The sequence below is a fragment of the Bacillus sp. JJ634 genome (assembly GCF_036962285.1).
In the GTDB taxonomy this organism is placed as follows: Bacteria; Bacillota; Bacilli; order Bacillales; family DSM-1321; genus Peribacillus; species Peribacillus asahii_A.
Genome location: NZ_JBALMU010000001.1, coordinates 31,178 through 88,848, shown reverse-complemented (window position 1 = coordinate 88,848; position 57,671 = coordinate 31,178). Strand labels below are relative to the sequence as shown.

At 39.5% G+C, this 57,671-nt stretch carries 54 protein-coding genes and 1 pseudogene (1 of these 55 cut by a window edge); 50 read left to right on the top strand and 5 right to left on the bottom strand.

What is annotated here, in order from left to right:
• Window positions 1-975, top strand: partial view of an HD domain-containing protein gene (locus V7068_RS00440; RefSeq protein WP_499710427.1) — the 3' portion only. 333 nt of this gene lie to the left of the window's left edge; the window shows 975 of its 1,308 coding nt (coding positions 334-1,308); its start codon lies off the left edge, out of view; the stop codon is at window positions 973-975.
• Between the two features lie 32 nt (window positions 976-1,007).
• On the top strand, window positions 1,008-1,517 hold the full coding sequence (locus tag V7068_RS00435; protein WP_499710426.1) for a YwgA family protein: 510 nt from the start codon (window positions 1,008-1,010) through the stop codon (window positions 1,515-1,517).
• Window positions 1,518-1,678: 161 nt separating this feature from the next.
• Here V7068_RS00435 and thmT read toward each other — a convergent pair whose 3' ends face one another.
• On the bottom strand, window positions 1,679-1,864 hold the full coding sequence (gene thmT, locus V7068_RS00430; RefSeq protein WP_119116240.1) for a 2-hydroxymuconate tautomerase: 186 nt from the start codon (window positions 1,862-1,864) through the stop codon (window positions 1,679-1,681).
• Window positions 1,865-1,985: 121 nt separating this feature from the next.
• Here thmT and V7068_RS00425 point away from each other — a divergent pair, with 121 nt between their 5' ends.
• Together V7068_RS00425 and V7068_RS00420 are read left to right on the top strand one after the other, a co-directional pair.
• On the top strand, window positions 1,986-2,651 hold the full coding sequence (locus tag V7068_RS00425; RefSeq protein ID WP_403037185.1) for a site-2 protease family protein: 666 nt from the start codon (window positions 1,986-1,988) through the stop codon (window positions 2,649-2,651).
• 29 nt (window positions 2,652-2,680) lie between these two features.
• Complete coding sequence (locus tag V7068_RS00420; protein WP_499710423.1) at window positions 2,681-3,193, top strand: YwhD family protein; 513 nt, start codon at window positions 2,681-2,683, stop codon at window positions 3,191-3,193.
• Window positions 3,194-3,410: 217 nt separating this feature from the next.
• Here V7068_RS00420 and V7068_RS00415 read toward each other — a convergent pair whose 3' ends face one another.
• Window positions 3,411-5,468: a transglycosylase domain-containing protein gene (locus tag V7068_RS00415; protein WP_127762239.1), complete on the bottom strand. Its 2,058-nt coding sequence runs from the start codon at window positions 5,466-5,468 to the stop codon at window positions 3,411-3,413.
• A gap of 209 nt (window positions 5,469-5,677) precedes the next feature.
• Here V7068_RS00415 and speE point away from each other — a divergent pair, with 209 nt between their 5' ends.
• From speE to argS, 4 genes are all read left to right on the top strand, one after another.
• Complete coding sequence (gene speE / locus V7068_RS00410) at window positions 5,678-6,505, top strand: spermidine synthase (RefSeq protein WP_499710422.1); 828 nt, start codon at window positions 5,678-5,680, stop codon at window positions 6,503-6,505.
• Window positions 6,506-6,677: 172 nt separating this feature from the next.
• Entirely contained in the window at window positions 6,678-7,556 is an 879-nt protein-coding gene (gene speB, locus V7068_RS00405; RefSeq protein WP_499710421.1) for an agmatinase, read from the top strand.
• A gap of 156 nt (window positions 7,557-7,712) precedes the next feature.
• Complete coding sequence (locus tag V7068_RS00400) at window positions 7,713-8,159, top strand: YwiB family protein (RefSeq protein WP_499710419.1); 447 nt, start codon at window positions 7,713-7,715, stop codon at window positions 8,157-8,159.
• Window positions 8,156-9,826: an arginine--tRNA ligase gene (gene argS / locus V7068_RS00395; protein ID WP_499710417.1), complete on the top strand. Its 1,671-nt coding sequence runs from the start codon at window positions 8,156-8,158 to the stop codon at window positions 9,824-9,826. Before V7068_RS00400 ends, argS begins: the two co-directional genes overlap by 4 nt.
• Window positions 9,827-9,900: 74 nt before the next feature.
• Here the strand turns inward: argS and uvsE are convergent, their stop codons facing one another.
• Both uvsE and cls read right to left on the bottom strand, forming a co-directional pair.
• A complete protein-coding gene (uvsE, locus tag V7068_RS00390; RefSeq protein ID WP_499710415.1) occupies window positions 9,901-10,857 on the bottom strand; it encodes a UV DNA damage repair endonuclease UvsE in 957 nt (318 codons plus the stop codon).
• Window positions 10,858-11,217: 360 nt separating this feature from the next.
• A complete protein-coding gene (gene cls, locus V7068_RS00385; RefSeq protein WP_499710413.1) occupies window positions 11,218-12,420 on the bottom strand; it encodes a cardiolipin synthase in 1,203 nt (400 codons plus the stop codon).
• A 293-nt stretch (window positions 12,421-12,713) separates the two neighbouring features.
• Here cls and V7068_RS00380 point away from each other — a divergent pair, with 293 nt between their 5' ends.
• The 10 genes from V7068_RS00380 (at window position 12,714) to pyrG (ending at window position 26,781) form a co-directional block, all read left to right on the top strand.
• Window positions 12,714-14,846, top strand: a complete 2,133-nt coding sequence (locus V7068_RS00380) for a heterodisulfide reductase-related iron-sulfur binding cluster (protein ID WP_499710412.1) — start codon at window positions 12,714-12,716, stop codon at window positions 14,844-14,846.
• Between the two features lie 192 nt (window positions 14,847-15,038).
• Window positions 15,039-16,229, top strand: a complete 1,191-nt coding sequence (locus V7068_RS00375) for an acetyl-CoA C-acetyltransferase (protein WP_499710410.1) — start codon at window positions 15,039-15,041, stop codon at window positions 16,227-16,229.
• A 29-nt stretch (window positions 16,230-16,258) separates the two neighbouring features.
• The gene (locus V7068_RS00370) at window positions 16,259-17,110 is read left to right on the top strand and encodes a 3-hydroxybutyryl-CoA dehydrogenase (protein WP_499710409.1); all 852 of its coding nucleotides are present in this window, start codon (window positions 16,259-16,261) and stop codon (window positions 17,108-17,110) included.
• A gap of 34 nt (window positions 17,111-17,144) precedes the next feature.
• Window positions 17,145-18,275 (top strand): acyl-CoA dehydrogenase, encoded by a 1,131-nt coding sequence (locus V7068_RS00365; RefSeq protein WP_499710408.1) that lies wholly within the window; start codon window positions 17,145-17,147, stop codon window positions 18,273-18,275.
• Window positions 18,276-18,303: 28 nt separating this feature from the next.
• On the top strand, window positions 18,304-19,443 hold the full coding sequence (locus V7068_RS00360) for an acyl-CoA dehydrogenase (protein WP_127762230.1): 1,140 nt from the start codon (window positions 18,304-18,306) through the stop codon (window positions 19,441-19,443).
• Between the two features lie 71 nt (window positions 19,444-19,514).
• A complete protein-coding gene (locus V7068_RS00355) occupies window positions 19,515-20,162 on the top strand; it encodes a TetR/AcrR family transcriptional regulator (protein ID WP_499710406.1) in 648 nt (215 codons plus the stop codon).
• Window positions 20,163-20,176: 14 nt separating this feature from the next.
• Window positions 20,177-23,443, top strand: a complete 3,267-nt coding sequence (gene icmF / locus V7068_RS00350; RefSeq protein ID WP_499710404.1) for a fused isobutyryl-CoA mutase/GTPase IcmF — start codon at window positions 20,177-20,179, stop codon at window positions 23,441-23,443.
• A 256-nt stretch (window positions 23,444-23,699) separates the two neighbouring features.
• Window positions 23,700-23,846 (top strand): hypothetical protein, encoded by a 147-nt coding sequence (locus V7068_RS00345; RefSeq protein WP_499710403.1) that lies wholly within the window; start codon window positions 23,700-23,702, stop codon window positions 23,844-23,846.
• A gap of 229 nt (window positions 23,847-24,075) precedes the next feature.
• Window positions 24,076-24,675, top strand: coding sequence for a DNA-directed RNA polymerase subunit delta (gene rpoE, locus V7068_RS00340; RefSeq protein ID WP_499710402.1), 600 nt, complete (start codon window positions 24,076-24,078; stop codon window positions 24,673-24,675).
• Window positions 24,676-25,173: 498 nt separating this feature from the next.
• Complete coding sequence (gene pyrG / locus V7068_RS00335) at window positions 25,174-26,781, top strand: CTP synthase (protein WP_499710401.1); 1,608 nt, start codon at window positions 25,174-25,176, stop codon at window positions 26,779-26,781.
• A gap of 69 nt (window positions 26,782-26,850) precedes the next feature.
• On the opposite strand, the gene V7068_RS00330 is transcribed toward pyrG, so the two are convergent.
• A complete protein-coding gene (locus V7068_RS00330; protein WP_499710400.1) occupies window positions 26,851-27,378 on the bottom strand; it encodes a DUF2529 domain-containing protein in 528 nt (175 codons plus the stop codon).
• A gap of 229 nt (window positions 27,379-27,607) precedes the next feature.
• On the opposite strand from V7068_RS00330, the gene V7068_RS00325 reads away from it, so the two are divergent.
• From V7068_RS00325 to V7068_RS00170, 32 genes and pseudogenes are all read left to right on the top strand, one after another.
• Window positions 27,608-27,979, top strand: coding sequence for a response regulator (locus V7068_RS00325; protein ID WP_119116223.1), 372 nt, complete (start codon window positions 27,608-27,610; stop codon window positions 27,977-27,979).
• Between the two features lie 361 nt (window positions 27,980-28,340).
• Entirely contained in the window at window positions 28,341-29,198 is an 858-nt protein-coding gene (locus tag V7068_RS00320; RefSeq protein ID WP_127762224.1) for a class II fructose-bisphosphate aldolase, read from the top strand.
• 101 nt (window positions 29,199-29,299) lie between these two features.
• Window positions 29,300-29,950, top strand: coding sequence for a fructose-6-phosphate aldolase (gene fsa, locus V7068_RS00315; RefSeq protein ID WP_499710399.1), 651 nt, complete (start codon window positions 29,300-29,302; stop codon window positions 29,948-29,950).
• Window positions 29,951-30,251: 301 nt separating this feature from the next.
• Window positions 30,252-31,535: a UDP-N-acetylglucosamine 1-carboxyvinyltransferase gene (gene murA / locus V7068_RS00310; protein WP_252292084.1), complete on the top strand. Its 1,284-nt coding sequence runs from the start codon at window positions 30,252-30,254 to the stop codon at window positions 31,533-31,535.
• Window positions 31,536-31,642: 107 nt separating this feature from the next.
• Window positions 31,643-32,605, top strand: a complete 963-nt coding sequence (gene glpX, locus V7068_RS00305; protein WP_499710397.1) for a class II fructose-bisphosphatase — start codon at window positions 31,643-31,645, stop codon at window positions 32,603-32,605.
• Window positions 32,606-32,936: 331 nt separating this feature from the next.
• Entirely contained in the window at window positions 32,937-34,217 is a 1,281-nt protein-coding gene (gene rho / locus V7068_RS00300) for a transcription termination factor Rho (RefSeq protein WP_119115803.1), read from the top strand.
• 151 nt (window positions 34,218-34,368) lie between these two features.
• Window positions 34,369-34,572 carry a 50S ribosomal protein L31 gene (gene rpmE / locus V7068_RS00295; RefSeq protein ID WP_127762220.1) on the top strand — a complete coding sequence of 68 codons (204 nt, stop codon included), beginning with the start codon at window positions 34,369-34,371 and terminating at the stop codon, window positions 34,570-34,572.
• Between the two features lie 155 nt (window positions 34,573-34,727).
• Window positions 34,728-35,300 (top strand): thymidine kinase, encoded by a 573-nt coding sequence (locus tag V7068_RS00290; RefSeq protein ID WP_252292080.1) that lies wholly within the window; start codon window positions 34,728-34,730, stop codon window positions 35,298-35,300.
• A 244-nt stretch (window positions 35,301-35,544) separates the two neighbouring features.
• The gene (gene prfA, locus V7068_RS00285) at window positions 35,545-36,615 is read left to right on the top strand and encodes a peptide chain release factor 1 (protein ID WP_499710396.1); all 1,071 of its coding nucleotides are present in this window, start codon (window positions 35,545-35,547) and stop codon (window positions 36,613-36,615) included.
• On the top strand, window positions 36,608-37,477 hold the full coding sequence (gene prmC, locus V7068_RS00280) for a peptide chain release factor N(5)-glutamine methyltransferase (protein ID WP_499710395.1): 870 nt from the start codon (window positions 36,608-36,610) through the stop codon (window positions 37,475-37,477). The genes prfA and prmC overlap by 8 nt, the downstream gene beginning before the upstream one ends.
• Window positions 37,478-37,696: 219 nt before the next feature.
• A complete protein-coding gene (gene spoIIR, locus V7068_RS00275; protein WP_499710394.1) occupies window positions 37,697-38,587 on the top strand; it encodes a stage II sporulation protein R in 891 nt (296 codons plus the stop codon).
• A gap of 232 nt (window positions 38,588-38,819) precedes the next feature.
• Window positions 38,820-39,863: an L-threonylcarbamoyladenylate synthase gene (locus V7068_RS00270; RefSeq protein ID WP_499710436.1), complete on the top strand. Its 1,044-nt coding sequence runs from the start codon at window positions 38,820-38,822 to the stop codon at window positions 39,861-39,863.
• Between the two features lie 137 nt (window positions 39,864-40,000).
• Window positions 40,001-40,555: a manganese efflux pump MntP gene (locus V7068_RS00265; protein WP_499710393.1), complete on the top strand. Its 555-nt coding sequence runs from the start codon at window positions 40,001-40,003 to the stop codon at window positions 40,553-40,555.
• Between the two features lie 368 nt (window positions 40,556-40,923).
• Window positions 40,924-41,367, top strand: a complete 444-nt coding sequence (locus V7068_RS00260; protein WP_499710392.1) for a low molecular weight protein arginine phosphatase — start codon at window positions 40,924-40,926, stop codon at window positions 41,365-41,367.
• A gap of 24 nt (window positions 41,368-41,391) precedes the next feature.
• Window positions 41,392-41,742 (top strand): annotated as a pseudogene (locus tag V7068_RS00255) (HAMP domain-containing protein); the annotation flags it as partial.
• Entirely contained in the window at window positions 41,734-42,681 is a 948-nt protein-coding gene (locus tag V7068_RS00250; RefSeq protein WP_499710434.1) for a methyl-accepting chemotaxis protein, read from the top strand. The pseudogene V7068_RS00255 and the gene V7068_RS00250, both read left to right, overlap by 9 nt.
• A gap of 97 nt (window positions 42,682-42,778) precedes the next feature.
• Window positions 42,779-43,219, top strand: a complete 441-nt coding sequence (gene rpiB / locus V7068_RS00245; protein ID WP_119115794.1) for a ribose 5-phosphate isomerase B — start codon at window positions 42,779-42,781, stop codon at window positions 43,217-43,219.
• A 38-nt stretch (window positions 43,220-43,257) separates the two neighbouring features.
• On the top strand, window positions 43,258-43,845 hold the full coding sequence (locus tag V7068_RS00240; protein ID WP_499710432.1) for a TIGR01440 family protein: 588 nt from the start codon (window positions 43,258-43,260) through the stop codon (window positions 43,843-43,845).
• A gap of 420 nt (window positions 43,846-44,265) precedes the next feature.
• Window positions 44,266-45,507, top strand: a complete 1,242-nt coding sequence (glyA, locus tag V7068_RS00235) for a serine hydroxymethyltransferase (protein WP_119115793.1) — start codon at window positions 44,266-44,268, stop codon at window positions 45,505-45,507.
• Window positions 45,508-45,764: 257 nt separating this feature from the next.
• Window positions 45,765-46,394 (top strand): uracil phosphoribosyltransferase, encoded by a 630-nt coding sequence (upp, locus tag V7068_RS00230; protein WP_119115792.1) that lies wholly within the window; start codon window positions 45,765-45,767, stop codon window positions 46,392-46,394.
• Between the two features lie 76 nt (window positions 46,395-46,470).
• Window positions 46,471-47,628 (top strand): non-hydrolyzing UDP-N-acetylglucosamine 2-epimerase, encoded by a 1,158-nt coding sequence (gene wecB / locus V7068_RS00225; RefSeq protein ID WP_499710391.1) that lies wholly within the window; start codon window positions 46,471-46,473, stop codon window positions 47,626-47,628.
• Window positions 47,629-47,814: 186 nt separating this feature from the next.
• The gene (locus V7068_RS00220) at window positions 47,815-50,031 is read left to right on the top strand and encodes a S8 family serine peptidase (RefSeq protein WP_499710390.1); all 2,217 of its coding nucleotides are present in this window, start codon (window positions 47,815-47,817) and stop codon (window positions 50,029-50,031) included.
• Window positions 50,032-50,252: 221 nt separating this feature from the next.
• Window positions 50,253-50,465 carry an AtpZ/AtpI family protein gene (locus V7068_RS00215; RefSeq protein ID WP_127762208.1) on the top strand — a complete coding sequence of 71 codons (213 nt, stop codon included), beginning with the start codon at window positions 50,253-50,255 and terminating at the stop codon, window positions 50,463-50,465.
• A gap of 17 nt (window positions 50,466-50,482) precedes the next feature.
• Window positions 50,483-50,851, top strand: a complete 369-nt coding sequence (locus tag V7068_RS00210; protein WP_127762207.1) for an ATP synthase subunit I — start codon at window positions 50,483-50,485, stop codon at window positions 50,849-50,851.
• 22 nt (window positions 50,852-50,873) lie between these two features.
• Window positions 50,874-51,590 (top strand): F0F1 ATP synthase subunit A, encoded by a 717-nt coding sequence (gene atpB / locus V7068_RS00205; RefSeq protein WP_499710389.1) that lies wholly within the window; start codon window positions 50,874-50,876, stop codon window positions 51,588-51,590.
• Between the two features lie 71 nt (window positions 51,591-51,661).
• Window positions 51,662-51,886: a F0F1 ATP synthase subunit C gene (gene atpE, locus V7068_RS00200; RefSeq protein WP_119115786.1), complete on the top strand. Its 225-nt coding sequence runs from the start codon at window positions 51,662-51,664 to the stop codon at window positions 51,884-51,886.
• Between the two features lie 150 nt (window positions 51,887-52,036).
• A complete protein-coding gene (gene atpF / locus V7068_RS00195; RefSeq protein ID WP_499710388.1) occupies window positions 52,037-52,558 on the top strand; it encodes a F0F1 ATP synthase subunit B in 522 nt (173 codons plus the stop codon).
• Window positions 52,555-53,091 carry a F0F1 ATP synthase subunit delta gene (locus V7068_RS00190; protein WP_127762204.1) on the top strand — a complete coding sequence of 179 codons (537 nt, stop codon included), beginning with the start codon at window positions 52,555-52,557 and terminating at the stop codon, window positions 53,089-53,091. Before atpF ends, V7068_RS00190 begins: the two co-directional genes overlap by 4 nt.
• Window positions 53,092-53,116: 25 nt before the next feature.
• Complete coding sequence (gene atpA, locus V7068_RS00185; RefSeq protein WP_252287539.1) at window positions 53,117-54,625, top strand: F0F1 ATP synthase subunit alpha; 1,509 nt, start codon at window positions 53,117-53,119, stop codon at window positions 54,623-54,625.
• 36 nt (window positions 54,626-54,661) lie between these two features.
• Entirely contained in the window at window positions 54,662-55,522 is an 861-nt protein-coding gene (locus V7068_RS00180; RefSeq protein ID WP_252282844.1) for a F0F1 ATP synthase subunit gamma, read from the top strand.
• A 91-nt stretch (window positions 55,523-55,613) separates the two neighbouring features.
• A complete protein-coding gene (gene atpD / locus V7068_RS00175; RefSeq protein ID WP_252287538.1) occupies window positions 55,614-57,014 on the top strand; it encodes a F0F1 ATP synthase subunit beta in 1,401 nt (466 codons plus the stop codon).
• 25 nt (window positions 57,015-57,039) lie between these two features.
• Window positions 57,040-57,441 (top strand): F0F1 ATP synthase subunit epsilon, encoded by a 402-nt coding sequence (locus V7068_RS00170; protein WP_119115780.1) that lies wholly within the window; start codon window positions 57,040-57,042, stop codon window positions 57,439-57,441.
• Window positions 57,442-57,671 lie beyond the last annotated feature (230 nt).

The window sequence follows — 57,671 nt, the reverse complement described above, 5'->3', positions numbered from 1 at the left end:
TTTGAAAAAGTATTTAATTTGGACCATGAGCAGTTTACTCGGCAAATTATTCTTGGTGATACAGAAGTGAATGCTGTGTTAAAAAAAGTGGCGGAAGATTTCCCGAAAAAAGTTGCAGAAGTCATTGCAAAAACATATGCCAATAAGTTAGTTGTTAGTTTAATTTCAAGCCAAATTGATGCAGATCGTATGGATTACTTGCAGCGTGATGCGTATTTTACAGGTGTTAGCTATGGCCATTTTGATATGGAACGGATTCTGCGTGTTATGCGTCCTCGTGAAGAGCAGGTTGTTATTAAGCAAAGTGGGATGCATGCTGTGGAAGATTACATCATGAGTCGTTATCAAATGTATTGGCAAGTCTACTTTCATCCGGTAACACGCAGTGCGGAAGTGATTTTAACAAAGATTTTACATAGAGCGAAATACTTATCGGAATCAGGCTATACGTTCGCCCAAGAGCCTGTCCATTTTTATTCGATGTTTAACGGACATGTGACGTTAGCGGATTATTTAAAAATGGATGAAGCCGTGATGCTCTATTATTTTCAATGCTGGGAAAATGAAGAGGATGCTATTTTAAAGGATTTATGTAGTCGGTTTGTAAATCGTAAATTGTTTAAGTATGTGGAATTTCACCCATCAAATGAACAGATGAATAAGTTAATGGAATTAAATACGTTATTTAAAAAAGCGGGCATTGATCCCGAATATTATCTCGTAGTCGATTCTTCATCCGATTTACCCTATGATTTCTATCGTCCAGGTGAGGAAGAAGAGCGTTTGCCGATTCATCTGTTGAAGAATAACGGAGAGATTCGTGAATTGTCTCGTGAATCACAAATTGTCGATGCTATTTCAGGTAAGCGCAGAACGGATCATAAGCTATATTTCCCTGAAGATTTATTGCGCGATGAATCGACAAAGAAAATTGTAAAAAGACAAATTCGAAGACTATTGGATTTGCCGGAATAAGATAGGAACATTTGGGTAAGGAGTGATGAGCCTTGTTTAAGGATCATGCGAAAATTATAAATGCTATTTCTGTTGCAGGAGAGATTTCAGGCCGGAAAAAATTGCAAAAGATCGTATATATTGCGAAAAAGCTATCATTTCCCTTTCAAGAGAAATATCAGTTCCATTTCTATGGACCGTATTCGGAGGAACTAACATTACGAATTGAAGAGCTATGCAATATGGGCTACTTAAATGAAGTAAGAGAAAAAAGAGCTGGGTATTACCAATACTGCTATTCCATTACAGAAGCGGGTCGTGCCTTTTTATCGATGCAGGAAGTGGAGATGCCGATGTTAGAAGAGTGCTTGCTAGATATGAACGAACAAAATGCACGCTTTTTAGAGCTTGTTTCTACCGTATTATTTTTTGATACGCTAGAAAAAGATGAAGTAATCGAGAAGATCTTCACATTAAAAAGTAAGCAAAAGTATACGCTTGAAGAAATTGATGAAGCATATGCATATATTGAACAGTTACAAGAGAAAGCTAAGCTGAGCTAACAGCTTAGCTTTTTCTCTATGTATAGAATAAAAAAGCGGAACTAGCTTGTTCAAATCACGTACCAAATAGGGTGCTGATGGCTCCTGTCTTTTTCACAGTGACCTAGCCAGTAGAGCTAGATACCAAAGCGTGTCCGAGAACTTTACACTTTTCTATCCTTTTATAGATCGCTTTTACGAACGCCTGCGACAGCTAGGTGGTTTTTAGACATTTCTTCGATAAAAATCGTTACAGCTTCTGCTGGTGCTCCTGTTGTTTCTGAAACAGCTGCAGTTACTTTTTCTACTAATGCTTTCTTTTGCTCGTCTGTACGGCCTTCTAGCATTTTAACAGTTACATATGGCATATAGTTTCCCTCCTTTCCCAATATGATTGTAGTGTTTCATATCATAGAAGAAATTGCAACAATCTGAAAACAGAGTTTTTTCCCTTCTCAGTGATTTCCTGTATACTAGGGGTATAAAATAATGGGGGAGAAACTATGGATGGATTTTTTAGCGTTTGACTTAGAGCAGTTGCCATATGTCATCGTCGCTCTGTTAATTGCTTTTACCGTACATGAATTTGCCCATGCTTATGTGGCGTATAAGTTTGGTGATTTAACAGCGAAAAATGAGGGGCGAGTGACGTTAAACCCGGTTTCACATTTAGATCCAGTCGGTACGATTTTTATTTTGCTGTTTGGATTTGGATGGGCGCGACCGGTTCCTGTGAATCGTTTTTATTTTAAAAATCCACGTCTAGCAGGAATTTTAGTATCTTTTGCTGGTCCCTTTAGTAATTTAGTGGTCGCGAGTATAGGGTACTTTGTTTGGTACGGATTGCTTGCTGCAGGAGTAGAAATATCTCCATTGATTGTCCCGTTTTTTGAAATGCTTATTTGGCTGAATCTCGTGTTGTTTGTCTTTAATTTGTTGCCGTTTCCTCCTTTGGATGGATATCGGATTATTGAAGACTTAGTTTCGGCAGATATGCGGGCTAAATTAACGCAATTTGAACAGTATGGCATGTTAGTATTTTTAATTATCGTTCTTACCCCGCTCAGTCATTATACGATTGATCCACTATTTCAAACGGTACTGCCGTTTATTTCGGGTACATTAAGTCAATTTTTTAGCGGTATCTTTTTTTAAGATAAATATGGATGGAGGAGATTAGACGAATGGAAGAACAACAAAAGAAAAAGGTCGGTTTTAATATTATCAAAAACGATCCTACAGAGGGACATGGCGGATTTGGTGCAGGCGTATTAACGCTTGATAATATTTCACCAGTCATTATTGATGTCGAAGCTGGAGAAGCGGAAGTAGATATTGGTGCGATGCATGCGCGCAGTGCGGTAGAACGCGGCATTAAGTTTTTAACTTCTAAAGAGGAAGTCCCAAATGCTAAACCATATTGGCTCGTCTGGGTTACGATTGAAGTAGGTCCAAACGGTCCGCTATATGCAGGTGTGACGGCTTGTGAAATGACGGTTGACCGCTCGATTCGCCGTGGATACAAGTCGTTGCCAGAGCATGTGAATAAAATGGATAAATCATTGAAACGTCATATTATGGTCGAGCATATGGACGATAAATCGAAAAAGATATTAGCCGATTATTTACAGAATCATGATGCAGGTATGTGGGAGCGTTCTGCAGAGCAATTAAAGCAGGATTTAACGGTTGGATAATATAATTGTGATAAATATAAGAACGAAAAAACCTCGCAGTCATTGAATTGCGAGGTTTTTATTAAGGAGAACTGATTAAGCCGTTTCCGCTTTTCTCGATGTCTAGCTCCAACGGCTAGCTCGCTGTGAAAAAGATGACAGCCCTCGAAAGGCAAAGAACGCCTTCCAGGCCTTTCCCTATTTTCTTCACGAGCTGGTCAAGCCGTTTCCGCTTTTCTTAGCCCCAAGGTTTTAAAATCCACTTATACCAAGGTTTTTTTGCTGGTTGTTGTTCTTTTGGTGCATCACCTTTGAAATGCTCTGGACAGTATTCTTCTGGCTCTGTTCCTTTGACAAAGTAGGTTAAACGGGAATTGGAGCAGCGTTCGGACGCAATTTTTCCGCTTTTTGGATCGATATGGAGACCGATGACGTTGCTTGTTTCTTTAAAATATTTTACTGGTTTATCTTTAAGACTTGCTTCCATAAAGGTAGCCCAAATTTTCTTGGCGTATACCTTTTCGGCTGGATTTTCAATTTTTTTTGCTTGATCATATCCTGTCCATACACCCGTAACAAGCTGTGGTGTGTAGCCAATCATCCAACTATCTGTAGAGGTGGAACCGGATTTTCCAGCGTACACGTGCGTTAATTGTTTACTAATCGTGCTGCCTGTTACTTTGGTATAACCGTTAAGCGTTTCATCAAAGACGCCTGTTAGCATCTGTGTCATGACAAAAGTTTGATCAGGGTCCAGCACTTGTTCGTTTTCTTTTTTATATTGAAATAAAACATCGCCTTGGTGATTCTCTACTTTTGTAATGAAAACTGGTTTTACCTTTTTCCCGCCATTAGCAAATAAGCTGTATGCATTGACCATTTCTATGATACGTGCTCCCGATGTTCCTAATGCAAGCGATGGTACGACCTCCATCTTTGATGTTAATCCAAAACGTTTAGCGGTATCGCGAAGTACTTTTTGTCCAAGAAACAAATGTGTTTTCACCGCATAAATGTTGTCTGATAAGGCAATAGCTTGAGCAAGCGTAATTTCTGAGTCAGCGTACTGATGGTTGTAATTACTTGGTGAATACGAGGATTGGCCCTCGTCAAATTTAAATGTCGTTTTTTCACTCATTAAAGTAGTCGAAGGTGTGAATCCATTTTCTAATGCAGCATAGTAGAGAAGCGGCTTAATCGTAGAGCCCGGTTGACGAATCGCTTGTGTAGCTCGGTTGAAAGGTGATTGTTGATAATCTCTTCCTCCTACAAGCGCTGTTACTTCTCCCGTTTTGGGCTTCATCGCCACGAGTGCTCCTTGAATGTTGGAGGACTTGGTGATGATTTTTTCAAATGCTTCTTCTGCTAATGCTTGCTGTTTTTCATCTAATGTTGTATACACACGTAAACCGCCAAGCTCAATAGTCCGCTCATCGATTCCTAGCTCCTTTTGCAGCGTCTGCTTGACGGCGTCCTGAAAATACGGAGCCATTTTATTTGTAACAATTGTATGTTCACCTTTTAAGGATAAAGGAGCTTGGAGAGCCTGTTTTTGTTCTGCTTCAGAAATGTAGTTTTTTTGTACCATTGAATGTAAAACAATGTTTTGACGAGTTTTTGCTTTCTCTAGATTTACAATCGGAGAGTAGCTGCTTGGCCCTTTTGGAATGCCAGCCAGAATGCTAGCCTCAGCAAGAGTGAGTTCTTTTGCTGTTTTTCCAAAATAATATTGACTGGCTGCCTCGGCCCCATAAGCCCCATGTCCATAATAAATTGTATTTAAGTAGCCTTCGAGAATTTCTTCTTTTGAATAATTCATTTCCAGCCGAATCGTATATAAGGCTTCATTCCATTTTCGCTTCCATGTTTTATCGTGATCGAGAAAAAGATTTCGAGCATATTGCTGAGTAATCGTACTTGCTCCCTGGACTTTTGCTCTTGCTTTTAAATCTGCTATAATGGCGCCGCCAATCCGCTTTACATCAAAGCCTTTATGCGTATAAAACTGTCGATCCTCCACTGCGATAGTCGCGTTAACAAGCTCTGGTGAAATGGAGTCAATCGATACCCAATAGCGTTTTTGACCATTATTGGTTTCTCCGATGACTGTCCCGCTTTCGCTGTAATAAAGGGTAGATTCCGGGACGGCCAATGGAGGCGGGCCAAGGATTTTTGCATAAATGAGCAGAGACAGAAGCATGATAAATAGAAGGATTATTCCGAGTGTTGCTAGGATTAGAAATGCTCGCACATACTTTCCAGCCCTTTTAAATCGCTGAAGTGGTATCACTTCCATTGCTTTGCCTCCTTATTAAAAAGTTTGCTAAGTAAGGTGAATCATCTATCTATTATTTATTATGGAAAAAAAAGTATTTTTTAAACGTGGTAATTGTAAATAGAAAAGATTTATCTTGCAATTTTGCTAGATTCGTCTATACTTTTTCTAGCTAAAGACAACAGCAACCGGTTCATTTCAATAAATAGATGCGGAAAGGAAGCGAATAAATGAGCATTTGGTTTACCGAGAAACAAACTGAGAACTTTGGTATTACGATGAAAGTGAATCGTACTTTACATACAGAACAAACCGATTTTCAAAAGTTAGACATGATTGAGACCGAAGAATGGGGCAACATGCTTTTGCTTGATGATATGGTTATGACTTCACAACGTGATGAGTTCGTGTACCATGAGATGGTAGCCCATGTGCCGTTATTTACGCATCCAAACCCGGAAACCGTATTAGTTGTAGGAGGTGGAGATGGCGGGGTAATCCGCGAAGTATTAAAGCACCCAAGTGTGAAAGAAGTAACACTTGTGGATATTGACGGGAAAGTAATTGAATACTCTAAGAAGTATTTACCGGAAATCGCTGGCATGTTAGAGGATCCTCGTGTGGATGTACAAGTAGGGGACGGCTTTCTGCATATTGCCGAAAGTGAAAACGAATATGACGTTATTATGGTAGATTCTACTGAGCCTGTTGGACCAGCTGTAAACCTATTTACAAAAGGTTTCTATGCAGGTATTTCGAAAGCATTGAAAGAAGACGGTATTTTCGTGGCTCAGTCTGATAACCCCTGGTTTAAAGCGGACTTAATTCGTAACGTACAACATGACGTAAAAGAAATTTTCCCCATTACAAACTTGTATGTAGCGAACATCCCAACCTATCCAAGTGGTCTATGGGCATTTACAATCGGTTCGAAAAAATACAACCCGCTGGAAGTGGCGGATGAGCGTTTCCATGAAATTGAAACAAAATATTATACAAAAGAACTTCATAAAGCAGCTTTTGTATTACCTAAATTTGTTCAAGATTTAGTAAAATAAACGAGAGTTTTTTAGAAACTTCTATAGATATCATATTTAAAAGAACGAAGGCGGGGCGGACGAAACAGAGCTTTGCTCATTTTTAAAGCTCAATCTGGTTTTTAGTAAATCCGGTGTTTAGTTAGCTAACTTGGCAAAGTTCCGCCCCTTATTCGTTGAGGAGGCCGCAAAGATGCGTTTTGATGAAGCTTATTCAGGCAATGTATTTATTAAAAGTCACCCTAGTTATGAAGAATCGGAAGCAGTCCTTTATGGAATGCCAATGGACTGGACTGTTAGCTTCCGTCCTGGTTCTCGTTTTGGTCCAGCACGTATTCGTGAAGTATCAATCGGTTTAGAAGAATACAGTCCTTATTTAGATCGAGAATTAGAAGAAGTGAGATTTTTTGATGCAGGGGATATTCCGTTGCCGTTTGGAAATCCGCAAAAAAGCATTGATATGATTGAAAGCTATATCGACGGATTACTTGAAGATGGTAAATTCCCGCTTGGAATGGGTGGTGAGCATCTTGTGTCTTGGCCGGTCATTAAAGCAATGCATAAAAAGTATCCGGACATGGCGGTTATTCATATGGATGCACATACGGATTTACGCGAAGATTATGAAGGTGAGCCGCTTTCACATGCAGCAATCATCCGTAAAGCAGCTGATTTAATCGGTCCAAAGAATGTGTATTCTTTCGGCATTCGTTCCGGCTTAAAGGAAGAGTTTGAATGGGCGAAAGAGCAAGGTATGCACATTTCGAAATTTGAAGTTCTAGAGCCATTGAAAGAAGTATTACCGAAGCTTGCAGGTCGTCCTGTCTATGTAACCATTGACATTGACGTATTAGATCCTGCGCACGCACCAGGTACAGGTACAGTTGATTGCGGAGGCATTACATCGAAAGAATTATTAGCGTCGATTCACGCAATTGCTGGTTCAGACATTAAAGTGGTAGGCTGCGACTTAGTCGAAGTAGCACCTGTTTATGACCCCTCTGAGCAAACAGCTAACACAGCAAGTAAGCTGATTCGTGAAATGATTTTAGGCTGGGTTCAAAAAAAATAATTATGATGTGTATCAAAACTCTACAAAGACTTTTGTTTCTCTGTAGAGTTTTTTTATATAAAGCTCGTTTATTTCGCGTGAAATCGAAGTTGAAACTTCGCTTCAGAATCTTTATACTTAAAAAGTTAAGGATGACGCTATGAAGGAAGTGTTTTTTTGTCTCTTCATCATATAAATAAACAAAAAGTTAAAGTAACTCTCCAAACAAAAATCACGTTTGGTCAAGATACAGAAACGTATGAACTCATTACCTTTGGGACAAGTGTGTACAAAGGAGATACGTTATACATTCAATATGCCGAAGAAAACGAAGCGGGTTCGACAAATACAACAGTTAAGCATAAAGAAAATGAAACATTACTGCTTAGAAGCGGTGTGTTTAAAATGCGTCAAGTATTTCGTTTAAACGAATTAACGGACGGCTACTATGAAAGTATATATGGCCGGCTTGGAACGCAGACGAAAACGAAAGTACGCAGTTATCATTGGGATGAACAAGCAAGAGAAGGGAAGCTTATGTTGCGTTATACATTACAGATGCAAGGAAGCGAGCCTGGGCAATATGAGATGAAGATTTCTTATAAGGAGGAAACAGCGAAATGAACGTTGTAGAACAAGTGCAAGCAAAGTTAAAAGAAGAAATTAAAGCAGCTGTCTTAAAAGCTGGCCTAGCAACAGAAGAACAACTGCCAGATGTTATTTTAGAATTGCCAAAAGATAAAGCAAACGGTGATTATTCAACTAATATGGCGATGCGCCTAACAAAGACTGCAAAAAAAGCACCAAAAATGATTGCGGAAGAATTAATTGCGAACTTCGATCAATCTAAGGCATCAATTGAAAAAATTGAAATTGCGGGCCCAGGTTTTATTAACTTTTATATGAATAATTCATATTTAACGGAGCTTATTCCGGTTATTCTTGAAGCGAAGGATGCTTACGGTGCAAGCGATTTTGGAAAGGGCGAGAAAATTCAGGTAGAATTTGTTTCAGCAAACCCAACTGGTGATCTACACCTAGGACATGCTCGTGGGGCAGCTGTAGGGGATTCATTATGTAATGTGTTAGCGAAAGCAGGCTATGATGTATCTCGTGAATACTACATTAATGATGCTGGGAATCAAATTAATAACTTAGCTCTTTCGGTAGAAGCGCGTTATTTCCAAGCGTTAGGCATCGATAAAGAAATGCCTGCCGATGGTTACCATGGGGAAGATATTATCGGGATTGGGAAAAAGCTTGCTGAGGAGTTTGGCGACAAGTATGTGAATGTGGATGAACAAGAACGTTTCGATTTCTTCCGTGAGTACGGTTTAAAATATGAAATGGCTAAATTAAAGCAAGATCTTGAAAACTTCCGTGTCGGTTTTGATGTATGGTATTCAGAAACATCTCTTTACCAAGATGGAAAAATCAATGCTGCACTAGCTGTTCTAAAAGAAAATGGTCATATTTATGAGCAAGACGGAGCAACTTGGTTCCGTTCAACGGAGCTTGGTGACGATAAAGACCGCGTGTTAATTAAACAGGATGGTTCTTACACGTATTTAACACCAGATATTGCTTACCATCGCAATAAATTAGAGCGCGGTTTTGAAACATTAATTAATATTTGGGGAGCGGACCATCACGGATATATCCCGCGTATGAAAGCGGCTATTGAAGCGCTAGGATACAATCGTGAGCAGCTTGAAGTGGAAATTATTCAGCTTGTACATTTATATAAAAACGGCGAGAAAATGAAAATGAGTAAACGTACAGGTAAAGCTGTGACGATGCGTGATTTAATTGATGAAGTCGGTTTAGATGCAACGCGCTACTTCTTTGCAATGAGAAGTGCCGATACGCATATGGATTTTGACTTGGATCTAGCTGTTTCTCAATCAAATGACAACCCAGTATACTATGCACAATATGCGCATGCTCGTATTTCAAGTATTTTGCGTTCAGGTGTGGAACAAGGCATTAGCTTTGAAGGAGTTACGGATTTCACTGCGGTTTCTTCTGAAAAAGAAATTGAACTGTTGAAAAAGCTAGGAGAATTCCCTCAAGCTATTGCAGAAGCAGCTGATAAACGGATGCCGCATCGCATCACGAACTATATTTTTGACTTAGCATCTACATTCCACAGTTTCTATAATGCGGAGAAAGTATTAGATGCAGATCAGTTAGACAGAAGTAAAGCACGCTTAGCGCTTGTTAAATCTGTTCAAATTACATTGAAAAATGCCCTAGCACTAATCGGTGTATCTGCACCGGAGAAGATGTAAAAAAGAAAAGCTGAAGCGGCTCGACCAGCTCGCAAAGAAAAACGGACAAACGATTTCGATGTTTGTCCGTCTTTCTATTTCCATATAACACTGCCGCCACTTACTCTTTTAACACCGCGAATTTTGGTTATGTCTTCAACTAACTGCAGCATCGCTTGATCCTTCATTTTAGCCTCAATCATGAAATCCACATCTTGTCCAAGTTCTTTTAAAGCTTTGAATAAGGGTTTAAGAAACTCAATATCCACAAAATCAGCATGTGAGCGAAAGGCTGTTTCTGATTTTGGAGAAGAAATATGAATTTTCGGTACTACATTCATATGCTTCCAAGTGGAAAAAACATCATAAAGTAAGTCTGTAAGCGGCACCTCACATAAATTGGCCATATGATGATGATAGTCAAATACAAGTGGAATTTGTTCCTTCTGACAAATATGGAACGTTTCGAGTGCGGTATACGTTTTATCGTCATTTTCTAATGTCATCTGCGCTTTTACTTGTTGGGGAAGCTGTTTTAGATTTTCATGAAAACGAGCAGTAGCTGCAATCTTATCCCCATAGGCGCCGCCGACATGAATATTGATATAGGACTGCTTTTCTATGCCCATTGCTTCAAGCATTCGATAATGAAAGGTCATATCTTTTACTGCATTTTTTGTTATGTGTAGCTGCGGGCTTGTAAACAGCGTAAATTGATTAGGGTGGAAGCTAACACGCAAAGCATGCTGGGTAATCCAATCGCCGAGCTCCTTCCATTCTTGTTCAAACGGAGTGACAAAGTCCCACTCAATATCAGGATGTGTCGCTAATGGAACAATTGAACTCGAAAGACGATAGAGTTCAATTTGATGAGCGGTATTGTAATATAAAATACGCCGTGTATTTTCGATATTTTGCTTCGTCACGTTAAGCAGTTTTGCCAGCCCTTCTTCTTCACCTAGAGTTGTGAATCGCTTAAAGGTCAAAGTTTTAGCAGGGGAGGCCTCCCATAAACAAGTAGCATTGGCCACATAACCGAAGCGGATTTTCATCTATGATCCTCTCCCTTTGTTAGGTTATGCTAAAAGGCGAGGCTGTTCCAAAAGTCATGAAAATGGCTTTCGGGACAGCCTTCCCGTTTAGTTGAATAATCATTTTTCTTATATAATTACTTTTACTGTCCTCAAAGAGTGTGTTTAAGGACAAAGTTCTAGAAATCCGGCCAGGGAATGTCCTTCATTGGAGTCATGAAGGACAAAATCCAGGAATCCAGCCAGTAAAATGTCTTTCATCAAATCCATGAAGAACAAAATCCAGAAACCCAGCTAGGAAAACGTCCTTCATTAGAATCATAAAGGAAACCCCCGCTGATGGAAGTTCCCATTTATCAAAAAATGGTGTAACAAAGCGATTTATAAAAAGGGTGATAAGCAAAAAGCGATTGCTTCTTTTAACTTGTGGAATGCATTAGGTTTTTTATAAGCTTTCTCGTTAATTGGGGCGGATTCAGTAATGTCGACTTCTACATACTTTTTGGTCTGTTCAATCGATATGGAATCGAATAGTAAAGCATTAATTTCACTATTTAAAAATAAACTTCGCTTATCGAAATTGGAAGTTCCGATATCGCTAATTTGATCGTCAATCAGCATCACTTTTGCATGATAGAAGCCTCTATGAAATTGTAAAATGGTGGCTCCTTCTTTTTCTAATACACGAAAATACCGATAGGAGGCTTCTTTAACCAAAATATGGTCCGTTGTTTTCGGAACAATAATAGTTAGAGCAACGCCTTTATGAAGCGCTTGTCTTAGTTTATTAAATAATCTTTTACTTGGAATAAAGTAAGGCGTACCAATCACGATTTTTTCTTCTGCCTGGTCAATAAGATCCAGGAATGTTCCTTCCACTCCCCAGCCATCTGTTACGATTAGCTGCTGTTTTTGGGTACCAGGCGAAAGTGGTGGAAAATAATCTGAATGTATGCGTAAATCCTCTTTTGTAGCCATATACCAATCGGTTAAAAATGTACTTTGCAAATCCTGGACAGCTTCACCCTTTATTTTTATATGATAATCTCGCCAAGGGTTTAGCTTGTTATCTTGATTGACATATTCTTTTGCAATATTTAATCCGCCTACATATCCAATTTTTCCATCAATTATGGTAATTTTTCTATGGTTCCGTCTTTGTAATGTATAAAAAAAGAACGGAAATCGCGGTTTGAAACAATAGGAAAAATGTACACCGCTTTGTTTTAATTCCCGAATGATTTGTTTAGACAGCTTATGGGCACCTATCCAGTCTACTAGCAAACGAACTTCCACATTGCTTTCAGCCTTTTGCTTCAAAAGGGAGATGAATTGCTGACTGAACTGATCATTTTTAATAATATAAAACAAAATATGAATATGTTTTTGGGCATGTTCAATTTCTGTAAATAAGTCATAGAACAGCTTTGGTCCTGAATTAAAAATTTTGATATTGCTTCGACGTAGCGGATACGTTTTTTTCTTCGTTTTTTTTCGATGTTGTGCTTGGCCCCACTTATAATCAATCCACAATAGAATAAGTATGATCAAGATGATGAAGGCTATCGTTCTAGCGATTTCCAACGATATTTCCCCTTTTTAACCAATTTTTATTTACCAATAATCCTTTAAGGTAGGTGAAGTGCAACGTATGAAGAACACAGAGTAACTTTCTCATTTATTGATTTTTTCCAAAAAAACCATTTCATAACCAAAGAAAAAAATGTAAAAAATTCAAAAAAGTGATTGACTGAATGCTCATTCATTATATAATAGAGGTAACATATAATTTCTTAAAAATACCATTTATACAAAAAAACAGAATATATGGTATTTTTAAAATGTGTAAAATATGCAAAAGGGGGCGGAGTGTAGAAATGAATGGCTTACTGTGGATTAACTTAATTGCCACTCTACTTGTAACCGCTTACGGGGTAAGTTTGTTTGTCTACTTGTTAAAGACACGAACGGCTTATGTGAAGCTCGGTAAGAAAGTAGAATTTGACAATCGTGTAAAAGAACGACTCGAAAAAGTTAAAATCAACGTTTTTGGGCAAAAAAAGCTATTCAAGGATAAAAAGAGTGGTATCATTCATCTTTTTCTTTTCTATGGATTTATTCTTGTTCAATTTGGCGCGATTGATTTCATTATTAAAGGAATTAAGCCAGGGGCTCATTTACCATTGGGGCCTGTGTATCCAATCTTCACTTTCTTTGAAGAGATTGTTACGCTAGCAGTGCTTATCGCTATTTTTGCTGCTTTTTATCGTCGTTATATTGAAAAGCTAGTTCGTTTAAAACGAGGGTTCAAATCAGGCTTAGTTGTTATTTTTATCATGGGGATTATGATTACAGTTTTACTAGGAAATGGAATGGCAATGATCTGGCATGGGCATGAAGCTGCATGGTCAGAACCTGTTGCTTCCAGTATTGCCTTTTTGTTTGGCTGGATGAGCGAAACGGCGGCTATTACAGTTTTCTACATAGCTTGGTGGTTGCATCTGCTTATTATTTTAACGTTCCTAGTATATATTCCACAATCTAAGCACTTCCATTTGATTGCTGGACCGTTGAATGTATATTTGAATCGTTTAGATAATCCAGGAAAGTTGAAAGCAATTAATTTTGAGGAAGAACCAGAAGATGAAGAAGCGGAAGTGTATTACGGTGCGAAACGCATTGAAGATTTTACGCAACTTCAACTTGTTGATTTATATGCTTGTGTAGAATGCGGGCGCTGTACAAATATGTGTCCGGCAACAGGAACAGGAAAGATGCTGTCTCCGATGGATATCATTGTTAAAATGCGTGATCATTTAACGAATACAGGAGCTGTTGTAACAGGTAAGCAGCCGTGGGTTCCAACTTTTGTTTTTGGAAACGCGGAAGGAAACCAATTGGCAACAGCAGCAGCGAATTCAATTGGTGCTCAAGAATCAGCTGCAGCAGCAGAAGTATATTCGAGAAGCTTAATTGGTGAGGTTATTACAGAAGAAGAGCTTTGGTCATGTACAACATGCCGAAACTGTGAGGACCAATGTCCTGTTATGAATGAGCATGTAGATAAAATCATTGATATGCGCCGTTATCTAGTGTTAACGGAAGGTAAGTTAGATCCAGATGCACAGCGTGCGATGACGAACATCGAGCGTCAAGGGAATCCGTGGGGCTTGAACCGTAAGGAAAAAGAAGACTGGAGAGAGCTGCGTGACGATGTTCATGTACCGACTGTGAAAGAAGCGAAGAAAGCTGGCGAAGAATTCGAATATTTATTCTGGGTTGGCTCTATGGGCTCTTACGATAGCCGCAGTCAAAAGATTGCCCTTTCTTTTGCGAAACTGCTAAATGAAGCGGGAGTAAAGTTTGCTATTTTAGGAAATAAAGAGAAAAACTCAGGTGATACTCCACGCCGTTTAGGAAACGAGTTCTTATTCCAAGAACTTGCAAGCAATAATATTGCTGAGTTTGAGAAGAATGAAGTGAAGAAAATCGTAACGATTGATCCTCACGCCTTTAATATTTTCAAAAATGAGTACCCGGATTTCGGCTTAGAGGCAGAAGTCTATCATCATACTGAACTATTAGCGAAGCTTGTTCAAGAAGGGAAACTTGTACCGAAGTATGAAGTAAACGAGAAGATTACATTCCATGATTCTTGTTACTTAGGTCGTTACAATGAGGTCTATGACCCGCCAAGGGAGATTTTAAAATCGATTCCAGGTGTTACGCTTGTTGAAATGGAGCGGAAACGTGAAACAGGTATGTGCTGTGGTGCAGGCGGCGGTTTAATGTGGATGGAAGAAGAAACAGGACACCGTATTAATGTTGCTCGTACTGAGCAGGCTTTAGCGGTTAATCCATCAGTTATTAGTTCTGGATGTCCATTCTGTTTAACAATGTTGTCTGATGGAACAAAAGCAAAAGAAGTCGAAGAAAATGTAAAAACGTATGATGTAGCAGAATTATTAGAAAAATCCATCATTGGTGAATCCACAACTTTAGTGTCTTAAACAGTGGAATACCTGCTTCAATGGTCTATTGAAGCAGGTATCCACCAACTACTAACGATCTATCAGATTGCAATGTATGTTGAAAGTGTAATGAAAAACGTATAGGCCCATTTTTTATGATGTCATTTTGAGCGAGCGTTCAGTCAGTTAATTTTCGGAATCTTTATAATATTTCGGAGGGGAATGATTTTAATGGGTAAAACAGTCATTGTGAGTGGAGTTCGAACACCAGTTGGAAAGTTTAACGGTGGATTAGGCAGTTTAAAAGCGTCAGAACTTGGCGGGATTGTAATTAAAGAAGCGCTTGAGAGATCAGGTGTACCGTTTGATCAAGTAGATGAAGTTATTATGGGAAATGTATTACAGGCAGGGCAAGGTCAAATTCCGTCCCGACAAGCTGCTCGTGCTGCGGGCCTTCCTTGGGATATTAAAACAGAGACGATTAATAAAGTGTGTGCTTCGGGACTTCGAAGTGTTACACTAGCCGATCAAATTATTCGCTCTGGGGATGAGGAAGTGATTGTGGCAGGTGGTATGGAATCGATGAGCAATGCTCCGTACTTCATTCCAAAAGCGAGATGGGGTTTGCGCATGGGGGATGCTGAATTAAAAGATTCAATGACTCATGACGGATTAAGCTGCAGCTTTACGGGTGTATCTATGGGAACATATGGAGACCAATTGGCAGAGGAATTCAAGCTATCCCGCGAGGCTCAGGATGAATGGGCATATCGCAGCCATCAAAAAGCCATTGAGGCTATAGAAGGCGGCATCTTTAGAGAAGAGATTGTACCTGTTGAAGTTCCGATCCGCAAAGGCCAACCGATTTTGATTGAAAAGGATGAGTCACCTAGAAAGGATACTTCACTTGAAGTTTTAGCTAAATTAGCACCGGCGTTTAATAAAGAAGGAACGATTACAGCAGGGAACGCTCCAAGTGTGAATGATGGAGCAGGTGCTCTTGTATTGATGAGTGAAGAACGGGCAATGAAAGATGGAAAAACGCCTTTTGCTTATATTGTTGGTCATGCTGAGTTATCAATGGAAGCGAAGGATTTCCCAAAAGCACCGGGCCTTGTCATCAATAAGTTGTTAGAGAAAACAGGAAAATCCTTAGAGGAAATTGACTTGTTTGAGATCAATGAAGCCTTTGCAGCAGTGGCACTTATTACTGAGGAGATTGCAAAGGTTAATCCAGAGAAAGTGAATGTCAATGGAGGGGCCGTTGCACTAGGTCATCCGATTGGAGCAAGTGGCGCCAGAATCATTATCACCCTTATGCATGAGCTAAAGCGTCGTGGCGGCGGGTTAGGAATTGCAGCGATTTGCAGCGGTGGCGGTCAAGGGGATGCTGTTTTAATTGAAGTACCAAAACAAGATTAATAGATTACTAATAATGGAGGCATACAGTCATGGCAATTAAAAGAATAATGGTCATTGGAGCGGGGCAAATGGGTTCAGGTATTGCCCAAGTATGTGCAATGGGTGGCTATCAGGTTATTCTACACGACTTACAAGAAGCTTTTGTAGAAAAAGGTCTGGCTACTATTACAAAAAATCTAGCTCGCCAAGTAGAAAAGGAAAAGATTACTGCAGAATTGCGAGATGCGACTTTATCAAGATTAACGCCATCAACTGATCTGCAAAATGCAGCAAATGTTGATTTAGTTATTGAAGCAGCTGTAGAAAATATGGAAATTAAGTCAAAGTTGTTTGCACATTTAGATCAAATTGCTCCAGCACATGCTATTTTAGCAACGAATACATCATCATTACCGATTACAGAAATTGCTGCTGCGACAAAACGTCCAACGCAAGTGATTGGCATGCATTTTATGAATCCAGTTCCTGTTATGAAATTGGTAGAGATTATTCGCGGGCTGGCAACTGCTGATGAAGTATACGTGACAATTGAAGAAATGGCTAAATTATTAGGTAAAGTTCCAGTAGAAGTCAATGATGCTCCTGGGTTTGTGTCGAACCGCATTTTGCTGCCAATGATTAATGAAGCCATCTATGCCTTGTATGAAGGTGTAGCGACAAAAGAAGCCATTGATGATGTCATGAAACTTGGTATGAATCATCCAATGGGGCCATTAACACTTGCTGATTTTATTGGCTTAGATACATGTCTATACATTATGGAAACATTGCACGAAGGCTTCGGTGATGATAAATATCGTCCATGTCCACTGCTGCGCAAATATGTAAAAGCAGGTTGGTATGGCAAGAAATCAGGACGTGGCTTTTACGAGTATAACTAAGTCTTGCATTTGATTTTTAGTGGGAGGAATATTCATGAAACTGCAATTTACGGAAGAGCAACAAATGATGCGGAATATGGTCCGTGATTTTGCTAGAGAACATATTTCTCCGTTTGTAGCAAATATGGAAAATGGTGAATTTCCGCGCGAGATTTTGTACAAAATGGGGGAGCTTGGTTTGATGGGTATTCCCATCCCGGAGAAATACGGCGGGGCTGAAATGGATTTCATGTCCTATATTATTGCGATTCATGAGATTTCAAAAGTAAGCCCAACAATCGGCGTTATTCTCTCTGTACATACGTCAGTTGGTACAAATCCAATTGTTTATTTTGGTACGGAAGAGCAAAAGCAACACTACGTACCGAAGCTTGCTTCAGGTGAATGGCTTGGCGCTTTTTGTTTAACCGAACCGAGTGCAGGCTCAGATGCTGCAAGTTTGAAAACGAAAGCGGTAAAGGAGGGGGATTTTTACCGCATTAATGGTTCGAAAGTGTTTATCACAAACGGCGGAGAGGCTGATGTATACATTGTTTTTGCTTCGACTGATCCGGCCAAGGGCAGTAAGGGAATCTCAGCCTTTATTGTGGAGAAAGGAACACCTGGTTTAATCTTCGGCAAAGATGAGCATAAGATGGGACTTCATGGTTCGAGGACTCTTCAATTATCGTTTGAAGATATGCGAATCCCAGCGGCGAATTTGCTTGGTCAAGAAGGAGAAGGGTTTAAAATCGCCATGGCCAACCTCGATGTCGGGCGAATTGGAATTGCTGCTCAGGCACTTGGGATTGCCGAAGGAGCCTATCAACACGCTGTGCAATATGCAAAAGAGCGCATTCAATTTGGAAAACCAATTGCCATGCAGCAGGGCATTGGCTTTAAGCTAGCTGATATGGCGACAGCAATCGAAGCATCTAGACTACTAATCTATCAAGCTGCATCTCTGCGCGCACAAGGGCTGCCATGCAGCAAGCAAGCTTCGATGGCAAAGCTGTTTGCTTCTAAAACAGCGGTGGAAGTGACAACTGAAGCTATTCAAGTGTTTGGTGGTTATGGATATACGAAGGAATATCCTGTGGAACGTTATTTCCGTGATGCAAAAGTAACAGAGATTTATGAAGGAACAAGTGAAATTCAACGAATGGTTATTAGTAAACATCTATAAAAAATCACATTTATTGGGGGAAAAGATTATGCAATTTAAATTAACAGAAGAACATGAAATGATTAGAAAAATGGTTCGCGATTTTGCGTTAAATGAAGTAGCTCCAACAGCAGCTGAGCGTGATGAAGAAGAGCGTTTTGATCGCGAAATTTTTGATAAAATGGCGGAGCTTGGTTTAACAGGTATTCCTTGGCCAGAACAGTACGGCGGTATCGGCAGCGATTATTTAGCATACTGTATTGCAATTGAAGAACTATCAAGAGTATGTGCTTCTACAGGTGTTACACTATCTGCACATACATCACTTGCAGGTTGGCCGATTTATAAATTTGGCTCTGAAGAACAAAAACAAAAATATTTACGTCCAATGGCGCAAGGTGAAAAAATTGGTGGGTACGGTTTAACAGAACCAGGTTCAGGTTCAGATGCAGGCGGCATGAGAACAACAGCTAAACTAGTTGGCGATGAATATATTTTAAATGGCTCTAAAATCTTTATCACAAATGGTGGTATTGCGGATACATATGTAGTGTTTGCACTAACAGATCCAGAATCTAAACAAAAAGGAACAAGTGCATTTATCGTTGAAAAAGACTTCCCAGGCTTCAGCGTAGGGAAAAAAGAACAAAAATTAGGTATTCGTTCGTCTCCAACAACAGAAATCATTTTTGAAGATTGCCGTGTACCAAAAGAAAACTTACTAGGGCAAGAAGGTGAAGGCTTCAAAATTGCGATGATGACACTTGATGGCGGTCGTAATGGAATTGCTGCTCAAGCAGTTGGAATCGCACAAGGAGCAATGGATGCTGCAACGGATTACGCGAAAGAGCGTGTTCAATTTGGAAAGCCAATTGCTCTTCAACAAGGAATTGGTTTCAAATTAGCGGAGATGGCAACAAACATTGAAGCAGCTAGACTATTAACATACCAAGCTGCATGGTTAGAATCTGAAGGTCTACCATACGGGAAAGAATCTGCGATGTCTAAGCTATTTGCAGGTGACACAGCTATGAAAGTAACAACAGAGGCTGTTCAAGTATTTGGCGGGTATGGTTATACAAAAGATTATCCAGTAGAGCGCTATATGCGTGATGCGAAAATTACTCAAATTTATGAGGGAACACAAGAAATTCAAAAGCTTGTTATCTCAAGAATGGTGACAAAATAAATAAAATGAGTGAGCAGTTATCCGGCTGTAAGCATAGTGCCGGGTAACTCGCTTTATAAAGGAGAGGGAGGATGGAGAAGAGAGAGGTTCATGCATCTGTTAAGGATGAGCGGCTTGTCGAGAAGCGACGGAGGCAAATGATTAAAGGTGCTGTAACTCTTTTTCGTGAAAAGGGCTTCCATCGAACAACTACTCGAGAAATTGCTAAAGCGGCCGGGTTTAGTATTGGCACTCTTTATGAATATATTCGCTCAAAAGAAGATGTCTTATATCTCGTGTGCGATTATATTTATGAACAATTTCAAGAAAATTTACAAGAAGAATTTCATAAAAGTGACGGCACACTTGAAGGGTTAAAGCGATCGATTGCTTACTTCTATCAATCTATTGATGAAAGACAGGATGAAGTGCTTGTCATGTATCAAGAAGTGAAAGCACTGACAAAAGATGCTTTATCCTATGTATTAAAGAAGGAGCTTGAAATGGTCTCCATATTTGAGCAACTGATTCAACAATGTGTCGACAAAGGTGAAATTGAATTAAATGAAAAAGAAGTATATCTCATGGCTCATAACATTTTTGTACATGGGCAAATGTGGAGTTTCCGCAGATGGGCATTGAATAAAACGTACTCTTTAAAAGAGTATATTGAGCTTCAGACGGAATTAATGTTAAAAGGTATATCGAACAAGGAAGGTATCGAATCTAAAACATTTTAATGAGGGGGAGTCCCATGAGTGAGATAGAAGTATATAAACCAAAGAACCATATTCGTTTTGTTACAGCATCTAGTTTATTTGATGGTCATGATGCATCGATTAATATTATGAGACGTATTTTACAATCGAGCGGAGTAGAAGTTATTCATCTAGGTCATAACCGTTCTGTTGAGGAAGTAGTCAATGCGGCAATTCAAGAGGATGTACAAGGAATTGCGATGTCTTCCTACCAAGGCGGACATGTTGAGTATTTTAAATATATGTATGATTTGTTGAAGGAAAAAGGAGCATCGCATATTCGGATTTATGCGGGTGGCGGAGGCGTTATTATCCCTCGCGAAATTAAAGAATTGCATGACTATGGAATTGCAAGAATTTTTTCACCTGATGATGGGCGAGAGTATGGCCTTCAAGGGATGATTAATTTAATGCTTCAGGAGTGTGATTATCCAACAGTTCAATCGCCATTGCAAAATCGTTTAGATCAGCTGTTGAGTGGCGATGTAAAAGCAGTTGCGCAATTTATTACCTTTGCTGAGAATAAGCTTGATACTGTTTGCGAATCAGCGGCTACAACAGAAAGCCTCCTTGAACAAATTAAGACATCTGAGCAAGCGGTTCCGGTTCTCGGTATTACAGGAACAGGCGGTGCAGGAAAAAGCTCCTTAACAGATGAATTGATTCGTCGTTTCCTTAATGAAGTACCTGATCGAAGAGTTGCCGTTCTTTCGGTTGACCCGACAAAGCAAAAAACAGGCGGGGCTTTACTGGGTGACCGAATTCGAATGAATGCCATTTTCTCAGATCGCGTTTATATGAGAAGTTTAGCTACTCGAAACTCTAGAACAGAGCTTTCTTTAGCTATTAAAGATGCCATTTCAGTTACAAAAGCAGCTGGATTTGACTTAATCGTCGTAGAAACGAGCGGTATTGGTCAAGGTGATGCTGAAATTGCAGAGATTTGTGATGTAGCAATGTATGTGATGACGAGCGAATTTGGAGCCCCTTCACAGTTAGAGAAAATTGATATGATTGATTATGCTGATTTAATTGTTATTAACAAGTTCGAGCGCAAAGGTTCAGAGGATGCGCGCAACCAAGTTCGTAAGCAGTATCAAAGAAGTCGTCAGGAGTTTGACCGTGATTTAACGGATATGCCTGTCTATGGTACAATTGCTTCTCAATTTAATGATGAAGGAACAAATGCCTTATTCGCTGCATTAATTGAAAAATTAAATGAGAAAACAGGTGTACAATGGAGCACTCGTTTTTCAAAGAAAGCGGAAGTTCATAAGCAAGACGTGATTATTCCAACAGATCGTCGTTACTATTTACGAGAAATTAGTGAAACGGTTCGTTCATATCATAAGCAATCAGAAGAACAAGCTAGAATTGCTCGAAAAGTATTCCAGCTAGAAGGTGCGATAGCAGCTGTTCAAGATCGTGAGAACAATGAAGGCGTAATCGCTGCTCTCGAAGCATTGAAAGAAGAAGCGGTCTCTCAATTAACTAACGAATCCAGGAAAGTTTTAGCGGGATGGCAAGCACTTAAAGAACAGTATGCAGGCGAGAAATTAGTCACGAAGGTCCGTGATAAAGAAATCGTGACACAATTGCAAACGAAAAGTCTTTCGGGTCTGTCCATTCCAAAGGTTTCGCTTCCAAAGTATGAAGATTATGGTGAAATTTTACGTTGGGTTTATCGTGAAAATGTACCAGGTGCTTTCCCTTATACGGCTGGGGTTTTCCCGTTCAAACGTGAGGGAGAAGATCCGAAACGTCAATTTGCTGGAGAAGGGCCGCCTGAACGAACAAATCGTCGTTTCCATTACTTATCGAAGGATGATGATGCGAAGCGATTGAGTACGGCTTTTGACTCCGTGACTCTTTATGGAGAAGATCCAGATTATCGTCCAGATATCTTTGGGAAAATCGGGGAAAGCGGTGTTAACGTTTGTACGTTAGATGATATGAAAAAATTATATGATGGCTTTGATCTTTGTCATCCATCTACATCGGTGTCAATGACAATCAATGGGCCTGCACCAATTATTTTAGCGCTATACATGAACACAGCCATTCACCAACAGGTAGAGAAAAAGGAGCAAGAGCTAGGTCGTAAGTTGACGGAGCAAGAATATGCAGAAGTAAAGGCATATACATTGCAAACGGTACGTGGAACGGTTCAGGCTGATATTCTAAAAGAAGATCAAGGACAAAACACATGTATCTTCTCTACAGAGTTTGCGTTGAAATTAATGGGTGATATTCAAGAGTATTTTATTAATAATAAAGTAAGAAATTACTATTCTGTATCCATTTCAGGGTATCATATTGCAGAAGCTGGAGCGAATCCAATTTCTCAGCTTGCCTTCACGCTTGCAAATGGTTTGACATATGTCGAATATTACCTGAGCAGAGGCATGAATATTGATGACTTTGCACCAAACTTATCGTTCTTCTTCTCTAACGGGCTTGATCCGGAGTATACAGTAATTGGGCGTGTGGCACGCCGAATTTGGGCAACGGTAATGCGCAATAAGTATGGAGCAAATGAACGAAGCCAAAAGCTGAAGTACCATGTTCAAACGTCTGGTCGCTCACTGCATGCTCAAGAAATTGATTTCAATGACATTCGAACGACTTTACAAGCGTTAATGGCTCTTCAAGATAATTGTAACTCATTGCATACAAATGCATATGATGAAGCGATTACAACGCCAACGGAAGAATCCGTTAGACGTGCTATGGCTATTCAAATGATTATTACGAAAGAACATGGTCTTTCTAAAAATGAAAATCCGCTGCAAGGAGCGTTTATTGTCGATGAATTAACGGACCTAGTGGAAGAGGCTGTTCTTCAGGAGTTCGATCGAATTAACGATCGTGGCGGCGTGCTAGGAGCAATGGAAACACAGTATCAACGTGGGAAAATTCAAGAAGAGTCGATGACCTATGAAATGAAGAAACATAGTGGGGAATTACCAATCATTGGTGTTAATACGTATTTAAACCCAAATCCTCCTTCTCTTGAAGAAATCGACAGCATGGAGATTGCTCGAGCAACGTACGAAGAAAAAGAAGGTCAAATCTTAAACCTTCGAGCTTTCCAAGAAAGAAATAAACCTCTATACGATGAGGCAATCAACCGTCTAAAAGCAGCAGCGCTAAATGGAGAAAATCTTTTCGCAGAGCTTATGGAAACGGTTAAAGTTGCAAGCCTTGGCCAAATTACCCATGCTTTATATGAAGTTGGCGGAAAATATAGAAGAAATACGTAAAAGGGAGGAAGGTTGTCGAACATGTTCGACAACCTTCTTTTATTGTTGATTCATCAATCCTGTCCATCACATGGTCTTAAGAAAAGGCGTACGAAACCTCGATTCCGCACGAAATGAGCCAAAAATCAACAGCGTTCTATAACAAAGTAAAGAAAAGAACAAGATGGTATTTCATTATATACCATTCGTTTAGTAGACTTTTCGATTATAATAGATGATAAAACAGGGAATACCCCATTTGGGAGTTGAGAAATGTATGAGACTGCTTATGATGATCATTGGCTGTGTGTTCACTTTGTTTGTCTGTATCACATTATATGAACATCAATTAGGAGCGATTGCCTTTCTAATTTTATCGATTATTTGTTTTGCAGCAGCTTATCGTCAAAAAAATGTAAAATAAGAGGAATACAATAGGAAAAACTGTGAAAGTATTTAGATTGAACTAGCATAAACCTCTGCAATTTGTTTATAATGGTTTATATGTTTAGCTAGAGTTGTACATATTAGTTCTAGTTAAATAGTTGATTAAAAGGTTAATTAATACTATTATTCAAAAGTCAACAACGTCATATAACAGATTCTATAAAAAATGGAATGATTAAGTGGAGTTTTTTAAATAGAGAAGGGAAGTGTGTCATTTGAGTTTACAACAATATTCAAAAGAACAATTAGCGGAAATGTCGTTAATTGAATTAGCATACGATTTATTAGTAGAGAAAAATGAGCCAATCTTTTTTAATGATTTAGTGGCAGAAATGGCTGCATTAAAAGGTGTATCAAAAGAAGAACTTGCGGCTAAAATTGCTCAGTTTTATACAGATTTAAATGTAGATGGTCGCTTTACTTCACTTGGGGAAAATCGTTGGGGATTAAAAATTTGGTATCCAGTGGATCAAGTAGAAGAAGAAGTTGTACATACAGATAAACCGAAAAAGAAAAAGAAATCGAAGAAGGCTGCAGCTGCTGTGGTTGACGGTTTCGATGAATTGGATGATGAAGATTTAGAATTTGATGAAGATCTTGATGATTTAGCAGAAGATCTTGATGATAGTGAAGATGACGATCTTCTTGATGATGACGATGACTTAGATGATGATCTTCTTGATGACGTAGACGAAGAAGACGATTTGGATGAAGATTTATTAAAAGATGAAGAATTTGAGTTGGACGAAGAAGACGAAGAAGAGGAAGAAGAAGAAGTATTCGAAGATGAGGAAGATAAAAAGTAAAATAATCGGACTTGACTTTTGATGACGAAATTTGTAGAATCATTTTTGGGCTCCTTAAAAAGGACACAATGATAAATGATATCGCTCCCTTACAATAGTAGGTGGAGCGTTTTTATTTTTGGGTGTATTTTTTATGAGACTTTCGTTTGTTATGCCTTTTCACTAGATGAAATAGGTTAAAAAATGAATGGCGCTATATAACACAGTGTAATTGTCTTGTACTGCTTGGTCTGTAATGGGCTGAGTAAGTTAGTATAGGTAAAACAAGAGCTGCTAGTATATGTACAGCTTTTAATCGGTAATGGACTACAGATGATGGAATGAACAATGACATCATTTTTTTATTTTTTCAAATGAATTTTTTAAAGAAGTAGAAACTAGGTAGGAAGCCGAGTGGAAGTTGTAGGATGAACAGAGGGTGTGCGCGTTGCTGGGTAAGCATCTGAGCAGTAATTAAATCAACAGCATTGGTTGATAACTTTAAGAGGAGGACATATCATGACCAAATATATTTTTGTAACAGGTGGAGTAGTTTCTTCCCTAGGTAAAGGGATTACAGCTTCTTCTTTAGGGAGACTTTTAAAAAATAGAGGATTAAATGTAACTATTCAAAAATTTGATCCATACATTAACTTGGATCCAGGTACTATGAGTCCGTATCAGCACGGAGAAGTATTCGTAACAGATGATGGAGCAGAAACAGATTTAGACTTAGGCCACTATGAGCGTTTTATCGATATTAACCTAGGTAAACATAGTAACGTAACAACAGGTAAAATTTACTCAACGGTGTTGAAAAAGGAACGTCGCGGTGATTATTTAGGTGGAACAGTTCAAGTTATTCCACATATTACAAATGAAATTAAAGATCGTGTTTTCCGTTCTGGAAAAGAAACGAATGCTGATGTTGTTATTACGGAAATTGGAGGAACTGTAGGGGATATCGAGTCTCTTCCATTCCTAGAAGCGATCCGTCAAATTAAGAGTGATATCGGTCGTGATAATGTAATGTACATTCACTGTACGCTTGTTCCATATATCAAAGCAGCGGGTGAATTGAAAACAAAACCAACTCAGCATAGTGTAAAAGAACTTCGTAGTTTAGGTATTCAACCAAACATTATCGTCGTGCGTACTGAGCAACCTATTTCACAAGACATGAAAGATAAATTAGCGTTATTCTGCGATATTGACAAAGATTCTGTTATTGAATGTCAAGATGCAGATACACTATACTCAATTCCACTTTCATTGCAAGAACAAAACATGGACCAAATCGTCTGTGACCATTTGAAATTAGATTGTGGTCAAGCTGATATGGAAGATTGGAAAGAGCTTGTAGCAAAAGTAACATCTCTTACAAAGAAAACAAAAATTGCTCTTGTTGGGAAATATGTTGAATTACAAGATGCTTACCTTTCTGTTGTAGAAGCATTAAAACATGCCGGCTATTCTTTCGATGCGGATGTTGAAATTGATTGGATTAACTCTGAACATGTTACGAAAGAAAATGTGGCAGAATTGCTTCAAAGTGCAGATGGTATTCTTGTTCCAGGCGGTTTCGGTGACCGTGGAATTGAAGGGAAAATTGTGGCGATTGAATATGCACGTGTCAATAAAGTTCCGTTCCTTGGCATTTGCTTAGGTATGCAGCTAGCATCTATTGAGTATGCGCGCAACGTATTAAACTTACCGGATGCACATTCAGCGGAAATTAAGCCAGAGACAAAAAATCCAATTATCGACTTGCTTCCTGAACAAAAAGATGTGGAAGATTTAGGTGGAACGCTTCGTCTTGGATTATACCCATGTAAATTGACAGAAGGAACAAAAGCGTTTGAAGCATATAAAGAAGCTGTTGTTTACGAACGTCACCGTCATCGCTATGAATTCAATAATGAATATCGTCCACAGATGGAGAAAGCTGGTTTTGTCTTCTCTGGTACAAGCCCAGACGGACGTCTAGTAGAAATCGTAGAGTTGACAGATCATCCTTGGTTTGTGGCATCACAATTCCATCCAGAGTTTATTTCACGCCCAAATCGCCCGCAGCCGCTATTCCGTGACTTTGTTGGCACGGCATTACAACGCAGCGAAAACGCGTAAAAAATAACAAGAGGCTGTCCAATTGGGCAGCCTCTTTGTCTATTTGTTCTCAGGAGGAATTCCGCTGATTCACTGATACTCCTGTAAAATTTCCTCTATGGTGAATTTAATACCATGGTAAGCGAATAAAGCGATTAATAAAGTAGGGTAGCCGACTCGATTGCCTAATTCATCTGGAATTAATCCTCGTTGTACGCGTAAATCAATATGCACATCAGCGAGTGTAGCGAGAGAATCGTCTTCTGCTTCAATAACGGTCGATACAGCAACAAAAGGAATGTCTGCTTGTTGTAATCGTTGTGCTAATCGAATGGCTTCCGGGTCGTTAGAGAATCGACTGAACAATAAGAAACGGTCTTCAGAGCCGAGTGTTAGTGCTTCATCAAGATGATAGACCTTTGCTGCAGGTAAAGGTTCAACACCACTTAAGGCCTCTTTCGTTATACCGTCCATTTCTTCGAATCCATATATATAAATGAATCCTTCACCGATAACGGCTTGAGCTAAGAGCCGGGCAGCATCTTCTATATGAAATTCTTCATGGTCCATCATTTTTTTAAATAACCCATTAATTTGAGTAGAAAATATTTTCAACATGGAGTATGTAAGCTTCCTTTCATTTTTTCTTTTCATACTATCAGAAATTGCAGTTTTTCACGAATTGAATGATTTTGTCTGTACATTATGGAGAAAAAGGATAAAATAGTGATAAATGTTAATGTATATTACTAATGTGCTAATGCAGGAATTTTATCATTATTAGCGAATTATGAAGCGAGAGAATAGTTTATACGAAAAACTCAGGAGATAAAGAAGAGGTGGTAGTATGGCGGGGAAAATCTTAATTGTCGACGATCAATTTGGAATTAGGATTTTGTTAAATGAAGTTATGGTTCGAGAAGGGTATGAAACTTATCAAGCAGCAAATGGTGTACAGGCGCTCGAAATCGTTCACCAACATGATCCTGATTTAGTTTTATTAGATATGAAAATTCCAGGTATGGATGGCATTGAAATTTTAAAACGAGTAAAGAAAATTAAACCCGAGATTCGGGTGATTATTATGACAGCTTATGGAGAACTCGATATGATTCAGGAAGCGAAGGAATTAGGAGCTATTACTCATTTTGCTAAACCATTTGATATTGATGATATAAGAAAAGCTGTCCGGGATTATTTACCGATTCAATCTAATTGATTCGACAATGTTCAATAAGTGTTTCCCATGAGGATGAAACGGTGTATGGACATGTTTTTAGCTCTTTCTAACCATAACAACACGGCTGTCCTTATGAAAAAGAACAGCCGTGTTGTTATGAAAAGCAGTTTCTCACGTCTTTCAAGATGCCGGAGCGGAAATAAGCAAACAACAAAATATAGCCTAAAAGTAAGTAAATAAACATGGGGTATTTGTTGCTGTTTTTTTCATGTATTGATATGCTAAAAGAGAAAAAACATGAACTCTAAGCGATTGACCAGAGTCATTTAAGGGTATAGCTAGAGATTGGATACATGTTGTAAAAAACACTTAGATTTTTATTTACATAGGAGGAACAAACATGCCTTTAGTTTCAATGAAAGAAATGTTGAACAAAGCACTTGCAGAAAAATACGCAGTGGGGCAATTCAACATTAATAATTTAGAATGGACACAAGCCATTTTAGCTGCGGCAGAAGAAGAAAAGTCTCCGGTTATTCTAGGAGTATCTGAGGGAGCTGCCCGCTATATGGGTGGATTTAAAACGACTGTAATGCTTGTTAAAGGTTTATTAGAAGATATGAATATTACAGTTCCTGTTGCGATTCATTTAGATCATGGATCAAGCTTTGAGAAGTGTAAAGAAGCAATCGATGCTGGCTTCACATCTGTCATGATTGATGCGTCTCATCACCCGATTGAAGAAAATATTAGTACAACAAAGCAAGTGGTAGAATATGCACATGCACGTAACGTATCTGTAGAAGCGGAAGTAGGAACAGTTGGCGGACAAGAAGATGACGTTGTGGCTGAAGGTGTTATTTATGCGGATCCAAAAGAGTGTGAACAGTTAGTAAAAGAAACAAATGTGGACTGCTTTGCTCCAGCACTTGGGTCTGTTCATGGCCCTTATAAAGGTGAACCAAACCTTGGATATAAAGAAATGGAAGAGGTTCGTGATTTAACGAAAATTCCATTAGTGCTGCACGGTGGTACGGGCATTCCTACGAAAGATATCCAAAAAGCGATCTCACTTGGAACATCTAAGATCAATGTAAATACAGAAAATCAAATCGTCTTTACGAAAGTAGTTCGTGATATTTTGAATAAGGATGCAAAAGTATACGATCCTCGTAAATTTATCGGACCTGGACGTGAAGCGATTAAAGAAACTGTTATTGGAAAGATTCGTGAATTTGGTTCGAACGGAAAAGCGTAATCTTTTTTAATAATCCATCTTATGTCCTTTCATGCAGGAGTTACGTTCATTTAGCATGAAAGGACTTTGTTATCAATTACTTACTTATTGGAGGCTTACTCATGAAATTTTTTATTGATACAGCAAATATTGAAGAAATTCGTGAAGCACATGCTTTAGGGATTTTAGCAGGTGTAACAACGAATCCATCACTAGTAGCAAAGGAAAAAGGCGTTTCGTTTCATGAACGTTTAAAAGAAATTACAAGCTTAGTGAAAGATTCTGTATCTGCAGAGGTTATTGCTCTTGATTTTGAAGGAATGATGAAGGAAGCAGAAGAGCTAACGGCCATCGCTCCAAATATCACGATTAAAGTGCCAATGACTCCAGACGGTTTAAAAACGGTAGCGGCTCTTTCGAAAAAAGGAGTTAAGACAAATGTTACGCTTATTTTCAGTGCCAACCAAGCGCTGTTAGCGGCTCGAGCAGGAGCTACTTATGTATCACCATTCCTCGGTCGTTTAGATGATATCGGACAAAATGGTTTACAACTCATTTCAGACATTGCAGATATTTTTGCTATTCATGATATTCAAACGGAAATTATCGCAGCATCTATTCGTCACCCAATGCATATTACAGAAGCTGCTTTAAAAGGTGCGCATATTGCGACAGTTCCTTATAAAGTTATTCTACAATTATTCAATCACCCGCTAACAGACAAAGGGATTGAAGCATTTCTTAAGGACTGGAGCTCACGTACAGAACAATAAGAGTCTTTCTCGCTAAGCCATGGTATTTTGTGCGATTTTTATATAATCGTATAGAAGTCATTTTGACGTAGTCGCTTAGTTTAGGGAAATCGTATACGGGCAACTACGCTTCAGGTTACCTAAAAGCGAGCCAATCGACGAGTTTTCTTTTTATTTTTTCTTAATTTCTTACATGAATTTGCCAATTTTGTACACACTAATAAAATGAAAAAATAAATTTGTCGATTTTTGCACATGTCAATTGGAAAAAATAACTATTTAAAATATCTTCTTCAGTGCTTAGCGTAGAAGGGAGTTTAATATGGAAAAATTAAAAATAGCTGGCGGTTATCCTTTGAAAGGAAGCATTCGTGTAAGCGGTGCTAAAAACAGTGCAGTTGCTCTAATACCTGCAACTATTTTAGCGGATTCTCCTGTGACGATTGAAGGGTTACCAGATATTTCGGATGTGCAAACATTACAAGCGTTAATGGAAGAAATCGGGGGACAAGTTCGTTTTGAAGATGGAGAAATGACGGTAGATCCTAGACAGATGGTTTCTATGCCATTACCAAACGGGCGTGTGAAAAAGCTTCGTGCCTCTTACTATTTAATGGGGGCTATGCTTGGGAAATTTAAAAAGGCTGTTATCGGTCTCCCTGGCGGCTGTCATTTAGGTCCTCGCCCAATCGATCAGCACATTAAGGGATTTGAAGCACTAGGGGCTAAAGTAACAAATGAACAAGGTGCCATTTATTTGCGAGCAGATGAATTAAAAGGAGCTCGTATTTACCTTGATGTCGTAAGTGTTGGGGCTACGATTAATATTATGTTAGCTGCTGTTTTGGCAAAAGGAAGAACCGTGATTGAAAATGCAGCAAAAGAGCCGGAAATCATTGATGTTGCTACGTTACTAACGAACATGGGTGCCAAAATTAAAGGAGCGGGAACGGATATTATTCGCATTGATGGAGTAGAGCATCTGCATGGTTGTCGCCATACGATTATTCCAGACCGAATTGAAGCGGGAACGTTTATGATTTTGGCAGCAGCCGTAGGGGAAGGGATTTTAATCGATAATGTGATTCCTCAGCATCTTGAATCTGTTACAGCTAAACTTCGTGAAGCAGGTGTTCAGATTGAGGTGGCAGATGACCAAATGTTTATTTCACGAGGAGAGGGATTGAAAGCTGTTGATATTAAGACGCTCGTATATCCTGGTTTTCCAACGGACTTACAGCAGCCATTTACCTCTTTATTAACGAGGGCTAACGGTTCAAGCATTGTCACAGATACGATTTATGGTGCTCGCTTTAAGCATATTGATGAACTTCGTCGAATGAATGGGAAGATTAAAGTCGAAGGAAGATCCGCAATTATTGACGGTTCTGTTCAGTTGCAAGGTGCGAAGGTCAAAGCGAGCGATTTACGAGCAGGTGCTGCTCTTGTTATTGCAGGTCTTATGGCCGAAGGGGTAACTGAAGTAACAGGACTTGAGCATATTGATCGTGGATATAGTCATTTAGTAGAGAAGCTTTCGGGACTCGGAGCGACTATTTGGCGTGAAAAAATGACGCAAGAAGAAGTAGAACAGCTAAAAAGCTGAATTCTTCTCTTATTGTGTTATCGTATATGATATAATGTGTTATACTATTGTTGGTATAAAAATATAAAAAGTCATATATGTTAGTGAACACTGAGGAGGAACCAGTAATGGAAAGAAGCTTATCAATGGAGCTTGTTCGCGTTACAGAAGCAGCAGCTTTATCTTCTGCACGTTGGATGGGACGCGGAAAGAAAAACGAAGCAGATGATGCTGCCACTACAGCAATGCGTGATGTATTTAATACGATTCCTATGCAAGGAACGGTCGTTATCGGAGAAGGTGAAATGGACGAAGCTCCTATGTTATATATCGGCGAGAAATTAGGGACGGGAATTGGCCCTTTAGTTGATATAGCTGTAGATCCTTTAGAAGGAACGAATATCGTTGCATCTGGTAGTTGGAATGCATTAGCCGTGCTAGCTGTCGCTGATCGAGGCAATCTTCTTCATGCTCCTGATATGTATATGGATAAAATCGCTGTTGGGCCGGAAGCGGTTGGAAAGATTGATATAAATGCATCTGTTTTGGATAACTTGAAAGCTGTTGCCAAAGCAAAAAATAAAGACATTCAAGATGTAGTAGCGACTGTTTTAAATCGCGATCGTCATGCTAAAATTATTCATGAACTGCGCGAAGCGGGAGCGCGGATTAAGCTCATTAATGATGGTGATGTAGCTGCGGCGATTAATACAGCTTTTGATCAAACAGGTGTCGATATTTTATTCGGTTCAGGCGGAGCTCCAGAAGGTGTTATTTCTGCCGTTGCATTAAAATGCTTAGGTGGAGAACTCCAAGGGAAATTACTTCCGCAGAGTGATGAAGAATTAATTCGTTGCGGGAAAATGGGCCTTGATGTAAATAAAGTTCTCCGTATGGAAGATCTTGTTCGCGGTGATGATGCTATCTTCGCAGCAACAGGGGTAACGGATGGAGAATTGTTACGCGGTGTTCAATTTAAAGGACATTACGGTTCAACTCATTCAGTTGTTATGCGTGCAAAATCAGGTACTGTTCGTTTTGTTGAAGGACGTCACAGCATTGCGATTAAACCAAACGGTTTTGTGGGATAATTGAATCATTAAAATATTTGCATGTTATTTATGAAAAAGCGGGCGATGATGATCGCTCGCTTTCCCTATAAAAATTTTTTAAGTTGAATATTTAATTTAAAGGAAGTACAATAAAACTTAATTTCCTATGATATAAAAAAATATTCTACCTTTAACTCCTAACTTCAAGAAGCCTTCCATTTATTTCTTCATTAAAGTGAGAGTGTATCATCCTTTCTAAAAGAGAAAAGCCGGTTCAGGTACAAGATTGTGGTTTTTCTTTCTATCCATTAATCATTTCTTTTTTCAGTATGGGTGAAATATGTCTAATTAACTAAAGTGTGGTGTCAGAATGAATTTAACTATTTCTAATTTAGAAAACATGAAACTAAAAGATCTATATGAGCACGCACGTCAGTATAAAGTGTCTTATTACAGCAAGCTCTCGAAGAAGGAACTGATTTTTGCTATTTTGAAGGCTCAAGCTGAACAAGACGGACTGCTGTTTATGGAGGGTGTATTAGAAATTATTCCTTCAGAGGGATTTGGCTTCTTACGTCCGATTAATTATTCTCCTAGTTCGGAAGATATTTATATTTCTGCGTCGCAAATTCGTAGATTTGATTTACGTAATGGGGATAAAGTATCGGGAAAAGTACGTCCACCGAAGGAAAACGAGCGTTATTATGGGCTCTTGCACGTGGAGGCGGTTAATGGAGATAATCCGGAGTCCGCTAAAGAGCGTGTGCATTTCCCTGGCTTAACGCCGTTATATCCAAATCGCCAAATTAAGTTGGAAACGACTCCTAGAAACTTATCAACAAGAATTATGGATGTGTTAGCCCCTGTTGGATTTGGTCAACGTGGTTTAATTGTTGCCCCTCCAAAGGCAGGGAAAACGATGCTCATTAAAGAAATTGCCAATTCCATTACAACGAACCATCCTGATGCGGAATTGATTGTTTTACTTATTGATGAGCGTCCGGAAGAGGTAACGGATATTGAGCGTTCGGTAGCGGGCGATGTTGTAAGTTCAACGTTTGATGAAGTGCCTGAAAATCATATTAAAGTAGCTGAACTTGTGCTAGAACGTGCGATGCGTTTAGTAGAGCATAAACGCGATGTTATTATTTTAATGGATAGTATTACGCGTTTGGCTCGTGCCTATAATCTTGTCATTCCACCAAGTGGACGTACATTGTCCGGAGGGATTGATCCAGCAGCTTTCCATCGACCAAAACGATTCTTTGGTGCTGCGCGTAATATTGAAGAGGGCGGCAGTTTAACGATTTTAGCTACGGCATTAGTCGATACAGGTTCGCGTATGGATGATGTTATTTATGAAGAATTTAAAGGGACAGGTAACATGGAGCTTCATCTAGATCGTTCATTGGCAGAAAGACGTATTTTCCCAGCGATTGATATTAGACGTTCTGGAACAAGGAAGGAAGAGCTTCTGATTCCGAAAGAACATTTAGACAAGCTGTGGGCTATCCGTAAAACGATGTCTGATTCTCCTGATTTTGCCGAGAAGTTCCTGCGTCGCTTAAGACAAACGAAAAGCAATGAAGAATTTTTTAGCAAGTTAGATGAGGAAATGAAAAAGGGAGTTGCGAGTGCAAAACGCTCTTAGTCGAGAGCATTCATGAAACTACTTGCACAACGCTCATAGACTTGTTATAATAGATTCATGTGTTTTTACAATAAATGTGTGGTTATTGCAATCACATCTTGGTTAATATAACTCTGTTTCGCAAGATTCAGGGCAGAAGGAGCTGAAAAGAATGAAAGCTGGAATCCATCCAAATTATAAAGCTGCAAAAGTTATTTGCTCTTGCGGTAACACATTTGAAACAGGTTCAGTAAAAGAAGAGATCCGAGTTGAGACTTGTTCTGAATGTCATCCATTCTACACTGGACGTCAAAAATTCGCTGAAGCTGGCGGACGTGTTGACCGTTTCAACAAAAAATACGGCCTTAAATCATAAGGTGAAGTTAAAAAACAGGCAAGTGCATTTTCTTGCCTGTTTTTTTATGGCCTTAAACGGATAAATGAAAAGGGATTTTTGTATTTGGCTCGATAAAATGGATAGAAAGCAAATCATTCGGTATGCTGTGAAGTAAGTGAGCAAGGAGGATTCGAATGGCACAATTATTTTTTAAATACGGGGCTATGAACAGTGGGAAGTCTATTGAAATTTTAAAAGTAGCGTACAATTATGAAGAACAAAATAAGCCGGTCTTAATGTTTACTTCTGGTATCGATACAAGGGATGAAGTAGGACATGTTTCGAGTAGAATAGGACTAAAAAGAAAAGCAATTCCTATTTTTGATGAAACGAATATTGTTAATATCGTCAAAGAGCATGCTGAAAAGCCGTATTGTGTATTAGTAGATGAGGTGCAGTTCTTAAAAAAAGAGCATGTTCTGCAATTAACAGAAATCGTCGATGAGTTAGATATTCCTGTGATGGGATTTGGTCTTAAAAATGATTTCCAAAATGAGTTATTTGAAGGAAGTCGCTATTTATTGATATACGCTGATAAAATTGAAGAAATGAAAACTATATGCTGGTTCTGCCATAGAAAAGCCATTATGAATTTAAGAGTAGATGAACAAGGGAAACCGGTTTACGTAGGGGACCAAATACAAATTGGCGGGAATGATACCTATTATCCAGTTTGTAGGAAGTGCCATGCTAATCCACCGTTATAACTTTGAAAATAAGCGAGAAATAAAGAATATTCCACGATAAAGCTGACTTTTCCTGAGCTAAGGGAGATCAGCTTTTTATATATGGGAAGGATATGTTCTGGATGCTCGTTTCGTTTTCTAGGATTGTTTGCAGTTCATTTGAATCTCTTTGACGTTCATTATTTGCATATACTATAATGAAAGAAGTGTGATTACAAAGTCGAGTTCTTGGTGTATGGCAGAGAACATAATGAGGTGAATAAGCGTGTTTGATCGATTACAAGCAGTGGAAGATAGATATGAACGGTTAAATGAATTATTAAGTGATCCGGAAGTGATTAATGATTCGAAAAAACTTCGTGAATATTCGAAAGAGCAATCAGATATTCAAGAAACGGTTATGACATATAAAGAATATAAATCAGTAAAAGAACAAATTCAAGATGCGAAGGCGATGCTTGAAGAGAAGCTGGATGCAGATATGCGAGACATGGTAAAGGAAGAGCTTAGTGAGCTAGAGGAAGTAGAAGAACAGCTTCAAGGGAAATTGAAAATCTTGCTGATTCCGAAAGACCCAAATGATGATAAAAACGTTATTATGGAAATTCGCGGTGCAGCTGGTGGAGATGAGGCTGCTTTATTCGCTGGGAACTTATACCGCATGTACAGCCGTTATGCCGAAATGCAAGGTTGGAAAACGGAAGTCATTGAGACGAATGCAACAGGTTTAGGCGGCTTTAAGGAAATTATCTTTATGATTAATGGCCAAGGGGCATACTCGAAGCTGAAGTTTGAAAATGGCGCTCATCGAGTTCAACGTGTTCCTGAAACAGAGTCAGGCGGCCGCATTCATACGTCTACGGCAACAGTAGTCGTTTTACCTGAAACAGAAGAAGTAGAAATTGAAATTCATGATAAAGATATCCGTTTTGATACATATGCATCTTCTGGTGCAGGTGGTCAAAGCGTTAATACGACGATGTCAGCTGTTCGGTTAACCCACATTCCTACAGGCGTCGTTGTTACGTGTCAAGATGAAAAATCGCAGCATAAAAACAGAGAGAAAGCGATGAAAGTATTGCGTGCTCGTGTGTATGATAAGTTTCAAAGAGAAGCTCAAGCGGAATACGATCAAAATCGAAAGCTTGCGGTTGGTACTGGAGATCGTTCGGAACGTATTCGTACGTACAATTTCCCGCAAAATCGCGTAACCGACCATCGTATTGGTTTAACGATTCAAAAGTTAGATCAAATTATGGAAGGGAAACTAGATGAAGTGATTGACGCATTAATTTTAGAAGATCAATCTTCGAAATTGGAGCAAGCTAATGAGTAGTTCCGTGCGTAAAGTATACGAAGCCCTCAATTGGGCTTCTTCTTTTTTAAAGGAATACGGTCGTGATGCAAATGCTGGGGAGTTGTTATTGCAGCATATTTTACAAATGAGTCGCTCGCAGCTATTTGCAAGCTTGCGTGATGAATTATCGGGTGATGCATTCACTGCTTTTGAAAAAGCTGTCAAACAACATGCAGAAGGAATGCCGATTCAATATATTATAGGAAACGAAGAGTTTTATGGACGAACGTTTTTGGTTAATGAAGAGGTACTCATTCCAAGGCCGGAAACAGAAGAATTAGTGTATCATACGCTGCGCAAAATTCAATCGATGTTCCCTAAAGATAAAGAGGTACATGTAGTGGATGTAGGTACTGGAAGCGGAGCGATTGCCATTACCATGAAGCTTGAAGAACCGCGTCTACGAGTCACAGCGACGGATATCGCTAGTCCTTCCCTGCAAGTAGCGAAGCGGAATGCTAAAGCTTTAGAAGCGGATGTCCAATTCGTTCAGGGAGATTTATTGCAGCCCTTTATAGAAGCAGGTCAACAATTTGATGTGTTATTGTCCAATCCGCCTTATATTCCAGATGCTGATAGGATGGAGATGTCTGAAGTGGTGACGGAGCATGAACCGCATCGTGCGCTATTTGCAGGTGTGGATGGCCTCGATTTTTATCGACGGTTTATGGAAGAACTGCCGTCTGTAATGCGTATCCCTGGATTAATTGGCTTTGAGGTTGGTGCGGGTCAAGGCGAACGTGTAGCCGAGCTTTTACGCGGTGCGTTTAGCCAGGCTGAAGTATCGGTGGAATATGATATAAACGGAAAAGATCGTATGGTATTTGCGAGGCTGGTCTAGACTCTTTAGGCAGCCTTTTTTATCCTGCACTGTAAGACTCTGCTGACGTAAGTTTCACTTTATGGGAGAGCCTCTTTGAAATAAGCTGTCTACACAGCCGGTCTATATGAGGAAGTTTTTCAATCCCCTTTCCCATCTCGCCATTTAGAAAATATATTAATTTACTAGTTTAAGATATGGAAAAATTGGTGAGACTGTGGGTACAAGGGGGCGAGAGGAATGAAGAAACGAAACTTAGCTATTATATATCTATTAATCTTAACAATAGGAACAATTATTAGTTTATATATACCGAAGCAGGAAACGGCACAAGCGGATACGATGGTTATTCCGGATGAGGCGATTCGTTTAAGAATACTAGCTAATAGTGATCGGGAGGCAGATCAGGCTGTTAAACGCTTAATTCGGGATGAAGTGAATAAAGATATTACAGAGTGGGTGGCGGAATTAACGTCATTAGAGGAAGCAAGGAAAGTGATTACGTCACATTTAGATGATATTCAGGCAACGGCTGAGCGTGTAGTAGCTGAGGAAGGATTGGATCAGTCGGTACAAGTAGATTTTGGCCAAGCAGAATTTCCAACAAAACTGTATGGTCAATATTTATATCCAGCAGGTGATTATGAGGCTGTTATTATTACATTAGGTGAAGGGGACGGAGCGAATTGGTGGTGTGTGCTATTTCCACCGATGTGTTTTCTTGATTTTTCAAATGGGACAGCGGTAAGTCAAACTCCATTTGAAGAGGAAGAAGTACCTGCTGAATCTGTGTCTGTGCAACCGACTGAGACAGAAAATAGTCAAGTGGAAGAAAATAAGACTGACGCCAGTGTTGAAGAAATTGTTGAAGAGCAAGAAGAACAACAGCAAATCACGCCAAAAACGGCTGCCGAAAGTCAACCTGTACACGATGAGGAAGAACCACAACAAGAAGAACCAGCACAAAAAGTGGTTACGGCTAATCAACCTGTATATGATGAGGAAGAACCACAACAAAAAGAACTGGCACAAAAAGTAGTGGCCGCCAGTCAATCTGTATATGATGGAGAAGAAGAGCCGCAAATTGTAGAAAAATCTTTATTTGCAGAAATCTTTTCTAAAGTTTTTTAAGTAATTTATCCACAAATTTATCCACGATATATAAACAGTTGTTAAAGTCGCTGTGACATAGTTATCCACAAAGTATACACAGTTTGTGGATAATGTTTGTATTATAGTGTGTATTCTTCTATACTTTTTAAGTGTATGAGCGGATAATTGTTGATAATTTATGTCGATATTTGTTGTTTTGATGGCAATTTGAAGTAAGATGAAATGTGAAGATGAAATGAAGGTGTTAGTTGTGGAAACAAAGCTTTGGATAGTGGATAAAACTGTGGATAATACACGGCCTTATCCACAGATAATAGAAGCTGCTCACTTATTAGCTAAAAATGAAGTAGTGGCCTTTCCAACAGAGACGGTATATGGATTAGGAGCAAATGCGAGAAGTGAAGAAGCTGTCAAAAAAGTGTTTGAGGCAAAAGGGCGTCCGAATGATAATCCGTTAATTGTCCACATTGCATCCCAATCTCAGCTTGAAGAGATTGTTGTGGATATTCCGCCTATTGCGAAACAATTAATGGATGCATTTTGGCCGGGGCCTTTAACGCTTATTTTGAAGCAAAAGCCTGGAACACTAGCTGCAGCGGTTACAGCTGGACTAGATACAGTAGCTGTTCGTATGCCTGATCATGCTGTAGCTCACCAATTAATTGAGGCAAGTGGTCTTCCTATTGCTGCACCAAGCGCTAATACATCTGGAAAGCCTAGCCCTACTTTAGCGAAACATGTTCAAGATGATTTATATGGTCGTATAGCCGGTATTGTGGATGGTGGTCCGACGGGAGTAGGGGTGGAATCGACAATATTAGATTGTACAGAAGATATTCCAATCATTCTTCGTCCGGGTGGTGTGACGAAAGAACAATTAGAAACGATTATCGGGCAGGTAAAAGAAGATCGAGCGTTCGTAAAAAAAGATGAGGCGCCAAAGGCACCAGGAATGAAATATACTCACTATGCCCCAAAGGCACCACTTACGTTAATAAAAGGTGAGCGTGCTTTTATACAGCAATTGATTAATGAGAAACGAGCAGAGGGAATGAAAGTAGGTCTACTTGCGGCTAGCGAGCATCAAGCGTTGTATGAAGCAGACTATATTGTAGCTCCAGGATCTTTAGCAGAGTTATCCACAATTGCGAGTGGTCTATATGATGCACTGCGGCAATTTGATGATGTACATGTGGATATTATTTATAGTGAAGTGTTCCCGCAGGCAGGAATTGGTCAAGCGATTATGAATCGTTTGTTTAAAGCGGCGGGTCAACAAATGATTGAACAATAATTGATTGTATTTTAAAGTGAAGCACCCAGCTTATGATTAGCTGGGTGCTTCACTTTTTTATGGTTTCATTTTTGATTCTAACTTTTCTCCGATATACATAGCTTGTATAAGTACAAGCATATTCGAGGAGGAATCGTATGCAGGCTGTTATGAGTGAACTGATTACATTAATCATTATGGCATTTGCGTTAGGGATGGATGCTTTTTCTATAGGATTAGGTATGGGGATGTTTAAATTACGTCTAAAACAAATATTCAAGATTGGGCTGACAGTTGGATTCTTTCATATCTGGATGCCCTTGTTAGGTATAATATGCGGTCGTTTTTTATCGGAACAATTTGGTACATTTGCTGCTTATGCAGGGGGCATACTGCTTATTCTTCTTGGAATTCAGATGTTGTTTTCAGGTATAAAAGGCGGGGAAAGTGCCACGCTTGCACCGGTCGGCAAAGGGTTGCTAGTATTTGCTTTAAGTGTGAGTTTAGATAGCTTTTCCGTTGGTCTAACACTCGGAATTTATGGAGCAAGGACCATTTTGGCACTTACATGCTTTGGTTTGGCGGCGATGATTTTAACATGGAGCGGGCTATTAATTGGAAGGAAGATTCAAGGTCTTTTAGGGTTATACAGTGAGATATTAGGAGGAAGTATTCTTTGTGCCTTCGGACTAAAGTTGTTACTGTTTAACTAAATACTAATACAGTTGTGAAAAAAATTCATAAAAGTGTAATAGTGCGTGAATTGTTTCTGCTCTTGATATACGTTACGATTAGGTTTGCAGGTAATTATACCTATAAAACCAAGCTTTTGATGTAGTTGTCCCAATCGCTGATCAATAGTAGAACGATATACATAACGAAACTTCATAAGCTCTGGGGTTTTGAAGTTTGTTGAATAAAGGGTTATGTCGGAAATGTGAAATTACTGTAAAAATTACAGAAAAAATCTAGTTTTTTACAGTGATAATATGTTAAATTTTAATAATAAGTAGGTCAAAAGTATCGATAATACTCATGGGGCTGTCATGTATAATTATAAACATAAAGGAGGTCCAGCAAAATGATTAAAATACTTTTCGTTTGTACAGGGAATACATGTAGAAGTCCTATGGCAGAAGCGATTTTGAAAGACAAGAATATTCCAGGAGTTAAGGTGAAATCAGCAGGTGTATATGCAGCTACGGGTCAAGAAGCCTCCGTATATGCCGAAAAAACATTACGTGAGCATAATATTATACATCATCATTCCTCTATGTCGTTGTCAGAAGAAGAATTGGAGTGGGCTACTCATATTCTTACAATGACAGAAGGACATAAATCCACCATTATTAATTCTTTCCCAAAAACTTTGGATAAGGTTTTCACTTTAAAAGAGTACGTAAATGACGATATAACCAATACGGATGTTATGGATCCCTATGGTGGTTCGCAAGATGTATATCGAGAAACATTTAGGGAGCTTGAGTCCTTAATTACTAAACTAATTAAGAAATTAGGAGTGTAGGCGCGTGTACAAGGGGGAAAAGCAATGGCAGAGAGAAAGCATTTTAAGTTCGGCTTACGAAAACAAATGGCCATTTTTATTACATTGGTAGCCTTAGTTACTTATACAACGTCAGGTTTGTTTATTTTTGTTCTACAACCATTATTTTTTCCAGAATGGAATTTAGTTGCTTTTATTATTATTACATTATCATTAGGGATTATTTGGTCAGGTATACTTGCCTTTTTTGCAGCAGGCGTGATTATCAATCCATTGCGCAAATTAGAGGCAGTAGCGTTAGATGCGGCGAATGGAAATATTACAGAAGAAGTGGAATTAGCGAAGGCCGATGATGAAATTCGTTCTCTAGGTGTTGCTTTCAATCATATGCTGTTTAACTTAAGAGAAATGGTTCAAAGCATTGAGGAGAATTTTCAAGAAACGAATCGTAAAGTGATCCATATTTCAGAAGAAGCGAAGAAGGCCTCTCAGCAAGCGGAAACTATTGCAGCTACAATTGATGATATTTCAAAAGGTGCGGATACTTCAGCTGTATCTATTATGAGTACGGCTCAGTCTATGGAAGATGTCACGATGATTGCACATCAAGTACAAAGTAAGGCAAAAGCATCCGTTGCTTCTTCAAGTGAGATGATGAATGAACTGATGAAGAGTAAAGAAGTGATTGCTTCCCTCGTACAAGGAATTGAGAGTTTAGCTGAAGAAAATCGAGCATCCTTAAAGTCGGTCAAGCGTTTAGAGGAAAATGCAAATAAGATTGGCCAAATTATCGAGCTTGTTGGCGATATTGCAGCACAAACGAATTTGCTTGCTTTAAATGCCTCCATTGAAGCTGCTCGTGCTGGAGAGCATGGGAGAGGCTTTGCGGTCGTAGCGGAGGAAGTTCGTTTATTAGCCGACGAAAGTGCGAAAGCGGTTCAAGGCATCACTGGCTTTATTCAAAATATTCAGCACGAAGTTCAAGTTGTTGTTAGACAAATTACAGAGCAAGTGGCAGCGGCCAATGAAGGTGCGCAAAAAGGGGCCGAAACCGATGTGGTCATTGCTGATATGACGAAAAAGGTTCACAATGTGGTAGCGGAAGTTCAAGACATAACTGAACTTGTCGATCGTCAAATGGAGAGCATTGAGCATACGTCCCAGCAAACGGAGGAAGTAGCAGCTATTGCAGAAGAAACGTCAGCAGGAGCAGAAGAAGTAACGACGACTACACATGAACAAGCTTTAATTATGGAGAATGTAGATAGTTTAGCTTCGGATTTAAAAGAGCAAGCAGAGAAATTGAAGCAAACTATTACTCGATTTCGGATTTAATCGTTGAGCAAGAAATCATGATAAGATTTCTTGCTTTTCTTTATCTTTTTATACTTTTGTGACACAATACATATATCAAATATCTAGGGGGATAAGGATGAAAGTAGCAATTGCATCAGATCATGGAGGAATTAAAATCCGTGAAGAAATTAAACAATTAATGGATGAATTACAAATTCCATATGAAGATTTTGGCTGTGAATGTTCAACATCAGTCGACTATCCAGATTATGCACTGCCTGTTGCCGAGAAGGTAGCTCAAGGAGAATTTGACCGTGGTATTCTTATTTGCGGCACAGGGATTGGAATGAGTATTGCTGCGAATAAAGTAAAGGGTGTTCGCTGTGCACTTGTGCATGATGTATATAGTGCAAAACTAACACGTCAACATAATGACAGCAATGTATTAGCTATGGGAGAGCGTGTTGTTGGACCTGGATTAGCACGTGAAATTGCACAAGCTTGGCTGACAAATGAATTTGAAGGCGGACGCCACGCAAATCGTATCGGTAAAATTGCTGATTATGAAGGGAAATAATTAAGTAAGCATTTTTGAAAGGATGCGCATGTTAGATGATGGATGAGGCTTCTTTTTCAATAGAATTGAACAAGTGGAGAGAGCAACTTCGTACGATTTTAACAGAATTTCAAGACGCTGCTCATTTAAATGACAAGCATTTGTTTGTGATTGGATGCAGTACAAGTGAAGTCATCGGTAAGCGAATTGGCACAGAGGGAACACTTGCCGTAGCTGAAATGGTTTACAGTGAGTTGCAGGCCTTTCAACTACAAACGGGGGTTGGGCTTGCGTTTCAATGTTGTGAACATTTGAACCGTGCGCTCGTTTTACCGCGTGAAATCGCTGAGCAACGGGGATATGAAGAAGTATCTGTCGTTCCTGTTCGTAAAGCGGGCGGCTCCATGGCCACGTATGCTTATCAGCAGTTAAATAATCCTGTTGTTGTGGAGCATATTACAGCCGAAGCGGGTATCGATATTGGGGATACATTTATTGGAATGCATGTAAAACATGTTGCTGTTCCAATTCGAACATCAATCAAAGAGGTTGGATACGCTCATGTAACGCTCGCTAAAACGCGTCCGAAACTAATTGGCGGCGAAAGAGCGGTTTATACGAATGATGTCATGAATACCAGTTGTTAAATAAAGCTGATGCAAGGGGTTGTAGCAGACAATCGTTTGCCTCAGCTTTTTCTGTTTTATTTTATAAGCTTTGTTAAACACTATTATTGACCATACGATTTTTGGCTCGTTTGTCTGAGACCGTGTCTTACATAAATGAGTGAGAGTCAATAACACCCCATTTTTATAATTCAGGTTGTAAAATAACGGTATAAGGAAGGATTATAACGGTGGAAGATGGAAAAAACGAACGATTTTTTCTTGTTTAAATTTAAATGTTCGCAAAAAAGAGACTATCGTTTCCAAAAAAGACGTGTTAAAATGGAGTAGAATTTTCGAAATAATTAAGCATTAGGCTTTTTCATGCCTATTTTGAGGGCATGTTGTCCATAAATAAAAAAGCGAAGATACCCGCAACAATAACTTAGGAGGCTTTACGTAATGAGTATTTTAGAAAAACAAGATGAACAAGTGTTTAAGGCGATTCAACTTGAATTAGGTCGTCAAAGAAGTAAAATCGAGCTAATCGCTTCTGAGAACTTCGTAAGCGAAGCGGTAATGGAAGCACAAGGATCTGTATTAACAAATAAATATGCAGAAGGCTATCCTGGTAAACGTTATTATGGTGGCTGTGAGTATGTTGATATCGTGGAAGATTTAGCTCGCGACCGTGCGAAACAAATCTTTGGAGCGGAGTATGTAAACGTACAACCTCACTCTGGAGCACAAGCGAATATGGCGGTTTACTTTACAGTTCTTAAACCGGGAGATACAGTTCTTGGAATGAACCTTTCTCATGGTGGTCACTTAACGCACGGAAGCCATGTAAACTTCAGTGGTGTAAACTACAACTTTGTTGAGTATGGTGTAGATGAAAAAGATCACCGCATTGACTATAACGATGTATTAGAAAAAGCACGTGAACATAAACCAAAATTAATCGTAGCTGGTGCAAGTGCTTATCCACGTCAAATCGATTTCAAGCGTTTCCGTGAAATCGCGGATGAAGTAGGTGCGTACTTAATGGTTGATATGGCGCATATCGCAGGTCTTGTTGCAACAGGCTTACATCCAAGTCCAGTGCCGCATGCACATTTTGTAACAACAACAACGCACAAAACACTTCGTGGACCACGTGGTGGAATGATTCTTTGTAAAGAAGAGTTTGGTAAGCAAATTGATAAATCAGTCTTCCCTGGTATTCAAGGCGGTCCATTAATGCACGTTATCTCTGCGAAAGCTGTGGCATTTGGTGAAACACTTCAAGACGATTTTAAAGAGTACGGAAAACAAATTATTGCAAATGCAAAACGTCTTGGCGAAGGCTTGAAAAAAGAAGGCTTTACACTTGTTTCTGACGGAACAGATAACCATCTTCTTCTAGTAGATGTTCGTTCCGTTAACTTAACAGGTAAAGTAGCTGAGATTGTGTTGGATGAAGTAGGGGTTACGGTTAACAAAAATGCGATTCCATTTGATCCGGAAAAACCATTCGTTACAAGCGGAATTCGTATCGGTACAGCTGCGGTTACTTCTCGTGGCTTTGTAGAAGAAGATATGGACGAAATCGCGTCTATCATCGGTCTTGTATTGAAAAACCATGAAGATGAAGCGAAACTAGAAGAAGCAAGACAACGTGTAGCGGCTCTTTCTGGTAAATATCAATTATATCCATCACTTTAATCAAATAAGAGAGTGACGTAAAGGGACTAGCTTCCACAACATGATCATATCAACATGGTCTTGTGGAGGTTGGTCCTTTTTCTTTTTGAAAAATCAGACTTTTAAACGTTTATTGAAGATTGATAGGTTTTTCTGTACAATGAGTTGATGTGAATATTAGAAGTGAAAAACATACGTCCATATTTTATCAATATTTAATATTTGCTTAGTAAAATGTTAATAATGGAGTAGTAACATAAATGAAGGAGAGATGCAAAATGGGAAAAGTATATGTATTTGATCACCCGTTAATCCAACATAAATTAGCTTACATACGCGATGTAAATACAGGAACAAAGGAATTTCGCGAACTTGTTGATGAAGTAGCTTCTTTAATGGCTTTCGAAATTACAAGAGATATGCCGTTAGAAGAAGTAGAAATTCAAACACCTGTTAGTAAAGCAAAAGTAAAAATGCTTTCAGGGAAAAAATTAGGGATTGTTCCGATTTTGCGTGCAGGTATTGGAATGGTTGACGGGATTATTAAGCTCATTCCAGCTGCAAAAGTAGGTCATGTTGGTCTATACCGCGATCCGCAAACATTAAAGCCAGTTGAATATTATGTGAAGATGCCAAGTGATTTAGAAGAAAGAGAATGCATCGTTGTAGACCCAATGCTTGCAACAGGCGGATCAGCGATTGAAGCCATTCATTCTATTAAAAAACGCGGTGCGGTCAATATTAAATTCATGTGCTTAATTGCAGCTCCAGAAGGCGTAGATGCACTGAAAGAAGCGCATCCAGATGTTGATATTTATATCGCAGGTCTTGATGAGAAATTAAATGACCATGGCTATATTGTACCGGGACTTGGTGATGCCGGAGATCGTTTGTTTGGTACAAAATAAGCTGAGCGAAGAAAGCGACTGTACATTTTAAACAGTTGTTATTTTGTTTGACTATATGAAAACTGGGGTGTTTGATGTGATAAAACCAATTAAGGTTATGACCATTTTTGGGACAAGGCCAGAGGCTATTAAAATGGCTCCGCTTGTTCTTGAATTTCAAAAGCACCCAGAATTTTTTACACCAATTGTGGCGGTAACGGCCCAACATAGACAAATGCTCGATCAAGTGCTTAATTTATTTTCTATCCAGCCTGATTATGACTTAAATATTATGAAAGACCGTCAAACACTGGCGGATATTACAACAAAAGCGCTGTCTGGCTTAGACCGTGTGATGAAAGAAGCTGAGCCGGATATTGTCCTTGTACATGGAGATACGACGACGACATTTGCGGCAAGTCTCGCTGCCTACTATAACCAAATTATTATTGGTCATGTTGAAGCTGGTTTACGAACATGGAATAAGTATTCTCCGTATCCTGAAGAGATGAATCGCCAGTTAACGGGTACGCTGGCCGATCTTCACTTCGCTCCAACGCTGCAAGCCGAACAAAATTTAGTTCAAGAACATAAAACGAACCATATTTTTGTTACAGGTAATACCGCAACCGACGCGTTAAAAACAACCGTTCAAGCTGCCTATTCTCATCCAGTTTTATCGGCACTTGGAGAGGATCGTCTCGTTTTATTAACGGCACATCGTCGTGAGAACGTAGGGGAGCCGATGCGAAATATTTTTCGTGCGGTAAAGCGGATTGTGATGGAGCAAGAAGATGTTCAAGTCGTATACCCGGTTCATCTGAATCCAGCTGTTCGGGAATTGGCGGAGGAGATACTAGGCAATGATTCGCGCATTCATTTAATTGAACCATTAGATGTGTTAGATTTTCATAACTTTGCAGCAAGAGCGTATTTGATTTTGACAGACTCAGGCGGTATACAAGAAGAAGCTCCTTCACTTGGGGTACCGGTGCTTGTTTTGCGAGATACGACAGAGCGTCCAGAGGGGATCGCGGCTGGTACGTTACGCTTAGCTGGAACGGATGAGGAAACGGTTTATAAACTAACGCATGAATTGTTGACGAATCGTGATGAGCATGACAAGATGTCAAAAGCTTCGAATCCATATGGAGATGGACATGCTTCAGAGCGGATAGCAAAAGCTATTCGTTATTATTTTAAACAAATTGATATGCCGCCAAATCGATTTGAACCTGAGAAAGAGGTTGTCTAGCTTTAGACAGCTTCTTTTTTATGTGTATTATTTGGAAGTATTTTGATGGAATCCCGCCAAATGGCTGGGTAATCCCGCTAATTATAAAGAAAATCCCTCCAAATTCCTTCATAATTCCGCCAACTTTCTACGTATACTCTCTCTTTGTTGTGAAATTATAACCCTAAAGGAGGGAGGCGACTGCATGTGAAAAGGCTGATTTGTTTAATAAGCTTCTTGTTAGTTTTAGGAAATAGTAGTGGGTTTGCGGCGATTCATGTACCGCCATTACCAAAGGTTTCAGAATTAACACGTACAACAGCGGTTGTGATTCTTAAGGACCCGATGAAGAAAGAGCAAATTGAGCGGGTGTTAAAAAAATATCCCTCACTAAAGCTAAGAGCTATATATAAACATGCGATTACAGGCTTTTCTGTATCTGGGAAAAAGCGTGATGTAGCCAAATTACAACAAGAATCGTTTATTCAAGCGGTAACGGAAATAGCAGTTTATCATGCTGCGTTAGATGAGAGTGTCCCCTTTATTGGAGGCAATCAAGTAAGAGGGTTATATGATTCAAGGAAACAACGAATAACAGGAAAAGGAATTAAAGTAGGGGTTATTGATACAGGGATTGATTATACGCATCCAGACTTAAAGCATGCTTATAAAGGAGGCAAAGATCTTGTCGACCATGATAATGACCCAATGGAAACGAGGGGAAACCCTGAGTTGGCAACTATTCATGGGACACATGTCGCTGGAATTATTGCAGCAAACGGAAAGGTGAAAGGGGTTGCCCCTGAAGCTGAAATTTATGCCTACCGTGCTTTAGGACCAGGAGGATCAGGGGATACAGAGCAAGTGTTGTTAGCGATTGATGCCGCTTTTGAAGATAGGGTCGACGTATTAAATTTATCCCTTGGCAATGAAGTGAATGGTCCAGATTTACCAATATCTTTGGCTCTGAATAAAGCCGTAGAGCAAGGGATTGTTGCAGTTACTTCAAACGGCAATTCAGGTCCAGCCGTTTGGACAGTCGGTTCTCCGGGAACATCAGAAAAAGCGATATCTGTTGGAGCCTCTACACCACCGATGAAAGTTCCATACCTTATATACGGGCTCGGAACGGAGAAACGCGAGGTAAGTCTGCTGCCCGTACAAGGGGCGAAAGAGTGGTCTATCGCTTCTTCAGAAAATATAGTAGATGGTGGACTTGGCGAGCGAAAAGAGCTAAAAGGTGTTCAAGGGAAAATTGTTCTTATTCAACGAGGGAAATTAAGTTTTTTGGATAAGGTAAAAAATGCGAAAAAAGCAGGAGCTAAAGCTGTCGTTATTTTTAATAATACAAAAGGGTCTTTTACAGCTGGATTAGGGGAAAATGTCAACCTTCCTGCCGCAACGATTCCCAAAAAGGATGGGGAGCGTATCAAAAGGATGATTGCTAGTAAAGAAGGCCGGACCGTCCGCTTTGTTTATCGAAAGGAACAAGATAGACTAGCTGATTTTAGCTCAAGGGGGCCAGTGACCGTAAGCTGGGATATTAAACCTGATATTCTTGCTCCGGGTGTCGGGATTTATAGTACGATTCCTAATGGATATACGGAACTTGCTGGAACAAGTATGTCAGCTCCCCATGTCGCTGGAGCTTGCGCTCTATTGCTGCAAGCCCACCCTAATTGGACACCAAACCAAATTAAATCAGCTTTGATGACAACAGCCAAGCCTTTAAAGAATAAGAGTCAAGACTGGTATCATACGTTTGAACAAGGGGCAGGCCGGTTGCAGATTACGGAAGCTCTTAAGGCAGATACTTTGTTGTATCCCAGTTCTCTTTCGTTTGGGATGTATACACGAAAAGAAGGGATTGACGAACACCAAGAAGAAATTGTGGTAGAAAATACAGGGCCGACAGAGCAGCATTACTCGTTTCAGATGCCATTAAAAGAACCAGGTATTACTTGGAATTTGCCAACAATCTTTACCGTTCAGCCAGGTGAAAAGAAAAAGTTGATGATTGGATTACAAATAAACCCATCTGAAATGAAGAAAGGGGTCTATGACGGATATCTTATTTTAATGGAAGGAACTAGGAAAATTAACTTGCCATTCTTGTATGTAAAAGAAGAACCAGATTACCCTAGAATTATGGGATTTGAATTTGGCCAAGGAGATAAAATAGGCACGTATCGCTATGAAATGTATTTACCTCGTGGAGCAGATGAATTTGGCATTGCTCTGTATGATGCAGATAGCTTAGCCTTTGTTGGGTTTATGGACTGGAAAAAAGCGATTCCGTCAGGACTTATTAAACGAGAAGTAAAAGGAAAGAAACTACCGCCACCTGGGATATATAAAGCAATTATTTTTGCCAAAAGAGGCACAAGGGAAGATCGAATTGAAACGATGATACAAATCGATTAAAAAGGTTGTCAAGTCAAAATTCGACAAAAGATGTGAACAATTCGTTAAAACTTACGAATCTGTGACAAATTTCACTAACCACTCATTGACATTGATTCTAGCCTATTGTATGCTAACTAAGGATATGAAATGAGAGGGTTTTCAAGTGCGAAAAATGTCGTTTGGGTACCACTTTCTTCCTTGATTTATCCATCACCAAATTCAACCACGAGGATGCGATTATGAGTCAGAACAAGCGCCACCCATTTAAGGCCATGGCATTGATTTCAGTGATTCTTTCACAATTAGTCGGTCCGATCTTGATAGGCATTTTCTTTGGGAAATGGCTTGATAGCACATTTAATACCGAACCGCTGCTTTTAGTGGTAGGCCTTCTAATAGGACTTGCTACCGGCATTATTGCAATGCTCAGCACAGTTCGACAATATTTCTAGGGAGATTATATGACAACATGCCAGAATTAGATACTATGTTCATTAGGCAACGAAAGTACATTTTGTATTTATTGAGTATTTACATACTAGGAGCAGCATTTACTCCGTATGATACAATTTTCCAAGGACTTATGCTTGGAACAATGTGTAGCCTAATTAATTTCTGGTCAATGGTCAAAAAAAACAGAAAATTCACTGAGGCAGCAGCAGCAGGCAGAAAGATGAAGTCCCTTGGCAGCGTGACAAGAATGTCAGTAGGAGCCCTAGCTGCGGTGATCGCTTTACAGTATCCTGACAAGTTTCAAATAGCAAGTGTGGTTATGGGATTAATGACAGCCTATTTTGTCATTATGATAGATTATTTTATACAAATTTTACGTCGCTAGTAAAGAAGAGAGGTGAATACTGTTGAATCATGAAGCTCCTTTGTGGGAACTTATGGATACCGGGATATATTTCAATTTGGCCAACGTCCTTATGATTACTGTCGCAAGTCTTATAGTCTTTATTATCGCTGTAGCGGCAACTCGTCAACTTGCGATGAAGCCAACGGGAATCCAAAACTTCATTGAGTGGGTTATGGATTTTGTTAAAAATATCATCAACAGCAATATGGATTGGCGTACAGGTGGTCGTTTCCTTATGTTAGGGATGACATTAATCATGTACATCTTTGTATCCAACATGTTGGGGTTACCGTTCGCGGTTGTAGTCGGGCATGAATTATGGTGGAAATCACCTACAGCCGATCCAGCGATTACGTTGACATTAGCCGTAATGGTAATGGGATTAACTCATTATTATGGTATTAAAATGCGAGGCGGAAAAGCTTACGCGAAAACTTATGTTCAGCCAATGGGATTCTTATTCCCGCTAAAAGTAATTGAAGAGTTCTCTAACACGTTAACGTTAGGTCTGCGTCTTTACGGGAACATCTATGCGGGTGAGTTGTTATTAAGCTTACTTGTAGGATTAGGAACAAGTAGTGTATTAGGTGCACTTGGTGCTGTTTTACCAATGTTAGCTTGGCAAGGATTCAGTGTCTTTGTAGGTTCCATTCAAGCGTTTATCTTCACTATGTTAACGATGGTTTATCTTTCTCATAAAGTAAGTGACGACCATTAATTATAAACTTTGTTCAATATTTGAACATTCTATTTAAAAACTAATAAACATTTTCAAGGAGGAAATTTATCATGACAGGTTCTTTAGGTCTTATCGCTGCTGCAATCGCAGTTGGTTTAGGTGCATTAGGTGCTGGTATTGGTAACGGTCTTATCGTTGGTCGTACAATCGAAGGGATGGCTCGTCAGCCAGAAGCTCGTGGTATGCTTCAAACTACAATGTTCGTTGGGGTTGCGTTAGTTGAGGCCCTTCCAATCATCGCGGTAGTTATCGCATTCATCGTTATGGGTCAATAAGATAATTTTAAGAAGTTTAATAATGGCGAAGAGCATTCCAGGAGAACCTTCGCCATTGCTTTATGTTAACTTGAAACTTTTCTAGAATGGTATTGTGAAATAGAAACTTAAAGCTTCAATAGTGAATCTCATGAAGGGAGTGAATCGAGCGTGTTAACAAGCAATTTTGTACTTGGTGCAGCAGCAGCGCACTTTAATGGTGGAGATATCATTTATCAGCTTGTCGTGTTTATTGTGTTGTTAGCTTTGCTTAAAAAGTTTGCGTGGGGTCCTTTAATGGGCATCATGAAAGAACGTGAACAACATGTTGCTAGCGAAATCGAAGCAGCAGAGGCAAGCAGAAAAGAAGCGCTTCAATATTTAGAAGAGCAACGTGAAATCGTGAAACAATCACGCACGGAAGCAGCTCAACTAATCGAAAACGCGAAGAAACAAGGCGAGGCACAACGCGAAGATATTATCAATCAAGCTCGTGCAGAAGCTGAGCGTGTGAAAGAATCAGCAAAACGTGAAATCGTACAAGAGAAGGAAAAAGCAGTTGCGGCATTACGTGAGCAAGTGGCATCCTTATCTGTTATGATTGCGTCGAAAGTGATTGAAAAAGAACTTTCAACAGCGGATCAAGAGAAATTAATTAATGAATACATTCAAGAGGTAGGAGAAGAGCGATGAGCGATTTAGCAGTAGCCAAACGTTATGCTGTAGCTCTTTTCCAAATTGCGAAAGAGCAAAATCTTCTTGACCAAATTGAAGAAGAGCTTCGCACCGTTAAAGAAGTATTCTCAAATGATACGGACTTATTAGGCTTTTTAACGCATCCAAAATTAACAAGTGATGCAAAAAGAGACATTATCTCTAGTGCTTTTTCTAGTCTGTCAACATATGTTCAAAACACATTAAAGCTAATGGTTGAGCGTCATCGTTCTGATATGATCGCGCCAATGGCTGATGAGTTTGTTGAATTAGCAAATGAAGAAAAATCAGTAGCGGATGCAACTGTATATACAGTACGCCCACTAACTGAAGCAGAAACAGAAGCGGTTTCAACTTCATTCGCAAAGAAAATCGGTAAGAAAACTTTACGTATTACGAACATTACAGATAGCAATCTGTTAGGCGGAATCAAGCTGCAAATTGGCAACCGTATTTATGACGGTTCAGTGAGCGGAAAGCTTGATCGTTTAAGCAAACAACTATTAGGTTAGTATTCACAAGATAGGGGTGAAATTCATGAGCATCAAAGCTGAAGAAATCAGTGCACTGATTAAAAAACAGATTGAAAATTATCAATCTGAAATTAAAGTGAGCGATGTTGGTACGGTAATCTCTGTTGGTGACGGTATCGCACGTGTTCACGGTTTAGATAATGCGATGGCGGGAGAGCTTCTTGAATTTTCAAATGGTACAATGGGTCTAGCGCAAAACCTTGAAGAAAATAACGTAGGTATCGTTATTCTTGGACCATTCAGAGACATTCAAGAGGGCAGTGAAGTACGTCGTACAGGTAAAATCATGGAAGTACCAGTTGGAGAAGAATTAATTGGTCGTGTTGTAAACCCACTTGGACAACCATTAGATGGTCTTGGCCCAATTAATACAACAAAAACTCGTCCAATCGAGAGCCTTGCAACAGGTGTTATGGATCGTAAATCTGTTCATGAGCCACTACAAACAGGAATTAAAGCGATCGATGCTCTTGTACCAATCGGACGCGGACAACGTGAGTTAATCATCGGGGACCGTCAAACAGGTAAAACATCTGTCGCAATCGATACAATTCTTAACCAAGCAGACCAAGATATGATCTGTATCTATGTTGCTATTGGTCAAAAAGAATCAACAGTTCGTGGAACAGTTGAAACTTTACGTAAAAATGGTGCATTAGATTACACAATCGTTGTATCTGCATCTGCATCACAACCATCTCCAATGTTATACTTAGCTCCTTATGCTGGTGTATCAATGGCTGAGGAATTCATGTTCAGCGGTAAGCACGTTTTAATCGTATATGATGATCTTTCTAAACAAGCATCTGCATACCGTGAACTTTCCCTACTACTTCGTCGTCCTCCAGGTCGTGAAGCATTCCCAGGGGATGTATTCTACTTGCACTCACGCCTACTTGAGCGTGCTGCGAAATTGAACGATACATTAGGTGCTGGTTCAATCACAGCTCTTCCATTTGTTGAAACACAAGCAGGCGATATCTCTGCTTACATTCCAACAAACGTAATTTCCATCACAGATGGACAAATCTTCTTACAATCTGATTTGTTCTTCTCAGGTGTACGTCCTGCGATTAACGCTGGTCTTTCTGTATCACGTGTTGGTGGTTCAGCTCAAATTAAAGCAATGAAAAAAGTTGCTGGTACATTACGTCTTGACTTGGCTGCTTTCCGTGAGTTGGAAGCATTCGCTCAATTCGGTTCAGATCTTGATAAAGCGACAAAAGCGAAACTAGATCGCGGTGTTCGTACAGTTGAGGTTCTGAAACAAGACTTGAACAAGCCAATTAAAGTAGAGAAGCAAGTTATGATTCTTTTCGCTTTAACAAAAGGTCACTTAGATGATATTCCAGTAGCAGACATTCGTCGCTTTGAAGAAGAGTACTATGTATTCTTAGATAAAAATCATCCTGAATTATTAGATCATATTCGCACGACAAAAGGTCTTCCTGAAGATGCTGATATCGTAGCTGCGATTAACGAATTCAAAAAATCATTCGTAATCTCTGAATAATGAACTTTAAATAATTGAAAAGGGTGGTGAGAATCAATGGCCTCTTTACGCGATATAAAGACTCGAATTAATTCGACTAAAAAGACAAGTCAAATTACGAAAGCGATGCAAATGGTATCTGCTTCGAAAATGAACCGTGCTGAAGCAAATGCAAAAGCATTTGTGCCATACATGGAGAAAATTCAAGAAGTAGTAGCTAGTATCGCAAGCGGTAGTAATAATTCGTCGCACCCAATGTTAGTATCCCGTCCTGTAAAGAAAACTGGTTACCTTGTTATTACATCGGACCGTGGATTGGCAGGGGCATACAACAGTAGTGTGCTACGTCATGTGTATAAAACCATTCAAGAACGTCATACATCGAGTAATGAGTATGTCATTATCGCAATTGGAAGAATGGGTCGCGATTTCTTCGTCAACCGTGGTATCAATGTAGAGCTTGAAGTAACGGGAGTACCGGATCAGCCAAGTTTTGCTGATATCAACTCTTTAACGAAATCAACAGTGAATTTATACTTAAATGAACTGTGTGATGAGCTGTACATGTATTACAACCATTATGTCAGCCCAATCCAACAGGATGTAACGGAGAAGAAAGTTCTTCCGTTATCTGACATTAATTCTTCTGGCGGCAAATTGACTTCTTATGAGTTTGAACCGGATGAGGAAGCAATTCTTAAAGTCTTACTACCTCAATACGCGGAAAGCTTAATTTATGGTGCGTTGTTAGATGGTAAAGCAAGTGAGCACTCTGCACGTATGACGGCTATGAAAAATGCAACGGATAATGCGAAAGAGTTAATCTCAGCATTAGACTTGCAATATAACCGTGCTCGTCAAGCAGCAATTACTCAAGAAATTACAGAAATTGTTGGCGGAGCTGCTGCTTTAGAATAGAACATTTTAGAAGGACGGGCAGCTTCCGACGATTTGCTGCTCGCTCCCTAATCTTGAATAGTCGTCACAGTAATGATTAGGAGGGAAAACGATGAATTTAGGACGCGTTACCCAAATTATGGGTCCAGTTGTTGACGTTAAATTTGAAGATGGTCAACTTCCTAAGATCTATAACGCTTTAAGAATCGAAAAAACAGCGTCTGGCGGTGAAGGCTTAACCCTTGAAGTAGCCCTTCAACTAGGTGATAATACTGTTCGTACAGTCGCAATGGCTTCTACTGACGGCTTAACTCGCGGTCAAGAAGTTGTAGATACAGGAGCTCCAATTTCTGTACCTGTAGGTGAAGTGACTCTAGGACGTGTATTCAACGTACTTGGAGAAAACATTGACCTTGCAGAAGCAATCCCTGCTGATGCTCGTCGTGATCCAATTCACAGACAAGCACCATCATTTGAAAACTTAACAACACAAGTTGAAATTCTTGAAACAGGTATTAAAGTAGTAGACCTTCTTGCTCCATATATCAAAGGTGGTAAAATCGGTCTATTCGGTGGTGCCGGTGTAGGTAAAACCGTACTAATCCAAGAATTAATCAACAACATCGCACAAGAGCACGGCGGTATCTCTGTATTCGCCGGCGTTGGTGAGCGTACTCGTGAAGGAAATGACCTTTTCCACGAGATGAGTGATTCTGGCGTTATCAGCAAAACAGCGATGGTATTCGGTCAAATGAATGAGCCGCCTGGAGCACGTATGCGTGTTGCTTTATCTGGTCTAACAATGGCTGAATATTTCCGTGATGAACAAGGACAAGACGTTCTTTTCTTCATCGATAACATCTTCCGTTTCACACAAGCAGGTTCTGAGGTTTCTGCCCTTTTAGGTCGTATGCCTTCTGCGGTAGGTTACCAACCAACACTTGCTACTGAAATGGGTCAATTACAAGAACGTATTACATCTACTAATGTTGGTTCTGTTACATCAATCCAAGCGATTTATGTACCAGCCGATGACTATACGGATCCAGCACCAGCGACTACTTTCGCTCACTTGGATGCGACAACAAACCTTGAACGTAAATTATCTGAGATGGGTATCTACCCTGCGGTTGATCCATTAGCATCTTCTTCTCGCGCTCTTAGCCCTGAAGTTGTAGGTGCTGAGCACTATGAAGTTGCTCGTAAAGTTCAATCTACTCTACAAAAATATAGAGAGCTTCAAGATATCATTGCGATCTTAGGTATGGATGAATTAAGCGAGGAAGACAAGCTAACAGTTGCTCGTGCTCGTAAAGTTCAATTCTTCTTATCGCAAAACTTCCACGTGGCTGAGCAGTTCACTGGACAAAAAGGTTCATATGTACCTGTTAAAGAAACAGTTAAAGGATTCAAAGAAATCCTTGAAGGTAAATATGATGAACTTCCAGAAGATGCTTTCCGCTTAGTAGGAAGAATCGAAGAAGTTGTTGAACAAGCTAAAAAAATGGCTTAATTAAAGGGACCAAGGAGGGAATGAAATGAAGACAATTAAAGTCAGTGTAGTAACTCCCGATGGCCCAGTATATGATGCAGAAGTTGAAATGGTAAGTACAAAGGCAAAAAGCGGCGAGCTTGGAGTCATGGCTGGCCACGTTCCGATGGTCGCGCCTCTTGATATCGCAGCTGTACGTCTAAAAAAGGAGAATGGCACTGAGTATGTTGCCGTTAACGGTGGCTTCTTGGAAGTTCGTCCAGATGTCGTAACCATTTTAGCTCAATCTGCTGAAAGAGCTGAAACTATCGACGTTGCCCGCGCACAAGCTGCTAAAGCACGGGCTGAAAAAAGATTAGCAGACAATCAAGGAGCGATTGATGTGGAAAGAGCTGAATTAGCTTTAAAACGCGCAATTAATCGAATCCAGATTTCTGAAATGAAATAATAACTACCAAAGTACCTAGCTTTCTTTTATAAGAGGGTTAGGTGCTTTTTATTTTTCCCCTATATTATGTAAATATGTTCTTTTATCCCACACTTAACGGGCAGTAAGACCCCCACCTCAGGCTTATGAAGAGTCAAAGAAGATAGGTGGGGTCAACTGCCCGTAAAGGTCCGATTGGTGAAATATAGTGAAACTTACCTTTGCGATTTTCAAAGGTATAGTTGAACCAA

What these genes read in the sequence shown, in the direction of transcription:
- V7068_RS00325 (WP_119116223.1), top strand. Translation starts at nt 27,608, where the DNA reads ATGGCGGGGAAAATCTTAATTGTCGACGATCAATTTGGAATTAGGATT.
- V7068_RS00425 (WP_403037185.1), top strand. Translation starts at nt 1,986, where the DNA reads ATGGGGGAGAAACTATGGATGGATTTTTTAGCGTTTGACTTAGAGCAG.
- glyA (WP_119115793.1), top strand. Translation starts at nt 44,266, where the DNA reads ATGAGTATTTTAGAAAAACAAGATGAACAAGTGTTTAAGGCGATTCAA.
- pyrG (WP_499710401.1), top strand. Translation starts at nt 25,174, where the DNA reads ATGACCAAATATATTTTTGTAACAGGTGGAGTAGTTTCTTCCCTAGGT.
- V7068_RS00355 (WP_499710406.1), top strand. Translation starts at nt 19,515, where the DNA reads ATGGAGAAGAGAGAGGTTCATGCATCTGTTAAGGATGAGCGGCTTGTC.
- V7068_RS00215 (WP_127762208.1), top strand. Translation starts at nt 50,253, where the DNA reads ATGAGTCAGAACAAGCGCCACCCATTTAAGGCCATGGCATTGATTTCA.
- argS (WP_499710417.1), top strand. Translation starts at nt 8,156, where the DNA reads ATGAACGTTGTAGAACAAGTGCAAGCAAAGTTAAAAGAAGAAATTAAA.
- V7068_RS00240 (WP_499710432.1), top strand. Translation starts at nt 43,258, where the DNA reads ATGGATGAGGCTTCTTTTTCAATAGAATTGAACAAGTGGAGAGAGCAA.
- upp (WP_119115792.1), top strand. Translation starts at nt 45,765, where the DNA reads ATGGGAAAAGTATATGTATTTGATCACCCGTTAATCCAACATAAATTA.
- V7068_RS00265 (WP_499710393.1), top strand. Translation starts at nt 40,001, where the DNA reads ATGCAGGCTGTTATGAGTGAACTGATTACATTAATCATTATGGCATTT.
- V7068_RS00190 (WP_127762204.1), top strand. Translation starts at nt 52,555, where the DNA reads ATGAGCGATTTAGCAGTAGCCAAACGTTATGCTGTAGCTCTTTTCCAA.
- V7068_RS00260 (WP_499710392.1), top strand. Translation starts at nt 40,924, where the DNA reads ATGATTAAAATACTTTTCGTTTGTACAGGGAATACATGTAGAAGTCCT.
- V7068_RS00320 (WP_127762224.1), top strand. Translation starts at nt 28,341, where the DNA reads ATGCCTTTAGTTTCAATGAAAGAAATGTTGAACAAAGCACTTGCAGAA.
- V7068_RS00330 (WP_499710400.1), bottom strand. Translation starts at nt 27,378, where the DNA reads ATGTTGAAAATATTTTCTACTCAAATTAATGGGTTATTTAAAAAAATG.
- V7068_RS00345 (WP_499710403.1), top strand. Translation starts at nt 23,700, where the DNA reads ATGAGACTGCTTATGATGATCATTGGCTGTGTGTTCACTTTGTTTGTC.
- V7068_RS00375 (WP_499710410.1), top strand. Translation starts at nt 15,039, where the DNA reads ATGGGTAAAACAGTCATTGTGAGTGGAGTTCGAACACCAGTTGGAAAG.
- V7068_RS00290 (WP_252292080.1), top strand. Translation starts at nt 34,728, where the DNA reads ATGGCACAATTATTTTTTAAATACGGGGCTATGAACAGTGGGAAGTCT.
- V7068_RS00365 (WP_499710408.1), top strand. Translation starts at nt 17,145, where the DNA reads ATGAAACTGCAATTTACGGAAGAGCAACAAATGATGCGGAATATGGTC.
- glpX (WP_499710397.1), top strand. Translation starts at nt 31,643, where the DNA reads ATGGAAAGAAGCTTATCAATGGAGCTTGTTCGCGTTACAGAAGCAGCA.
- speB (WP_499710421.1), top strand. Translation starts at nt 6,678, where the DNA reads ATGCGTTTTGATGAAGCTTATTCAGGCAATGTATTTATTAAAAGTCAC.
- prmC (WP_499710395.1), top strand. Translation starts at nt 36,608, where the DNA reads ATGAGTAGTTCCGTGCGTAAAGTATACGAAGCCCTCAATTGGGCTTCT.
- V7068_RS00415 (WP_127762239.1), bottom strand. Translation starts at nt 5,468, where the DNA reads ATGGAAGTGATACCACTTCAGCGATTTAAAAGGGCTGGAAAGTATGTG.
- atpE (WP_119115786.1), top strand. Translation starts at nt 51,662, where the DNA reads ATGACAGGTTCTTTAGGTCTTATCGCTGCTGCAATCGCAGTTGGTTTA.
- rho (WP_119115803.1), top strand. Translation starts at nt 32,937, where the DNA reads ATGAATTTAACTATTTCTAATTTAGAAAACATGAAACTAAAAGATCTA.
- V7068_RS00210 (WP_127762207.1), top strand. Translation starts at nt 50,483, where the DNA reads ATGCCAGAATTAGATACTATGTTCATTAGGCAACGAAAGTACATTTTG.
- fsa (WP_499710399.1), top strand. Translation starts at nt 29,300, where the DNA reads ATGAAATTTTTTATTGATACAGCAAATATTGAAGAAATTCGTGAAGCA.
- V7068_RS00180 (WP_252282844.1), top strand. Translation starts at nt 54,662, where the DNA reads ATGGCCTCTTTACGCGATATAAAGACTCGAATTAATTCGACTAAAAAG.
- V7068_RS00380 (WP_499710412.1), top strand. Translation starts at nt 12,714, where the DNA reads ATGAATGGCTTACTGTGGATTAACTTAATTGCCACTCTACTTGTAACC.
- atpD (WP_252287538.1), top strand. Translation starts at nt 55,614, where the DNA reads ATGAATTTAGGACGCGTTACCCAAATTATGGGTCCAGTTGTTGACGTT.
- uvsE (WP_499710415.1), bottom strand. Translation starts at nt 10,857, where the DNA reads ATGAAAATCCGCTTCGGTTATGTGGCCAATGCTACTTGTTTATGGGAG.
- V7068_RS00370 (WP_499710409.1), top strand. Translation starts at nt 16,259, where the DNA reads ATGGCAATTAAAAGAATAATGGTCATTGGAGCGGGGCAAATGGGTTCA.
- V7068_RS00170 (WP_119115780.1), top strand. Translation starts at nt 57,040, where the DNA reads ATGAAGACAATTAAAGTCAGTGTAGTAACTCCCGATGGCCCAGTATAT.
- rpiB (WP_119115794.1), top strand. Translation starts at nt 42,779, where the DNA reads ATGAAAGTAGCAATTGCATCAGATCATGGAGGAATTAAAATCCGTGAA.
- spoIIR (WP_499710394.1), top strand. Translation starts at nt 37,697, where the DNA reads ATGAAGAAACGAAACTTAGCTATTATATATCTATTAATCTTAACAATA.
- atpA (WP_252287539.1), top strand. Translation starts at nt 53,117, where the DNA reads ATGAGCATCAAAGCTGAAGAAATCAGTGCACTGATTAAAAAACAGATT.
- rpmE (WP_127762220.1), top strand. Translation starts at nt 34,369, where the DNA reads ATGAAAGCTGGAATCCATCCAAATTATAAAGCTGCAAAAGTTATTTGC.
- V7068_RS00360 (WP_127762230.1), top strand. Translation starts at nt 18,304, where the DNA reads ATGCAATTTAAATTAACAGAAGAACATGAAATGATTAGAAAAATGGTT.
- icmF (WP_499710404.1), top strand. Translation starts at nt 20,177, where the DNA reads ATGAGTGAGATAGAAGTATATAAACCAAAGAACCATATTCGTTTTGTT.
- V7068_RS00250 (WP_499710434.1), top strand. Translation starts at nt 41,734, where the DNA reads ATGCTGTTTAACTTAAGAGAAATGGTTCAAAGCATTGAGGAGAATTTT.
- speE (WP_499710422.1), top strand. Translation starts at nt 5,678, where the DNA reads ATGAGCATTTGGTTTACCGAGAAACAAACTGAGAACTTTGGTATTACG.
- murA (WP_252292084.1), top strand. Translation starts at nt 30,252, where the DNA reads ATGGAAAAATTAAAAATAGCTGGCGGTTATCCTTTGAAAGGAAGCATT.
- V7068_RS00420 (WP_499710423.1), top strand. Translation starts at nt 2,681, where the DNA reads ATGGAAGAACAACAAAAGAAAAAGGTCGGTTTTAATATTATCAAAAAC.
- thmT (WP_119116240.1), bottom strand. Translation starts at nt 1,864, where the DNA reads ATGCCATATGTAACTGTTAAAATGCTAGAAGGCCGTACAGACGAGCAA.